The sequence below is a fragment of the Massilia sp. PWRC2 genome (assembly GCF_049896725.1).
GTDB lineage: Bacteria > Pseudomonadota > Gammaproteobacteria > Burkholderiales > Burkholderiaceae_D > JAFCUW01.
Genome location: NZ_JAFCUW010000007.1, coordinates 57,672 through 115,003 on the forward strand (window position 1 = coordinate 57,672; position 57,332 = coordinate 115,003).

The 57,332-nt window shown below is 64.1% G+C and carries 46 protein-coding genes, 1 tRNA gene and 2 riboswitches (2 of these 49 cut by a window edge); of the genes, 15 read left to right on the forward strand and 32 right to left on the reverse strand.

Annotated features, from left to right (window positions below):
* The 4 genes from ligA to ACP7BZ_RS14650 form a co-directional block, all read right to left on the reverse strand.
* Positions 1–1,104: the 5' portion of an NAD-dependent DNA ligase LigA gene (gene ligA / locus ACP7BZ_RS14635; protein WP_426114752.1), read on the reverse strand. Its footprint begins 969 nt before the window's first position; 1,104 of the gene's 2,073 nt are visible here — the first part of the coding sequence; its start codon is at positions 1,102–1,104; its stop codon lies off the left edge, out of view.
* Positions 1,105–1,125: 21 nt separating this feature from the next.
* The gene (locus tag ACP7BZ_RS14640) at positions 1,126–2,274 is read right to left on the reverse strand and encodes a cell division protein ZipA C-terminal FtsZ-binding domain-containing protein (protein ID WP_426114364.1); all 1,149 of its coding nucleotides are present in this window, start codon (positions 2,272–2,274) and stop codon (positions 1,126–1,128) included.
* Positions 2,275–2,561: 287 nt separating this feature from the next.
* Positions 2,562–6,089 (reverse strand): chromosome segregation protein SMC, encoded by a 3,528-nt coding sequence (gene smc, locus ACP7BZ_RS14645; protein ID WP_426114366.1) that lies wholly within the window; start codon positions 6,087–6,089, stop codon positions 2,562–2,564.
* A gap of 117 nt (positions 6,090–6,206) precedes the next feature.
* Positions 6,207–8,711, reverse strand: a complete 2,505-nt coding sequence (locus tag ACP7BZ_RS14650; RefSeq protein ID WP_426114368.1) for a DUF1631 family protein — start codon at positions 8,709–8,711, stop codon at positions 6,207–6,209.
* Between the two features lie 189 nt (positions 8,712–8,900).
* On the opposite strand from ACP7BZ_RS14650, the gene ACP7BZ_RS14655 reads away from it, so the two are divergent.
* Together ACP7BZ_RS14655 and ACP7BZ_RS14660 are read left to right on the forward strand one after the other, a co-directional pair.
* The gene (locus tag ACP7BZ_RS14655; protein ID WP_426114370.1) at positions 8,901–10,235 is read left to right on the forward strand and encodes a methyl-accepting chemotaxis protein; all 1,335 of its coding nucleotides are present in this window, start codon (positions 8,901–8,903) and stop codon (positions 10,233–10,235) included.
* 205 nt (positions 10,236–10,440) lie between these two features.
* Positions 10,441–10,731: a hypothetical protein gene (locus ACP7BZ_RS14660; RefSeq protein WP_426114372.1), complete on the forward strand. Its 291-nt coding sequence runs from the start codon at positions 10,441–10,443 to the stop codon at positions 10,729–10,731.
* A gap of 87 nt (positions 10,732–10,818) precedes the next feature.
* Here ACP7BZ_RS14660 and ACP7BZ_RS14665 read toward each other — a convergent pair whose 3' ends face one another.
* Complete coding sequence (locus ACP7BZ_RS14665; protein WP_426114374.1) at positions 10,819–11,379, reverse strand: ATP-dependent Clp protease proteolytic subunit; 561 nt, start codon at positions 11,377–11,379, stop codon at positions 10,819–10,821.
* A gap of 220 nt (positions 11,380–11,599) precedes the next feature.
* Positions 11,600–11,691, forward strand: a riboswitch (glycine riboswitch).
* Positions 11,692–11,708: 17 nt separating this feature from the next.
* Positions 11,709–11,811, forward strand: a riboswitch (glycine riboswitch).
* A gap of 67 nt (positions 11,812–11,878) precedes the next feature.
* Between ACP7BZ_RS14665 and gcvT the strand changes: the two genes are divergently transcribed.
* The 3 genes from gcvT to gcvP all read left to right on the forward strand — a co-directional run bounded on the left by gcvT (position 11,879) and on the right by gcvP (position 16,481).
* Positions 11,879–13,003 (forward strand): glycine cleavage system aminomethyltransferase GcvT, encoded by a 1,125-nt coding sequence (gcvT, locus tag ACP7BZ_RS14670; RefSeq protein WP_426114376.1) that lies wholly within the window; start codon positions 11,879–11,881, stop codon positions 13,001–13,003.
* Positions 13,004–13,052: 49 nt separating this feature from the next.
* Complete coding sequence (gcvH, locus tag ACP7BZ_RS14675) at positions 13,053–13,433, forward strand: glycine cleavage system protein GcvH (RefSeq protein ID WP_426114378.1); 381 nt, start codon at positions 13,053–13,055, stop codon at positions 13,431–13,433.
* Positions 13,434–13,607: 174 nt separating this feature from the next.
* A complete protein-coding gene (gcvP, locus tag ACP7BZ_RS14680) occupies positions 13,608–16,481 on the forward strand; it encodes an aminomethyl-transferring glycine dehydrogenase (protein WP_426114380.1) in 2,874 nt (957 codons plus the stop codon).
* A 213-nt stretch (positions 16,482–16,694) separates the two neighbouring features.
* Here the strand turns inward: gcvP and ACP7BZ_RS14685 are convergent, their stop codons facing one another.
* Positions 16,695–18,338, reverse strand: coding sequence for a methyl-accepting chemotaxis protein (locus ACP7BZ_RS14685; protein ID WP_426114382.1), 1,644 nt, complete (start codon positions 18,336–18,338; stop codon positions 16,695–16,697).
* Between the two features lie 212 nt (positions 18,339–18,550).
* Between ACP7BZ_RS14685 and ACP7BZ_RS14690 the strand changes: the two genes are divergently transcribed.
* Complete coding sequence (locus ACP7BZ_RS14690) at positions 18,551–18,880, forward strand: DUF6677 family protein (RefSeq protein ID WP_426114384.1); 330 nt, start codon at positions 18,551–18,553, stop codon at positions 18,878–18,880.
* A gap of 118 nt (positions 18,881–18,998) precedes the next feature.
* Here the strand turns inward: ACP7BZ_RS14690 and ACP7BZ_RS14695 are convergent, their stop codons facing one another.
* Positions 18,999–20,684 carry a peptide chain release factor 3 gene (locus tag ACP7BZ_RS14695; RefSeq protein WP_426114386.1) on the reverse strand — a complete coding sequence of 562 codons (1,686 nt, stop codon included), beginning with the start codon at positions 20,682–20,684 and terminating at the stop codon, positions 18,999–19,001.
* A 180-nt stretch (positions 20,685–20,864) separates the two neighbouring features.
* Between ACP7BZ_RS14695 and ACP7BZ_RS14700 the strand changes: the two genes are divergently transcribed.
* Positions 20,865–21,938, forward strand: a complete 1,074-nt coding sequence (locus ACP7BZ_RS14700) for a DUF3108 domain-containing protein (RefSeq protein ID WP_426114388.1) — start codon at positions 20,865–20,867, stop codon at positions 21,936–21,938.
* Between the two features lie 68 nt (positions 21,939–22,006).
* Here the strand turns inward: ACP7BZ_RS14700 and ACP7BZ_RS14705 are convergent, their stop codons facing one another.
* From ACP7BZ_RS14705 to ACP7BZ_RS14740, 8 genes are all read right to left on the reverse strand, one after another.
* Positions 22,007–26,308 (reverse strand): pilus assembly protein, encoded by a 4,302-nt coding sequence (locus ACP7BZ_RS14705; protein ID WP_426114390.1) that lies wholly within the window; start codon positions 26,306–26,308, stop codon positions 22,007–22,009.
* 41 nt (positions 26,309–26,349) lie between these two features.
* On the reverse strand, positions 26,350–26,958 hold the full coding sequence (locus tag ACP7BZ_RS14710; RefSeq protein ID WP_426114392.1) for a hypothetical protein: 609 nt from the start codon (positions 26,956–26,958) through the stop codon (positions 26,350–26,352).
* Positions 26,955–28,151 (reverse strand): PilW family protein, encoded by a 1,197-nt coding sequence (locus ACP7BZ_RS14715; RefSeq protein WP_426114394.1) that lies wholly within the window; start codon positions 28,149–28,151, stop codon positions 26,955–26,957. Before ACP7BZ_RS14715 ends, ACP7BZ_RS14710 begins: the two co-directional genes overlap by 4 nt.
* Positions 28,148–28,621, reverse strand: a complete 474-nt coding sequence (locus ACP7BZ_RS14720) for a type IV pilus modification PilV family protein (protein WP_426114396.1) — start codon at positions 28,619–28,621, stop codon at positions 28,148–28,150. The genes ACP7BZ_RS14715 and ACP7BZ_RS14720 overlap by 4 nt, the downstream gene beginning before the upstream one ends.
* Complete coding sequence (locus tag ACP7BZ_RS14725) at positions 28,618–29,259, reverse strand: pilus assembly FimT family protein (RefSeq protein WP_426114398.1); 642 nt, start codon at positions 29,257–29,259, stop codon at positions 28,618–28,620. The genes ACP7BZ_RS14720 and ACP7BZ_RS14725 overlap by 4 nt, the downstream gene beginning before the upstream one ends.
* Positions 29,247–29,675: a type IV pilin protein gene (locus ACP7BZ_RS14730; protein ID WP_426114400.1), complete on the reverse strand. Its 429-nt coding sequence runs from the start codon at positions 29,673–29,675 to the stop codon at positions 29,247–29,249. Before ACP7BZ_RS14730 ends, ACP7BZ_RS14725 begins: the two co-directional genes overlap by 13 nt.
* Before the next feature lie 96 nt (positions 29,676–29,771).
* Complete coding sequence (locus ACP7BZ_RS14735; RefSeq protein ID WP_426114402.1) at positions 29,772–31,139, reverse strand: sensor histidine kinase; 1,368 nt, start codon at positions 31,137–31,139, stop codon at positions 29,772–29,774.
* On the reverse strand, positions 31,136–31,831 hold the full coding sequence (locus ACP7BZ_RS14740; protein ID WP_426114404.1) for a response regulator transcription factor: 696 nt from the start codon (positions 31,829–31,831) through the stop codon (positions 31,136–31,138). Before ACP7BZ_RS14740 ends, ACP7BZ_RS14735 begins: the two co-directional genes overlap by 4 nt.
* Before the next feature lie 450 nt (positions 31,832–32,281).
* On the opposite strand from ACP7BZ_RS14740, the gene ACP7BZ_RS14745 reads away from it, so the two are divergent.
* Entirely contained in the window at positions 32,282–33,091 is an 810-nt protein-coding gene (locus ACP7BZ_RS14745; RefSeq protein ID WP_426114406.1) for a Crp/Fnr family transcriptional regulator, read from the forward strand.
* A gap of 217 nt (positions 33,092–33,308) precedes the next feature.
* Here ACP7BZ_RS14745 and ACP7BZ_RS14750 read toward each other — a convergent pair whose 3' ends face one another.
* The 10 genes from ACP7BZ_RS14750 to ACP7BZ_RS14795 form a co-directional block, all read right to left on the reverse strand.
* On the reverse strand, positions 33,309–33,944 hold the full coding sequence (locus tag ACP7BZ_RS14750) for a response regulator (protein WP_426114408.1): 636 nt from the start codon (positions 33,942–33,944) through the stop codon (positions 33,309–33,311).
* Between the two features lie 274 nt (positions 33,945–34,218).
* Positions 34,219–34,635: a MerR family transcriptional regulator gene (locus ACP7BZ_RS14755; protein ID WP_426114410.1), complete on the reverse strand. Its 417-nt coding sequence runs from the start codon at positions 34,633–34,635 to the stop codon at positions 34,219–34,221.
* Positions 34,636–34,643: 8 nt separating this feature from the next.
* The gene (locus ACP7BZ_RS14760) at positions 34,644–34,991 is read right to left on the reverse strand and encodes an integration host factor subunit alpha (protein WP_426114754.1); all 348 of its coding nucleotides are present in this window, start codon (positions 34,989–34,991) and stop codon (positions 34,644–34,646) included.
* A 110-nt stretch (positions 34,992–35,101) separates the two neighbouring features.
* Positions 35,102–37,531 carry a phenylalanine--tRNA ligase subunit beta gene (pheT, locus tag ACP7BZ_RS14765; RefSeq protein WP_426114412.1) on the reverse strand — a complete coding sequence of 810 codons (2,430 nt, stop codon included), beginning with the start codon at positions 37,529–37,531 and terminating at the stop codon, positions 35,102–35,104.
* 50 nt (positions 37,532–37,581) lie between these two features.
* Entirely contained in the window at positions 37,582–38,598 is a 1,017-nt protein-coding gene (gene pheS / locus ACP7BZ_RS14770) for a phenylalanine--tRNA ligase subunit alpha (protein WP_426114414.1), read from the reverse strand.
* 137 nt (positions 38,599–38,735) lie between these two features.
* Entirely contained in the window at positions 38,736–39,095 is a 360-nt protein-coding gene (gene rplT, locus ACP7BZ_RS14775; RefSeq protein WP_038493023.1) for a 50S ribosomal protein L20, read from the reverse strand.
* Between the two features lie 26 nt (positions 39,096–39,121).
* On the reverse strand, positions 39,122–39,319 hold the full coding sequence (rpmI, locus tag ACP7BZ_RS14780; protein WP_426114417.1) for a 50S ribosomal protein L35: 198 nt from the start codon (positions 39,317–39,319) through the stop codon (positions 39,122–39,124).
* A 228-nt stretch (positions 39,320–39,547) separates the two neighbouring features.
* Entirely contained in the window at positions 39,548–40,069 is a 522-nt protein-coding gene (infC, locus tag ACP7BZ_RS14785; RefSeq protein WP_426114756.1) for a translation initiation factor IF-3, read from the reverse strand.
* Positions 40,070–40,108: 39 nt separating this feature from the next.
* Positions 40,109–42,016 carry a threonine--tRNA ligase gene (gene thrS / locus ACP7BZ_RS14790; RefSeq protein WP_426114419.1) on the reverse strand — a complete coding sequence of 636 codons (1,908 nt, stop codon included), beginning with the start codon at positions 42,014–42,016 and terminating at the stop codon, positions 40,109–40,111.
* A gap of 187 nt (positions 42,017–42,203) precedes the next feature.
* A tRNA-Val gene (locus ACP7BZ_RS14795) sits at positions 42,204–42,280 on the reverse strand.
* A 122-nt stretch (positions 42,281–42,402) separates the two neighbouring features.
* Here ACP7BZ_RS14795 and ACP7BZ_RS14800 point away from each other — a divergent pair.
* From ACP7BZ_RS14800 to ACP7BZ_RS14815, 4 genes are all read left to right on the forward strand, one after another.
* A complete protein-coding gene (locus ACP7BZ_RS14800) occupies positions 42,403–43,329 on the forward strand; it encodes a cation diffusion facilitator family transporter (RefSeq protein ID WP_426114421.1) in 927 nt (308 codons plus the stop codon).
* 31 nt (positions 43,330–43,360) lie between these two features.
* Complete coding sequence (locus ACP7BZ_RS14805; protein ID WP_426114423.1) at positions 43,361–44,329, forward strand: NAD(P)/FAD-dependent oxidoreductase; 969 nt, start codon at positions 43,361–43,363, stop codon at positions 44,327–44,329.
* Positions 44,330–44,331: 2 nt separating this feature from the next.
* Entirely contained in the window at positions 44,332–44,955 is a 624-nt protein-coding gene (locus tag ACP7BZ_RS14810; protein WP_426114425.1) for a glutathione S-transferase family protein, read from the forward strand.
* 154 nt (positions 44,956–45,109) lie between these two features.
* The gene (locus tag ACP7BZ_RS14815) at positions 45,110–46,066 is read left to right on the forward strand and encodes an IS1595 family transposase (protein WP_426114427.1); all 957 of its coding nucleotides are present in this window, start codon (positions 45,110–45,112) and stop codon (positions 46,064–46,066) included.
* Between the two features lie 39 nt (positions 46,067–46,105).
* Here the strand turns inward: ACP7BZ_RS14815 and ACP7BZ_RS14820 are convergent, their stop codons facing one another.
* From ACP7BZ_RS14820 to ACP7BZ_RS14845, 6 genes are all read right to left on the reverse strand, one after another.
* Positions 46,106–46,759, reverse strand: coding sequence for a hypothetical protein (locus tag ACP7BZ_RS14820; RefSeq protein ID WP_426114429.1), 654 nt, complete (start codon positions 46,757–46,759; stop codon positions 46,106–46,108).
* A complete protein-coding gene (locus tag ACP7BZ_RS14825; protein WP_426114758.1) occupies positions 46,756–47,676 on the reverse strand; it encodes an MlaD family protein in 921 nt (306 codons plus the stop codon). The genes ACP7BZ_RS14820 and ACP7BZ_RS14825 overlap by 4 nt, the downstream gene beginning before the upstream one ends.
* Before the next feature lie 68 nt (positions 47,677–47,744).
* Complete coding sequence (locus tag ACP7BZ_RS14830; protein ID WP_426114431.1) at positions 47,745–48,551, reverse strand: MlaE family ABC transporter permease; 807 nt, start codon at positions 48,549–48,551, stop codon at positions 47,745–47,747.
* Between the two features lie 28 nt (positions 48,552–48,579).
* Positions 48,580–50,841 carry a RelA/SpoT family protein gene (locus ACP7BZ_RS14835; protein ID WP_426114433.1) on the reverse strand — a complete coding sequence of 754 codons (2,262 nt, stop codon included), beginning with the start codon at positions 50,839–50,841 and terminating at the stop codon, positions 48,580–48,582.
* Positions 50,842–50,846: 5 nt separating this feature from the next.
* Positions 50,847–51,197, reverse strand: coding sequence for a RidA family protein (locus ACP7BZ_RS14840; protein WP_426114435.1), 351 nt, complete (start codon positions 51,195–51,197; stop codon positions 50,847–50,849).
* A 40-nt stretch (positions 51,198–51,237) separates the two neighbouring features.
* The gene (locus ACP7BZ_RS14845) at positions 51,238–52,119 is read right to left on the reverse strand and encodes an alpha/beta fold hydrolase (RefSeq protein ID WP_426114437.1); all 882 of its coding nucleotides are present in this window, start codon (positions 52,117–52,119) and stop codon (positions 51,238–51,240) included.
* A gap of 146 nt (positions 52,120–52,265) precedes the next feature.
* On the opposite strand from ACP7BZ_RS14845, the gene ACP7BZ_RS14850 reads away from it, so the two are divergent.
* Both ACP7BZ_RS14850 and ACP7BZ_RS14855 read left to right on the forward strand, forming a co-directional pair.
* Positions 52,266–53,060, forward strand: coding sequence for a 3-hydroxybutyrate dehydrogenase (locus ACP7BZ_RS14850; RefSeq protein WP_426114439.1), 795 nt, complete (start codon positions 52,266–52,268; stop codon positions 53,058–53,060).
* Positions 53,061–53,126: 66 nt separating this feature from the next.
* The gene (locus tag ACP7BZ_RS14855) at positions 53,127–54,413 is read left to right on the forward strand and encodes an amidohydrolase family protein (protein WP_426114441.1); all 1,287 of its coding nucleotides are present in this window, start codon (positions 53,127–53,129) and stop codon (positions 54,411–54,413) included.
* A gap of 17 nt (positions 54,414–54,430) precedes the next feature.
* Here the strand turns inward: ACP7BZ_RS14855 and ACP7BZ_RS14860 are convergent, their stop codons facing one another.
* The gene (locus tag ACP7BZ_RS14860) at positions 54,431–56,773 is read right to left on the reverse strand and encodes a serine/threonine protein kinase (protein ID WP_426114443.1); all 2,343 of its coding nucleotides are present in this window, start codon (positions 56,771–56,773) and stop codon (positions 54,431–54,433) included.
* Between the two features lie 238 nt (positions 56,774–57,011).
* Between ACP7BZ_RS14860 and ACP7BZ_RS14865 the strand changes: the two genes are divergently transcribed.
* A protein-coding gene (locus ACP7BZ_RS14865) for a dicarboxylate/amino acid:cation symporter (RefSeq protein ID WP_426114445.1) crosses the window boundary here: on the forward strand, positions 57,012–57,332 show its 5' end (the start). 981 nt of this gene lie beyond the right edge of the window; the window shows 321 of its 1,302 coding nt (coding positions 1–321); the start codon lies at positions 57,012–57,014; its stop codon lies off the right edge, out of view.

Below are 57,332 nucleotides of genomic sequence, written 5' to 3' on the forward strand. Positions count from 1 at the left end.
GTTTTCCACGGTGACGCCGCCGACGAACACGGGCGCCAGGCGCGCCACCGGGGTAATGGCGCCGGTGCGGCCCACCTGCACGCCGATATCGCGCACCTCGGTCAGCGCTTCTTCGGCGGGAAATTTGTGGGCCATGGCAAAGCGCGGCGCGCGCGCGACAAAGCCCAGCTGCCGCTGGTCTTGCAGGCGGTCGACCTTGTAGACCACGCCATCGATGTCGTACGGCAGCTGCGCACGGCGCTGAGCGACCCGCTCGAAATACGCCAGCAGACCGGCGGCGCCCTGGACCAGCGCGCGTTCATTCGACACTGGCAGGCCGAGGCTGGCGAACCAGTCGAGCAGGCCCGCATGCGACTCGGGCATGGTCGCCCCTTCGAGGGCGCCGATGCCGTAGCTGTAAAAGCGCAGCTTGCGGCTGGCAGTGATGCGCGAATCGAGCTGGCGCAGGCTGCCGGCGGCGGCGTTGCGCGGATTGACGAACTCGCGCAAGCCGGCCTGACGCTGGCGCGCATTGAGGGCGGCAAATTCGGCCTTGACCATCAACACTTCACCGCGCACTTCCAGCACCGCCGGCGGCGACGCCCCATGCAGGCGCAGCGGGATGTTGCGCACCGTGCGGATGTTGGTGGTGACGTCTTCGCCGGTGGCGCCATCGCCACGGGTAGCGGCCTGCACGAACACGCCGTGTTCGTAGCGCAGGCTGATCGCCAGGCCATCGTATTTGAGTTCAGCCGTGTACGTGACCGGCACCGCATCGGCGCCCAGCCCTTCGCGCACGCGGCGGTCGAAATGGTCGACGTCTTCGGGCGAAAAGCCGTTATTTAACGACAACATCGGCACCGTGTGGGTGACCTGCTTAAATTCCGGGATCGGCGCGCCACCCACGCGGTGGGTGGGCGAATCGTTCGACACCGCCTGCGGCCAGGCCGCTTCGAGCGCCTGCAGCTCGGCGAACAGGCGGTCATACTCGTCGTCGGGAATGGTGGGCGCATCCAGCACGTGGTAAGCGTGACTATGGCGATTGAGTTCATCCGTCAGCGCAGCGATGCGCGCCAGCACAGCTGCCTCAGGCGCACGCGGTGCGCCATCAACGGCGACAGGCAACGATACAGACACTGCGCCCCCTTAACTGAACAGGCGCAGGGCGCGGATCGAACCGGCCGGAATATCGGCAGCGGCCATCTCGTCGTAGAACTCGAGCACCTGGCCGTTGATCTCGGCCAGCGCGGCGTCGAGCAGGGGCTGGCCGCTGTCGTCGACGATGGTGGCGTCGAGCCGGCCGACCATGGCGCGGGCGCAGGCGACCATGGCGCCAAAGCCGTCGCGCGCCGGCGCCACCACCGGCACGTCGAGCAACAGCGTCAGGTGGGCGGTGGTGTCGGCACCCAGGGTGACATTGGTGGTGAGGGTGAACAGCACACCGCCATCGCCGTCGGGCATGGCAAAGCGGCCGTCGGGACGCACGTCGAAGCCCTGCTTTTCCAGCGCGCCAATAAGGGTGGCGATCGCCCAGGGGGCGCCATTTGACATCAGGTTCACCCCCAGCTGGGCGTCGTGGCCGGCGACAAAGCGGTGCAGGGTGCGGGCGTCGCCCATCACTTCGATCATGTCGGGGATTTCCGGCTCGGCGCCGATCTCGTCGGCCAGCGCGCGCAGGCGGGTGACCAGTTCCGAGTATTCGAGTTCATTGAGGGCGGTGGTGCGGCTGGCCATCTGCACGCCGGCCTGCAGGGTGGTGTAGACGCCGCCACGGACGATCGGTTCCCACTCGCCGCTGACGGCCAGGCCAATGTAGTGAATCGGCTTGTTGCCGACATGGCGCAGGGTGTGCAGCGCTGGCAGCAGCTTGTCGCCGCGCATGGCCACTTCCAGCGCCAGGGGAATCAGGCAATCGATGAGGGGATCGACCAGGCTGGTGGCCTGCTCGGCTTCGAGCGCCACCGCTTCCGCGCGCACGGTGGGCGGGCCGGACAGCGGATCATGGCCGTCACCGTAAGGCGCTGCAGCGGCAGCGGCCGGCACGCCATCGAAGGTGGGCTCGGCGCGGGTGCCGGCGTGGGTCATGTTGGGGATGTGCGCGGTATGCGCGCTGTGGCCGGCAGCGGGCGCAGCGGCGCGCTCTTCGCCGCCCGCCATCAGCACATCATCGTGTTCGGCGGCGAAGGCGCGCTCGACGCTCTTGCGCGCCTTGTGCTCCTGCCACTTGTTGTAGACAAATACCGCGCCGACAAACACCACGGCGCCGCCAATGAGGCTCATTTGAAGATCGGTCATGCTGCGTGCGCCTCGGTCGCGGTCGCCGTGCGCGCGCTGGCGGCAGGCTTGAAGTATCCCGGCATGGGCGAATTCCTTATTAATTATTCTGTGATTGCTTGGTCGGCTCGAACATGCTTACTCAACATACGTACTGGACATGCGGCCTGCTACGCAGGACTCGGGTGATGCTCGCCTGAGCGAGGGTACCACGCCATCGCCCCCTGAGGCACGCACGCGGGCCGCAGGCGTGACCATGATACCAATATCAGCCTGCGCACGCCATGCGGGCGCGGCAAATAGCGGCGTCAGACTCCCAGCGCGGCCAGCGCGGCGCCGTGGGCGGCGCTATCCATATCGACCGCCACGATGCGCGACACACCCTGCTCCTGCATGGTCACGCCGATGAGCTGGTTGGCCATCTCCATGGCGATCTTGTTATGCGAGATGAACAGGAACTGGGTGTGCTCGGACATCCGCTTGACCATGCGGCAAAAGCGCTCGGTGTTGGCGTCGTCGAGCGGGGCATCGACTTCATCTAACAGGCAGAACGGCGCCGGGTTCAGGCGGAACATGGAAAACACCAGCGCGGTGGCGGTCAGCGCCTTTTCGCCGCCCGACAGCAGGTGAATGGTGGCGTTTTTCTTGCCCGGCGGCTGCGCCATCACCTGCACGCCGGCGTCGAGAATTTCATCGCCCGTCATCACCAGGCGCGCATTGCCGCCACCGAACAGGATCGGGAACAGTTCCGAGAAATGCAGGTTGACCTGGTCGAAAGTGCTTTGCAGCAGATCGCGCGTTTCGCGGTCGATGCGGGCGATGGCGTCTTCGAGCGTGTTGATCGCTTCGACCAGGTCGGCGTTCTGGGCGTCGAGAAAATGCTTGCGCTCGGAGGCCTGCGCCAGCTCGTCGAGGGCGGCCAGATTGACCGCACCGAGCGCGGCGATGGCCGTACTGAGGCGGGTCACCTCGCCCTGCAGCAGCGCCGGGCGCATCTCCGGCTCGAGTTTGGCCGCCAGCGCCGCTTCGTCGGCAGCGACCGCGCGCAGCGCTTCGGCGAACTGTTCCTGGTTCAGGCGCGCCGCCTGTTCCCTTAACTGGGTTTCCGAAATTTTGTCGCGCTGCGGCTGCAGGCTGCGCTCGGCCGTCATGCGCGCTTCTTCGGCCTGGCGCAGCTGCTGGGCAATCTGGTCGAGTTCATGGCGGGCATTCGATAGCGCCATTTCCTGGCCGGTGCGACGCTCCAGCAATTCCTGCAAGCCGTCGGCGGCGGCGCCATCTTCCAGGGCCGCCGCTTCCTGCTGGCCGCGCGCCAGTGCCTCGCCCACCTGGGCCGCCTGGATGCTGGCGGTGGCCAGGGTGCGGCGCAGTTCGTCGATCTTGCTGCGCTGGGATTTTTCAGCGAACTGCGCTTCCTGCGCCGCCCGCTCCAGTTCGCGCAGCCGTTCGCGCGCCCGTGCCAGGCCCTGTTCCTGGTCGAGGAACCGCGTTTGCTGCTCTTCAAAGGCGCCCTGCAGGTCAGCCAGCTCAAGGTCGAGTTCTTCGAAGGCCGCCTCCGCTTCCAGGCGCAGCATCTGCTGCTCCTGCTGCTGGGCGTCGATGTCGGCCAGGTCGGCATCGATCTGCGTGCTGCGCTGGTTAAAACGCGCTTCGACCTCCGACTGCTTGAGTACCTCGAGCTGCAGCGCGTGCACTGCCTGGGTCAGGCTGGTGCTGCGCTGGCGGGCGTCCTGCAGGCGACGGCCGAGGTCGGCCCCGGCGGCGTCGGCTCGCACCTGGCGCGCGCGCGCTTCGTCAGCCAGCATGGTTTGCGCGCGCAGCTGGCGGTCGGTATTGTCGATCTCTTGCTGGCGCGCCAGCATGCCATCCTGCTCGGCGTCGGCGGCGTAAAAGCGCACGCTCGAGGCCGTGATGGCATGGCCCTGGCGGGTGATGAACATGGCCCCGGCCGGCAGGCTGGCGCGCGTCGCGAGCGCCTGCGCGGCGTCGTCGGCCAGGTAGACGCCCGCCAGCCAGTCCTGCAGCACACCGCGCAGCGGCGCTTCATTGATGCGCACGATGCGCATAAACGGCGTCAAGCCTGGCTGCTCGGCTGCGCCATTGGCCGACAGCATCGGCGTGTACAGCGCCAGCTTGGCCGGCGGCGCATCGGCAAAAAAACCCCCGGCCCAGTCGAGGTTGGAGATCTCGAGGGCGCCCGTGCGTTCGCGCAGCACCGCTTCGAGCGCGGTTTCCCAGCCGGCCTCGACCTGCAGCTTTTGCCACAGGCGCGGCAAGCCGTCGAGTTCATGCTTTTTCAGCCACGGCTGCACCTTGCCCTGGCTTTGCACCCGTTCCTGCATCTGGCGCGCCGCATTCAGGCGCGCTTCGAGCTGGGCGTTGGCAGCGCTTTCCTGGTTGACCTGCGCCTGCGCTGCGCTGCGTTCGAGCTCGACCCTGCCCTGCTGCTCGAGCGTTTCTTCGAGCAGCAGGGCCTGTTCTTCCAGGGCCTGCTGTTGTTCTTCCAGCTGCAGGCGCAGCTTGCTCAGGTGACTCGAATCGGGCAGGTGCAAACTGTGCTTTTCCTGCTGCAGGCGCTCGCGGCGCACCGTCAACCCCTGCATGACCTGGGCGGCGTTGCGCTGGCGGTCCGATGACAGGGCGATTTTTTGCTGCAGCTGCATGATGCCGGTGCGCGCATCCAGGCTGGCCTGTTGCGCCGCCCGCCAGGCGGCGTCGAGGGCCGGCACGGCGTCGCCATGCTGTTCGGCAGCTTGTGCAGCCTGCTCGACACGTGCACCGAGCTCCTCGAGCAGATAGTCGGCTTCTTCGAGCTGTTCGCCAACCTCACTGGCCTGCTGCTGCCAGCTGGCGCGCTGCCCTTGCAGGGTCGCCAGCTGCTGCTGCAGGCGCGCGCGCGACTCCAGCACGAATTTGATTTGCGCTTCGAGGGCGCCGATTTCGGTGTTGGTCTGGTACAGCTGGCCTTGCGCCGTGTGCAGGCGGTCGCCGACGGCGAAGTGGGCCTGGCGCATCTGTTCGAGTTCCAGCTCGACGTGGCGCAGGCCCGCCGTGTGCGCTTCCAGTGCCGTTTGCGCCGCTTCCATCTCGCGGAAATGGCGCTGCTGCTCGGCCTGCGCCTCATTCTTGCGCAGCAGCCACAGCAGCTTTTGCTTTTCTTCCTGTTCACCCTGCAGCTGGTGAAAGCGGGTCGCCACGCGCGCCTGCGCTTCGAGTTTTTCCAGGTTGGCGTTCAGTTCGCGCAGGATGTCTTCCACCCGCAGCAGGTTTTCGCGGGTGTCGCCGAGCCGGTTTTCCGTCTCGCGGCGGCGTTCCTTGTACTTGGAGACGCCGGCGGCTTCTTCGAGAAACACGCGCAGCTCTTCCGGGCGCGATTCGATGATGCGCGAAATCATGCCCTGGCCGATGATGGCGTAGGCGCGCGGCCCCAGTCCCGTGCCCAGAAAGATATCCTGGATGTCGCGCCGCCGCACCGGCTGGCCATTGATGTAATAGGTCGAGGTGCCGTCGCGCGTGAGGGTGCGCTTGACGGCGATTTCGGCATACATGCCCCACTGGCCGGCAGCCTTGCCCAGCTGGTTGTCGAACACCAGCTCGACCGAGGCGCGCCCGGCCGGTTTGCGGTGGGTCGAGCCATTAAAAATCACGTCCTGCATCGATTCGCCGCGCAATTCCGAGGCCTTCGATTCGCCCAGGACCCAGCGCACGGCATCGATGATGTTCGACTTGCCGCAGCCATTCGGTCCGACCACGCCGACCAGCTGACCGGGCACCTGGAAATTGGTGGGGTCGACGAAGGATTTGAAGCCGGATAACTTGATGGACGAAAGACGCAAGGTGCTAGCTCCTGGGGGAAACATTTTTTTCGAAGGCGATCATACCATTGGCGCGGCAGGAAAAGCGTGCCGCAGGGCAGAGCCCTGCTTGCCGCTGGGCGCTTCAGTGCGCGGCGCTCAGCAACGGAGAGTGGGCAGCAGAAAGGGCCGGCGAGCGCGCGGCGCTACACAGGCAGCGACGGCGCCGCCATCATTGCCGGCCAGGGCATCGGCCAGCACTTGCGCCACCATGCCATCCTGGCGCACGACGCGCACGCGACCAGATTGCCAGGCCTCGGCCAGCTTGTCGGCGGCCATCGAGAAGGCTTCCTTGCGCGCCATGGTGGAAAAGATGAACAGCGAACGCAGGGGGCTGATCCAGGCCAGCTTGACGGTGCGGCTTGCGCTGCCATCGGGCGCGGCAAATTCCAGCCAGGCGCCGCGCTCGAGGCCATCGATCGCCGTCAATACGGGGTCGAGTTCGGCGCGCGCCACTTCGCGCTGCTCGGCCGCGGCCATCGCCTGCTCGTTTTCGACCCGCTGCAAGGCGTCCTGCTGGGCCGCCTCGAGGGCCACTTCGAGCTGGCGCTCGGGCGACAGTTCGATCGGGGCACGGACGATCGAGGCATGGCACTCGGCCAGCTCGGCAAAAAACTGCAGGCGCTCGCCATCTTGCCACTTGATGATATCGAGCCATTTGTTGAGCGTGGTGAGCAGGCCGGGCAGGCGGGCGATCATTTGCTTGCGCTGCTCGACGGTAATCTTCGGCTTGACGCTCCAGATCAGGTCATCCATGGTGCGGGTGGCGTTGCCGACCGCGCCTGGCTTTTCCGTCTCCACCGAATAGGCAAGCGCCAGCACCGAGGTCCATTTTTGCTGCAGGAAGGCTTCCACCACATTGGCCAGCTGGCCGCCGCCGACGCGCAGGGCGACGGCAGTCTTGGCCGAACGGGTGGCCGCCACCACTTTTTCCTGCTTGAGGGCAGCGGCAATCGGCGCTGCCATGACCACGGCAGTGGCCTGCTCTTCGCTGGACAGGCTCGCTTCGAGTTCGGCCACTGCCTCGGCAAACACCGCGACGTTGGCCTCGCTATCGCGGCCAACCCGTTCGACGCCGCGCTGCATGGCCTGGAACAAGGGATCGTCGGGGGCCCGCTGCTCCCAGCCCATGCGCGACATCAAGTCGATCATGCGGCGTGCCGGATGGTCTTCCTGATAAAAGAACGCTTTGTCGAGCAAGGCGGCCTTGAGTACGGGCGCCTGCAGATACTGGATCAGCTCGCGGGTCGGCTGGGGGATCGAATCATCCAGATAGACCGTGTCGAAAATACGCGAGAGCAAATCTAGGGTGGTGGCATCGCCCCGGTTGAGGGCGCCAGCGGGCATTGCCTGTTTCAGGCGCGGCAAATAAAACACGTTTTGGCCAGCGGCCGGTGCCCCGCCATCAGCGGTGGGTGATGCCGACGCCGACGCGGCGCCCGCCAGCGCCGACAGGGCCGGCAGACGCGCCAGCAGCTCGAGCAGACCGCTCGGCTGCATGTGCTGGCCCTGGGTGCCGGCGCCTGGCACCATGCCGGCGTCGATGGCGGGCAACAGGCAATGCGCTGGACCGTGCGCACCGTGCCCGCCGCTGGCAAACTGGCCGCCCTGCGCTGGCGCCGGGGCACCGGCAAAACCGGCGGCGTGTGCGCTGGCCCCATGCGACTGGCGCGCATCGTGGGTGGCCGCCACCAGGGGCGCGACGTCGAAACCGTCGGCGCCGCTGGGTCGCCAGCCGCCCTTGCCTTGTGGCATCTGCGGCAAATCGGCGATCAGCGGCAGCTCGTAGCCAGTGTAACCGTCGTGGCCATGGTGACCATCGTGCGCCATCAGCTGGCGCAGTTGGCTGGCCAGCGCCGCCTTGCTGCTGGCGCGTTCGGCCTTGGCGCGTGCCGCATTTTCGCTTTTGCGAATCCGCATGGCCTGACCGCTGCTCGCTTCGAGAGCGCCGTTGAGCAATTCATACAGGGGCGCAAAATCGGGGCCGACGCCCGGCTTGAGCAAGGGGGCGAACTGGGCGTGGCTGTCGGCCTCGGGCGAAAATTCGCACCACGCCTGGTGCAGGGCGAGCAACACCAGGTCGGGCCGGAACGGGTTCTGGCTGACCCGCAAGGTGTCGCGCTCGAGCAAAAAGCCGAGGCGCACGTTGAGCGTGGCCAGCGCCTCGGCGCAGCCAGCCTCGAACGGCCGGCTGAGGGTGGCGAAGGTGACACTCAAGTCCATTTCTTCGAGCGGCACCAAGCGCAAGGCATCGGCGCTGGGCGCCACCGCCAGTTTCGGCTGCGGCCGCAGGGTCAGCGCTTGTTTGCGGATCAGGCTATCGATGGCAGCACTGCTCAGATGAATGAAGGCGTAACTTTGCGACTTGAGCAAATTGCCGGCGCGTACCCGGTGATACACGGCGGCCGCGTCCAGCAAGGGATCGTCGACGTCGAGAAACGCGGCGGCCAGACGGCCGCACAGGGCCGTCAACCCTTCGTTGAGGTGACCCACAGCCTGTTCCACCAGGCGGTCCAATTGCGTCTGCGCCGGCGGCAGCGAGGACCCCGATACAGTTTGCTTTATTGAATGAATTGCCATGATTGAAAGCCTCGACCGCGACATGATCTGCGCTTCTTCTATTTTGGCACATAATTTCCACATGGCAATAATAATTTTAATGTCCAGTCACCGGTGTTCTGTGCTGCGTCAGTTACGCAACACGGCATTGCCTGCCCGGCATTTGATAAACCGCAATAGTGCCAATAGGAATTTAATTACGATGGGCAATCCCCGGCTTTCAAGGATACCGCCATGCCCCCTCTCCGCCCGCACGCCTTTGCCGCCGCCCTGGCCGCCGCTGCCGTCCTGACCCTGAGCGTGCCCGCTGCCAGCGCCGCCTGGCTGCTCCAGCAATTCGCCGTGGCCCTGCAGTTGGCACAACACGCCAACGGCAAGGCCAGCGCCCAGGCCCTGCTCGCGCAGGCCCGCACGGTCAGCGTCCTGGCATTGCTGACGGCGCTGGTGATCGCTGCCGTGATGGTGCGCGCGCTGATGCTGCGCGCTGCCCGCGCGCGCCATGACGATGCCAGCCACGCACGCCGCTTGCAGGACGGCGAACTGGGCATCGTGGCCGGCGCCGCCCGCGCCAGCCCGCTGCACAGCGCCCTCGACGCCCTGCGCCTGCAGCTGGCGCAGACGGTTGGCGGTGCCCGCCGCGGCAGTGCCGCCATCGGCCGCGGCGCCGCCACCATCGCCGCCACTGGCCAGGCGCTGTCGGCACGCACCGAACAGCAGGCGGCAGCGCTGGAACAGACGGCCGCCTCGATGGATCAGATCACGGCGGCCGTCAAGCAAAATGCCGAGCACGCAAGCCAGGCCAGCAAGCTGGCGGTGTCGGCCTCGGAAGTGGCAGTCAAAGGGGGCACGGTGGTGGCCGAGGTGGTCGGCACGATGGCGTCCATCAATGCCTCGTCGAAACGAATTGCCGAGATCATCGGGGTCATCGATGGCATCGCCTTTCAAACCAATATCCTCGCCCTCAACGCTGCGGTGGAAGCGGCGCGTGCCGGTGAACAGGGCCGCGGCTTTGCCGTGGTCGCTTCCGAAGTGCGCAGCCTGGCCCAGCGTTCGGCCGCCGCCGCCTGCGAAATCAAGCTGCTGATCGACGATTCGGTCAGCCAGGTCGAGGCCGGCACCGTGCTGGCCGACAAGGCGGGCAGCACCATGGTCGACGTCGTCAAAAGCGTGGCGCGGGTCACCAGCATCATCGGCGAAATCGCGGCCGCCAGCGCCGAACAGACTGCCGGCATCGAACAGGTCAACCGGGCGATCGCCGAGATGGACCAGGCCACCCAGCAAAACGTCGCGCTGGTCGAACAGGCGGCGATTGCCGCTGGCGAGTTGGGCCAGCATGCCGCCGGGCTCGATCGCTCGCTGGCAGGTTTTAAACTGGGCAGCGAGACGGCGATCGCGCTGGCGCCGCCGGCAGCGGCGCTGGCGCCCGCAGCCGCGCAAGCGAACGGCGCGGCCACGCCAGCCGCGGCCGTGGCGCGGCCCGCCGGCGCCGGCCACGGCCGACGGCCGACGACAGCGACACGCGCACGAGCGCGCGCCGGCGCGCCTGAAGATGACTGGGAAGAATTTTAAGGCTTTGCAAAATTACACGGGGCGCGATTTATTGCAATGTGCGAGGGAGAAATCCTACACGCGCTCAAGCACTGTTCCGATACCGATCGCGCAGGCGGAATCGGATGATTGCTTCACCGGAAACGCGACCAATCATCAGTAGTTGGCAAGCCTGGAGTGCATCCGCCCAACGCAGCATCCGACGCATACACACGAGGAAATGACCATGACCAAGCAATCGACTACGCCATCGAAATCGCCATCGAACCTGCAAGACAAGGACAGCACCGCATCGACCAGCAAGAGCAGCAGCGGCAACAAGCAGTCGACCTCGGGCAGTGGCTCGGGCACTGGTGCGGGCAGCAGGCAATCGACGCCGGCCAGCGGCAGCAAACAATCGACGGCGGCCAGTGGCAGCGGCAGCAAATCCGATAGCAGCAGCCAGGGCACCCAGGGCGGCAGCCACGCCCAGCACGTCGCCGCTGGCCGCCAGAGCCATAAAAACGACGACAAGTAAGACGGCGGCCCCGGCGCGACTGCCAAGCCCCGCAAAAAAGCCTGTCGCGGCTCGCACCGCGACAGGCTTTTTTCTATTTGACTGAAATTAAATATTGCGCAGCCGTGCGCCTTTGGGCGGTGCAAAATCGCCAACCGCAGCGATCATCCCCGCCACACGGGCATCGCCTGCATTCAGGTGCAAATCGGAGTATTGGTGAATCGCCCACTGCTCCGGCGCCAGTTCGATATGCTTGCGCAAGATCGACTCGGTGCGCGCATCGTCGGCGCGCAGACCCTCGACGATGATGTTGAGCGCATCGGGCCGCGCCCCCGGCGACGCGGTGGCATGCGACTTGTGCACCATGAAGCGCGCGGTTTCGCTGGCATAGCGGCGCTGCCCGGCCAGGTAGACGATGACGGCAATCGAGGCGACCGCGCCGCCGTTATACATCACAAACTCGACGGGCGAATTGGCCAGGAAATTATATAAACACAAACCGTCGCTGACGTAACCGCCATTCGACTGCAGCAGTACGTGCGCGGTGTCGAGGCCATCGGCAGCCATCTCCGCCACCGCTTCAAACACCCGGTGCACCATGTCGCTGTTGACATCGCCGGTCAGGGTAAACCAGGCCTCGTTGTGTTGCACAGTGGTTTCTTCGCTCATGGTGGTCGCCCGCAAAGTAGATGCAACATTCTAACAAATAGAGTCCAAGAAATCTTCCCCCACACCTGTCGTGCGCGCATGGTCAAAACAACAGTCAATCACTTGCAAAAAAGCAGCGATGACGGCTTGCCCGCGCGCATTTATCAAAAAAATCGGGCGGTTTGATCACTTCGCTGGCGTCCGAACCGTTTTACTTTCGTTTGAACATTTGCTATTGTGCGGGTCTTGATCGGGAGAGCGCAGCGTTTTACTTCACTGCCGCCGAAGGGGCATCACCCAAAAACTCTCAGGCAAAAGGACCGCTCAAGGGCCGCGCTATCGCACCATGCCGGCCACACTCTGGAGAGCGGCCGCGGCATCTGCCGGCGGTCCACCGAAGGGGCAGGCGGAGCAGTCCGCTATCTCTCAGGTATCAAGGACAGAGGGGCGCGCACACCGCCGGCATCACATTGCCGCGGTGGACGACGACCCCTTATGCTTTTACTGTCCGAGGATTTTCATGACGCTCTCCGCGACCCCGCTCAATGCCGCACACCGCGCCGCCGGCGCCAAAATGGTCGATTTCGGCGGCTGGGACATGCCCGTCAATTACGGTTCGCAAATCGAAGAACACCATGCCGTGCGCCGTGATGTCGGCATGTTCGACGTTTCGCACATGTGCGTCGTCGATATCGAAGGCGCCCATGCGCGGCCGTTCCTGCGCGGCCTGCTGGCCAATAACGTCGACAAGCTGCAGGTAGCGGGCAAGGCACTGTATTCATGCATGCTGAACGAATCGGGCTTCGTCATCGATGACCTGATCGTCTACTTCTTCCGCGAAGACTGGTTCCGCCTGGTGGTCAACGCCGGCACTGCCGTCAAGGACCTGGCCTGGATCGCCGAGCAAAACGTCGCCACTGGCAGCGGCGTGACGATCACCCAGCGCAGGGATGGTGCGCTCGATTCGACCATGGCGCTGATCGCCGTGCAGGGCCCGAATGCGCGCGCCAAAGTGGTTCAGGTGCTGCCAGGCGCGCAGGCCGCAGCCGACGCCATGAAGCCGTTCAATGCCGTCATCGTCGACGGCACGCCGTTTGGCCAGGTGATGGTGGCGCGCACCGGTTACACGGGCGAAGACGGTGTTGAACTGGCTTTCCCCGCCGCCCAGGCGCAAGCGGCCTGGGACGCCCTGCGAGCTGCCGGCGTCAAGCCGGCTGGCCTGGGTGCGCGCGACACCCTGCGCCTGGAAGCGGGCATGAACCTGTATGGCCAGGACATGGACGAGACGATCAACCCGCTCGACGCCGGCCTGGCCTGGACCATCGACCTGGTCGCCGGGCGCGACTTCGTCGGCAAGGCCGCCTTGCTCGCCATGGGCCAGCGGTTTCAGTTTGTCGGCCTGATCCTGCGCGAAAAAGGCGGCGTGCTGCGCGCCCACCAGCAGGTGTTGTCCAATTCCGGCAGCGTCGGCGAAATCACCAGTGGCACCTTCAGTCCGACCATGCAGCAAGCCATTGCACTGGCGCGCGTGCCGATGGACGTCGCCGTCGGCGACACCGTCAAGGTGGCCATCCGCGACAAGCAGCTGGCCGCCTCGGTGGTCAAACTGCCGTTCGTGCGAAACGGTAAAATTCTCGCTGCCTGATTCCATCGACCAGCGCCCCCATCCACCATTACTTACCCTGGAGCCCCCCATGAACATCCCAGCCGAGCTGAAATACACCGAGTCCCACGAATGGGTGCGCGCCGAAACTGACGGCACCGTTACCGTCGGCATCACCGAATACGCCCAGGACGCGCTTGGCGACATCGTCTTCGTCGAACTGCCCGCGGTCGGCAAAACCTTCACCGCGGGCGACGACGCTGCCGTCGTCGAATCGGTCAAGGCCGCCAGCGACATCTACGCGCCGCTGTCGGGCGAAGTGGTGGCGGTGAACCAGGCGGTGGCCGATGCTCCCGAAGCGATCAACGCCGATGCTTACGCCAGCTGGCTGTTCAAGATGAAGCCCAGCGACGCCAGTGCTATCGATGGCCTGCTCGACGCTGCCGGCTACGGCCAGAAGACGGCTGACTGAGCGGCTGACTGAACGGCTGACTGAGCGGCTGATTAAGCCGCTCACTAAGCGGCTCACTGAGCTGTCGTAACCAGTGCTTCGTTTGCTGTACAACGGGCGCCCGCGCCCGTGTTGTTCCTTCCTTGATGACCGTGGCCGGCGCTGCCGCCGGCCAGTATTTATGTGGCCCTTACCATGACCCGTTCCAGCCTGTCCCAACTTGAATCGCGCGATGGTTTCATCGCGCGCCACATCGGCCCCAGCGCCGCCGAAGAAGCCGCCATGCTCGCCGTGCTTGGCTACCAGTCGCGGGCGTCGCTGATCGACGCCATCGTGCCGGAAAATATCCGCAACAAGAGCCAGCTGGCGCTCGGCGAATTTTATGCGCCGTTGACGGAACAGGCGGCGCTGGCCAAACTGAAGGGCATCGCCAGCAAGAACAAGGTGATCAAGTCGCTGATCGGCCAGGGCTATGCCAACACCTTCACGCCACCGGTCGTGCTGCGCAATATCTTTGAAAATCCCGCCTGGTACACCGCCTACACGCCCTATCAGCCGGAGATTTCGCAGGGCCGCCTGGAAGCGATCCTCAATTTTCAGCAAACCATCACCGACCTGACCGGCATGGCCATTGCCAATTCGTCGATGCTCGATGAAGGCACCGCCGCCGCCGAGGCGATGACCCTGATCCTGCGCGTCGGTAAATCGAAGTCGAACGTGTTCTATGTGGCCGACGACGTCCTGCCGCAAACGCGTGAAGTGGTTGAAACACGCGCGCGTCCGCTTGGCATCGACGTGCGCACGGTGGCCGCCGCCGACGTTGCCACCCTCGATCAAGCCTGCTTCGGCGTGCTGCTGCAATACCCGGGCGTCGATGGTAATGTGCGCGACTACCGCGCCGCCGTTGAACGCCTGCATGGCGCCGGCGCGATGGTGATCGTCGCTGCCGACCTGCTGGCACTGACCCTGCTCACGCCGCCGGGCGAATGGGGCGCCGACGTCGTCGTCGGTAACAGCCAGCGCTTCGGCGTGCCGCTCGGCTTCGGCGGCCCGCACGCCGGTTTCCTCGCCACCCGCGACGAATTCAAGCGCTCGATGCCAGGCCGGCTGGTCGGCGTAACCATCGATGCGCAGGGCAATATGGCGTACCGCCTGGCCCTGCAAACGCGCGAGCAGCACATCCGCCGTGAAAAGGCCACCTCGAATATCTGCACCGCCCAGGTCCTGCTGGCCGTGATGGCATCGATGTACGCCGTCTACCACGGCCCGCAAGGCTTGCTGCAAATCGCCGAGCGCACCCACCGCTTCACCGGCATCCTCGCTGCTAGCCTGCGCGGCGCCGGTTTCAGCCTGCTCAACGACAGCTTCTTCGATACCTTGACCATCGAGGTCGATGACGCCGAAGCGATTCACGCCGCCGCCCTCGCCCACGCCATCAACCTGCGCCGCATCGACGCGCGCCACGTCGGCGTGACCCTCGACGAGACCATCACGCGCGACGATATCACCGTGCTGTGCGCGATTTTCAAAGTTGCGGCGCCGCCTGACTTCGACGCCGTCGGCACGAACGCCTACCCGGCCGCGCTGGCGCGCACCAGCAGCTTCCTGACCCACCCGACCTTCGCGCGCTACCACGCCGAGCACGAAATGCTGCGCTACCTGCGGGCGCTGGCTGACAAGGATCTGGCGCTTGATCGCACCATGATCCCGCTCGGTTCCTGCACCATGAAGCTCAACGCCACCTCCGAGATGATTCCCGTGACCTGGCCCGAGTTTTCGAATATCCACCCGTTCGCCCCCGCTGACCAGACCATCGGTTATCGTGAAATGATAGCCCAGTTAGAAGCCATGCTGTGCGCGCTGACCGGCTACGCCGCCATTTCGCTGCAACCGAACGCCGGCTCGCAGGGCGAATACGCGGGCCTGTTGGTGATCAAGGCGTACCACGAGTCGCGCGGCGAAGGCCATCGCAACATCTGCCTGATCCCCTCGTCGGCGCACGGCACCAATCCGGCGTCGGCCAATATGGTGGGCATGCAGGTGGTCGTCACCGCCTGCGACGACGCCGGCAACGTCGACCTGGCCGACCTGCGCGCCAAGGCGGAGAAGCACTCGGCCAACCTGGCTTGCGTGATGGTGACGTATCCGTCCACCCACGGCGTATTTGAAGTAGGCATCGCCGAACTGTGCGAGATCGTCCATTCCCACGGCGGCCAGGTCTACATCGACGGCGCCAACATGAATGCGCTGGTCGGCGTGGCAGCACCGGGCAGTTTCGGCGGTGACGTCTCGCACCTGAACCTGCACAAAACCTTTTGCATCCCGCACGGTGGCGGCGGTCCTGGTGTCGGCCCGATTGGGGTTGGCGCCCACCTGGCGCCGTTCCTGCCGAACCAGCGCTCGTCCGGCTACGTCCGTGGCGAAGGCGGCATCGGCGCCGTCAGCGCAGCGCCTTACGGTTCTGCCTCGATCCTGCCGATTTCGTGGATGTACATCGCCATGATGGGTGGCCAGGGTCTCACCAGCGCCACCGAAGTGGCCATCCTCAACGCCAACTACATCGCGCGCCGGCTGGCGCCGTACTACCCGGTGCTGTACGCCGGTCACGACGGCCTGGTGGCGCACGAGTGCATCCTCGACCTGCGTCCGCTGCAGGACGCCACTGGCATCAGCAATGAAGACGTCGCCAAGCGCTTGATGGACTTCGGCTTCCATGCGCCGACCATGAGTTTCCCGGTCCCGGGCACCCTGATGATCGAGCCGACCGAGAGCGAAGCGAAGATCGAGATCGACCGCTTCATCGAGGCGATGATTGCCATCCACGCCGAAATCGTCAAGGTCGAGCGGGGCGAATTCGACCGCCTCGACAACCCCCTGAAAGGCGCGCCGCACACCGCCGAAGTGGTGATGGCCGACGACTGGCAGCACCAGTACACGCGCGAACAGGCAGCCTTCCCGGTCGCCTCGCTGCGCCGTAAAAAATACTGGCCGCCAGTGGGCCGAGCGGACAACGTCTACGGCGACCGTAATCTCTTCTGCGGCTGCGCGCCGATGAGTGACTACGAGTAAATCAAACAAAAGTAAACACCTACTTTTGTTTGGGCTTGAAGTGAGAGGCTAAGGGACACCGGCTGACCGGCGCGCGACGGGTCAGTGAACAGTCACTGGCGCAGCCAGATGATTGTTAGAGGGGACGCAAACCCGCGGCGACTCAACGTGCGCCTCGGGGAATTTCGCCGAAGGGGGGACTGGCACCGCAGGGTGCCTGTCCCTTTTTTTTGACTACGTGCGACTGGCCGCCAGCCGCAAATGACCGCGGCGGCCGTTGCTGCTGGCGCTGCGTGGCGGCAGCGACAGCAGCGCCGCTTCATCAAGATTGAAGCCGGCCACCGCCCGCGCCAGATCGACTGCCTGGCGCTGCAGGTCAGCGGCGGCATGCGAGGCCTGGGTCACCAGCGCCGAATTTTGCTGGGTCATCTGGTCCATCTGCACGATCGCTTCGCTCACTTCAAGGATGCCGCTGGCCTGTTCGACGCTGGCGTGGCTGATCGCGGCGATGATGTCACCCACCTGATCGACCTGCCTGGCCATGTGCGCCAGACTGTCGCCCGCTTCGCTGGCCGAAGCGCGGCCACCGTCAATGTCAGCGAGCGCGTATCCCATCAACACACCGATCTCGCGCGCCGCCAGCGCCGATTGCTGCGCCAGCGCGCGCACTTCGAGTGCCAGTGCACTAAAGTGCGCGCCGTCGGCGCCCTCGCTGCCAGCACGGCCGGCGGCGCACGCTGCGTTCAGCGCCAGCATGCCCGCTTCGCTGGCAATACCGTCAATGCGCTCGGCCAGCACGCTGGCCTGACAGGCGCCGCCACGAATGGCGCCCATGGTCGATAGCAGGCGCCCCAGCATGTCGCTGCCACGACTGGCGACGCTGGTGGCGTCGACCGTCAGCTGGCGCGCCGCCTGCGCGCTGCTGGCAGTTTGACTGAGCACCGCGGTCAGTTCTTCGACCGAGCTGGCAGTGTGCTGCAGCGATGTGGCCTGCGCCACCGCACGGTGCGACAGGTCGGCGCTGCCCAGCGCCACCTGGCGCGACGACTGGTCGATCGAGCGCGCCGCATCAAGGATGCCTTTTAAGGTGGTATTGAGATTGCGGATGCCGGTGTCGAGCATGCGCGAGGTGGCGGCAATTTCATCGACGCCGTAGTCGCGCTGCGGCACCAGCAGCTTACCGCTGGCCAGGTCGATGGCGGCCTCGCCAATATCGTTCACTTCACGCAGCAGCGCGCGCCGCACCAGCATGCTAATCGCCAGCGACAGCGCCACCGACAGCAGCACCGCCAGCAGCAAGGCGGTCGAGATGATGGCAAACTCGCCGGACGCGCGCCGCGCCGCCTGCTCGCTCAGGCGCTGCTCATGGGCCGCCAGCTCGGCCAGCCGCGCCGCCACCGTGTCGAACGCCCGTTCCGCCTTCGACATGGCGCTGGCACTGGTCGAGGCGTCGCTGCGCGCCAGCTCGATGACATCGGCCACTGCCTTCAGGTACAGCGCGTAGGCGGCGCCGGCCTGTTCGACCAGCCGCTGCTCGACGGCGCAGCCGGCGCTAGCGCGCGCCAGCTGCTGCAGCCGCCGTCCGGTCTCCTGCTGGTCGCGCTCGATCACCGTCAACAGTTGTGCCAGCCGCGGTTCGGCAAAGCTGGCGCCCAGCCAGGCCAGCAACTGGTAGACATCGCTATGGGCCCGCTGCGCCGACTGCACCAGCGCAGCGGTCTCGCGCAGGCGCCCGGCGCGCTGCTCGACGATGACGCCGAGCGAATCGTTCTGGCGCACCATGGCGTAGTAGGCACCGCCGGCGACGATGATCAGCAGCAACAGCACGGCGCCGGGCGCCAGCAACAGCTTGGGACCGATGCGCAGTTTCGACAGCATGGAAGTCTCCCCGATGGTGAGGTGGCGATGCGGTGGCGATGCGGTGGCGGCGCGGTGACGCAAGGTGCGGCGGCGCCGGGTATCATGGCGCTGGCTCGCGCAACTATAGTGTTGCCAAAACGCACCGCCCAATGTACCCGCTCGCCGCGCCCAAGGTTTGCGCTAACGCAAATCCGCCAGCACGGCGCACTGCAAACAACATCAGGAATGGCATGAAAAAATCCACCGTCGCAGTCTTGTTGTCGCTGTTCGTCTTTCCCGGCGCCGGCCATCTGTATTTGAAGCGGCGCCTGCGCGCGCTGGCGTTTCTGGCACCGGCCGCGGTGGCCGCGCTGTACGTCATCAATCAGGCGATGGTAGAGGCGAACCGGATCGTCGAGCAGATCCTCGCCGGTAGCGCCAGCATGGACCCGGCCGCCATGGCGGCGCAGATCGAACAGTCCGGTGGCAATACGCTGGCAGCCAACCTGGCGTCGGCGCTGATGCTCATTTGCTGGCTGGGCTCCGCCTTTGACGCCTGGCGGCTGGCGCGCGAGCTGTAGTGGCGTGCTGTAGTGGCGTGCTGTCGTGGCGTGCTGTCGTGGCGTGCTGCAGTGGCGTGCTGTAATGCGGTGGGAAAGATGATGCAGAGGGCCGGGCAAAGCGCCCGGCCCCGGTCGTTCAGGACAGCTTGGCAGCGTGCTCGCGGGTGGCGTGGAACTTCAGTTTCGGCCAGCGCTCTTCGGTCAGGCGCAGGTTGACGTTGGAGGTGGCCAGGTAAGCCAGATTGCCGGCGGCATCGTAGGCGACATTGTGGCCGAGGGCGTTCTCGAAATCGGCCAGCATGCGCTTGTCGTCGCCGCTGACCCAGCGCGCGCTGCTGATGCTGGCGCCGTCGAACACGGCGTCGACGCCATACTCGTTGAGCAGGCGGCTGGCCACCACTTCGAACTGCAGCACGCCGACGGCGCCCAGAATCAGGTCGGCGCCCTGCACCGGCTTGAACACCTGCACGGCGCCCTCCTCGCCCAGCTGCTGCAAACCCTTGTGCAGCTGCTTGATCTTGAGCGGATTGCGGATCCGCACCGAGCGGAAGAAGTCCGGTGCAAAATAGGGAATACCGGTAAACGCCAGCATCTCGCCTTCCGAAAAGCTGTCGCCGATCTGCATGTTGCCGTGGTTCGGCAAGCCGATGATGTCGCCGGCGTAGGCTTCCTCGACCTGCTCGCGCGAGGAGGCCATGAAGGTGACCACCGATGACACCTTGATTTCGCGCCCCAGGCGCAGGTGCTTGACCTTCATGCCCCGTTCGAAGCGCCCCGAGCACACGCGCAGGAAGGCGATGCGGTCGCGGTGGGCCGGGTCCATATTGGCCTGGATCTTGAAGACGAAACCGGTAAAGCGTGCTTCGTTCGGTTCGACCACGCGCACCGAAGCGTCGCGCGCCAGCGGCGGTGGCGCCCAGTCGACCAGCGCCGACAAGATCTCGCGCACGCCGAAGTTATTGATGGCCGAGCCAAAAAACACCGGGGTCTGGATGCCAGCCAGGAAGCGTTCGAGGTCGAATGGGTGGGAGGCGCCGTGCACCAGTTCCACTTCCATTTTCAGCTGCTCGATTTCGAGCGGGAACATCTCCGACAGGCGCGGATTGTCGATCCCCTTGACGATCTCGAAGGCGCCGTCGGCCTTTTCTTCGCCTGCCTTGAACAGCATAATTTCATCGCGCAGCAGGTGGTAGACGCCGCGAAAATTCTTGCCCATGCCGATCGGCCAGGTCACTGGCGCGCACTCGATCTTGAGCACCGATTCGAGTTCGTCGAGCAGTTCAAGGGGATCGCGCGTTTCGCGGTCCATCTTGTTCATGAAGGTGACGATCGGTGTGTTGCGCATCCGGCACACCGCCAGCAGCTTGATGGTCTGCGCTTCGACGCCCTTGGCGGCATCGATGACCATCAGGGCCGAGTCGACCGCCGTCAGCACCCGATAGGTGTCTTCCGAAAAATCCTGGTGGCCGGGGGTGTCGAGCAGGTTGATGACGTGATCGCGAAACTCGAACTGCATCACCGAGCTGGCCACCGAAATGCCGCGCTGCTTCTCGATTTCCATCCAGTCCGAGGTGGCATGACGCCCGCTTTTGCGCGCCTTGACGGTACCGGCCATCTGGATGGCGCCCGAGAACAGCAGCAGTTTTTCGGTCAGCGTGGTCTTGCCGGCGTCGGGGTGGGAAATGATGCCGAAGGTGCGGCGGCGCTCGACTTCGCGGGCGATCACGGCCGCCGGCTTGGTGGTGGGCGCGCTGCCGGTATCGAGCGCGGCGTCGGCGCCGGCGGAGCTGTCGGGAGTTGGTGTGGCGTGGTCTTGGGACATGGTGGCTGCGCTAATGAGTCGGAATGCGGGTCGAAATGCGGGTCGCGATGCGGGCCGGGAATCCGGTTCGCCCACGAACAACCCTCGATTTTACCCTGTTGCGGCGGTCAGGGGAACTAAGCGCGCAGCGCGCCCATCCCGCCCCTTCGCCGGCGCTGGCGAAACGGCTACACTAGCGCCATGAATCTGCCCCTGCGCCCCCTGCCCTTCCTGCTGCGCCAGCAACGCCTGGCGCCGCTGTGCGCGGCGTCGGCCCTGCTGCACCTGGCGGTACTGGCCTGGCTCGCTGGCGCCGCGCCAGCGCTCAAACGAGCGGCGCCGCCATTGCCGGCGCCATTGCAGGTTCGGCTGGCGGCGCCGGTGAGCGCTGCCCGCACGGTGCCCGCGCGCGCGCCGTCAGCGGCCAGCAGCGCGGTGCCGGCGGCGGCGGCGCTGGCACGGCAGCGCGCGCGGCTGGGCGCCGCTGGCAGCGCTGTCAGGGCTGCCAGCGCGGCAGTGCCGCCACCGCTGCCAGCCCTGACAGCGCTGTATGCCGCCGCCACTGGCTGGGATGTCAGCGCCGACGGCGACGATCACCAAGCGCAGCACTTGCCGGGATTTCAGGCGGTGCAGGCGCCACCGGCGGCGCGCCTGTCGTACGCGGTGACCACGGCCAGCGCCGGCGGCGCCGAACTGGCCAGTGGCGCCGCCACGCTCGAATGGCGCCTCGACGAGCACGGCTACAGCATGTCGATGAGCGGCGTCAGCGGGGTGTTCGAGTCGCGCGGGCAGATGAGCGACAGTGGCTTTGCACCGCTGTCATCGCGCCAGCAGGGAGCAGATGGCAGCATCGACACCGTGCAGTTCGACTGGAGTGCCGGCCAGGCCAGCTTCGGCCGCGCCGGCACCATGTTGACGGTGGCCAGCGATGGCCAGGACCGCGCCTCGATGCTGATGCGGCTGGCCGGCATGGGTCTGGCCGGCGCCGCCCAGTTGCAAGGGGTGATCGAATTGCAAGTGGCCGGCAGCAATGGCCTGGCGACGGTGCGCTTCGAGCGCATCGGCGACGAAGAAGTGCTCGCCACCGGTCTGGGGCCACTGAGCACCGTGCACCTGGCGCAGCTGGTGGCGCTGGGCCAGCCGCGCCTGGAAGTCTGGCTGGCGCCCGAGCGCGCCTGGTACCCGGTGCGTTTAAAAGTCACCGCCGCCGACGGCAGCAGTGCCACCCAGACGGTGACGGCGTATGCCGGCACCGCGCCCCTGCAGCCACAATAATCGGCCGCCAGAAAGTACAAGGGCCGGCGCTGACAGCGCCGGCCCTTGTTTATCGCGGCAAAGTGCGCTTACTCGCCGTTGACACTACGCCAGCCCACCTTGCGCGCATCCTTCGAATTGGGCGGCGTCACATTGGTGGTAATGGTGGTGCCGTTGGCCAGGGTGGTGATCATCTTGACGGTACCGGTAGGCAGCCGCACGATGATGAAACCAACCGCCGCCGCCGTGTTCGACAGCGTGCTGCCGGCAACCCCGTCAGCACCCACATAACTGCCGGTGCAGACGTTGAACTGGTAGACATTACTGGTGCCACCCACCGTGCACGACGACGACGCCGTCGGAATGGTGGAGACAACATTGACGCCACCGTCGACGATTTGCGGATCGAGGTTGATGCGCTCGCCCTTGTTGAGCGACAGGTCAACATACCAGCCATCGTTGGCAGCCAGGTCGACCGTCTTCTTGGTGATCGTGTAGGTGTTCAGATTGACCGTCGACGAGCTGGGGTCCTTGATGGTCGACTTGAGCGACAGGCTCTGCTGCACCATGGCGGACGAACGGATATTGGCGATCGGGCTGCCGCTGTCCTTGAGCATGTACAGGCTCTGGGTATTGCCAGTGTCGCTGATATCGGGCAGGTCGAGCAGCCGACCGGTGCCGAAGATGACGACACGCTGGGCATGCGAGACCGCGGCGCCGGCAACGGTGTCGGTTTCCAGGCACTGGGTGACCTCGGGGCGGGTGGTGATCGGTTGGTTGGCGCCGGCATCGCCCATCTTGATGACGGAGACGACGCCGGAGACGGCCGAGGTCAGGTCGAAACGGAACATCTGTCCGGTGTTGTCGCCGCCATATACATAGGTGGTGACAGGGTCGGTGAACGGATTCGTGCTGATCGAGGTGATCTTGGCCAGGCCCGAGGGCGTACCGACGCTGCCGTTGCCGGTATCGATTTTCTTGAGCACGCTGCCGGTTGCGACATCGACGATGTACAAGAAGCCGTGGCCGGTGCTGCCCAGATTGACGCCGTCAACGCCAGAGACATTGTTATAACCGGATGTCAGGAACACCACCCACTTGCCTTGCCACAAGCCGAACTGCGGATTGCCGAACGACAGGCCGATATCCGGATCGTTCTTGCTGCAGACGGTCGAATCGGCGCACAGTTCCCACAGGGCCAGCGGATTGGCCGGATCGGTGACGTCAAGCGCATAAAAGCCGCGGCCGCCCCCATTCAGGCCAGCGACCAGCACGGTCTTCCAGACGCCGCCAATTTGCACATCGCCCAGTTCGGGCGAGCCGTCGGTGGTGAACTGGTGGTTGGCATTGTAGTTCGTGCTGGCCTGCTTGTAGAGTTTTTTCATGGTGATGCGCGGCACGTAGGCCCAGTTTTCAGTGCCCGTGGTGGCATCGAAAGCGTGCAGCATGCCGTCGTTGGCGGCGGTGAACACGGTGGCGGCACGGCTGGCATTGGCGCTCTTGAAGTCGCTGTAACCGGCTGTCACGTACGACTTGTTGGGCCCGCGCATGAAGGCAGGCTTGGACGAGGCAATGTCACCGAGCACAATCACCTTGACGGGGCCGTTGGCCGGATCGGTACCGTAGTAAGTGCGCAGCAGGTGGTCGTCGGCGTATTGCTGCTGGCCGCGCAGCCAGTCGACGATGTTGCTGCCGGCATTGACGATGACCTTGTCGCCCGTCGAGAGCAGCGCGCACTGGGCCAGCAGCGAACACTTGTTGTCGAACCAGGCTTTTTCTACCGCCGTCATGGCCGAATACTTGAAATCCTTGAGCAGGCCTGTGGTGCCATCGATCATCTTGATGGTGCGCGTGTCGGTCGCCGCAGCGACGCGGTCGCCCAGCGTGGTGGAGGTATTCCACAGCGCCGTGGTGTTGACCACGCCGGTGTTCAAGTCGATCTGCTTGTCGGACAGTTCACCGCTCCACTTACCAGTAATAAAGGTGTCGGAGAAAATATTGTTGTCTTCCTTGGAGACGTTCGGCGTCGAGGTTGCCGCCGCCGAGGCGGCGCCCACCGTCACCGTGATGCCGGCAATCGCTTCGGAAAGGCCGGCCTGCACGGCCACCGGGTCGCTGGCGCTGAAGTATTTACCATGGCCGTTGATGGCTGCGTGCCACAGGTCATCGACGCGCTCCTGGATGGTGCTGCTGGTCGAATCGTTGACTTTCGGATCCGGCCACACATAGGCGCCGCCGCCATTCCACGGGCAGCCGCTGGCCACCTTGGTCAGTACGCTGTGATAATCGCCGCCCGCTTTCGGCGCCGTATCGTACTTCCCCTCGTAATTCATGACACCGTCGATACCGAGGCCCAGCGTGAAGGTATTGACGTGCAGGTGCGAGTTTTCGTCGGGGCCGCCGCTGACCAGGCCGGCCTTGGTGACGTCATCGATGCCAGGCCGCAGCGATACGGTGTCGTTGTTGCTGCCGCCGTTGTACCAGTACAGGGCGATATCGGCGAGCGACGGCGCCGACTGGCTGCGGCCGTCGGTGCAGGCGCGCCCCGCGGTGCAGAAACGCGAAGGGTCATTGACTTCATCGTTGCTGACGACGCTGCCCGAATAGCCCTGGTTCCAGTAACCGTCGGTGGTCAACAGGATGAAATTCTGCTGGCATGGGTACTGCACCACTTCGTTACCGGCGGTGTAGTTGTAGGGCGCGATGTTGGCAAACATCTTGCCAACGTTGTCGAGTGCCGGCCGGGTCGGCGTCGAGCCGCTGGTGGTGGTGGCGTAAAAAGTGCTGTACCAGGTCTGCCGCGCGGTGCTGGTGAAGTCGGCCGGCTTGACATCGATGGCGCCGCCGGCGCCGGCTGCCGACATTTTCGACAGGCCCACGCGGAAGTTCCCCGTGACCGAAGAGAACGCCAGTCCGACGGCGGTCTTGGTCATTTGTACGCGCGACTTGTAATACGCGTACCAGTTGGCAAAATTGGTCATTTCTTCGTTGTAGGTGCAGGTGCTGTCGGCACAGTCGTCACGCGTCAGCGCTTTCGGATAGCTGTTGTTGGTCGAGACGATGTTGATGCGCTCGAAGGTGCTGGCCGGCGCCGTGCCGGTCGAAAAGCTGCTGAGGGCAAGCACGATGTTATCGGTGCCGTTCTTCGGGGTGACGGCGCTGACGGTCCAGGCGGTGGCGACGTTGTCGGTCGATGGCGAGCAGTTGGTGGCCAGTTTGTTGGAGGTCGAGGTACAGTCGAGCGGTATCAGCGCCACCACGTCATCGGACGCCAGGTTGATGCCATACGTCGAGCAGGCCGATACGGTGGTGGTGCCGACCGGGGTGCGCACGCAGGCCCAGTACTGCTGGGCCAGGCCGCCCTTGGCCATGATCGACTCGGCCATCTTGCTGGCCAGGGTTTGCCGTTTGAGCGGCGTGTCGGTGCCGCTGGGCGCCGTCACCGTGCCGTTGCTGATGACCCGGGTGGTGGTGGTATCGTTGACCGAAATACTGGTGATGGTCAGCGACTTGGTGCTGCCCGCCGACGATGGACTGACGGTCAGGGACGAAAAGCCGATCACCGCACCGATCGGGGTGGAGAACGACGGATACTTGAAATTGCCGATCTGCTTGGCCTGGCAGTTGTTCAGGTTCAGCGTATCGCACCAGCGGACCTTGACCGGATACGGGTAGCCCGCGGGGGCGGCGGCGCCCACCGAGGTCGAGGTGCAGGTCGTCAGGTTGACGTCGGCGCAGTACTGGGCCACCCCGATATTGTAGTAATACGGCCCGGTGGAAATCGCGTGGGCGTAGGTAAAGGTGTTGTCAGGATACGTATAAGTGGCGGTATTTTTGCGGCAGTTGGTGTAGGCATTGCTGTCGCACCACTCGATGTCGGGAAAACCGGTCAGCAGGTTGGTGGTGGCGCTGGCCGAGCCCTGCTGCACGCCGCCCAGCGTGATCGCGCGCGAGCCAAAGCCGTCCATCGGCACCGCGCTCCAGGAGCTGCTGCCCATGTCCGGGTAAAAGCTGCCGTCAAACTTGACCGGCACCTTGTAGCGGATCGCCGGGTTGTAATAGATCCTGTTGAAATCGGCTGCCATGAAGGGCGGGTGACCGGGCGAACACAGGGTGTTGGCGGTGGTCTCGCGCAAGGCACCCTTGGCGCGGCACTGGTAAGTACTGCCATAGCCGACCGAATCGGGCAAATAATGGAAATCCATCGAGCCCGAGTTGTCGAACAACAGCATCAGGTTGGGCTTGACTGAGCCGGTGCCCGTCATATTCAGCAGCGGCACCTGGGCAATGTTGGTCAGCCCGGCCTGCGCCGGGGTGACCAGCATGGCCAGCGCCAGGGCAGCCAGCGCTGCCAGGGCGCGTAAGGGAGATAGCAAGAACGTATTCTTCATGGTCATTCCAATCGAGAAAACAGTAGGCGCGGGTGGCGCCCTCATGGGCCCATCAGCACAGCCATCTGACTGATGACGTTGCCGCCGCGCGGTCCGTAGATGCGCGCGGTAATGATGTAATGCAGTTGCGGCGAGCCGGCCAGTTGCACCGCCGTCGACGACAGGCTGCTGCCGAGCGCCACGCTGGTGCCCAGCGAATAACTGTTGGCGGTGGTTTGCATGCATGTGTTGGGCAATACATTCCACGAGCCGGCGGTCTTGCACACGCGATGAATCACGTATTCGATGGTGTTGCCGTCAGCGGCCACCATGGTCGCCTTGCCAGCCCAGAAATTGGCGGAGTTGACAGTCTGGGTGGTGTCGAGATTGGCCACGTAGCCGGACGCCGGCACGTTGGCGTCAAGCAGCAGGCGGTTGCCCGTCCAGGTGCTCGACAGCCATTCGGAAGCCGACATCAAGGCCAGGTCGTTGGCCTTGTTGAGCACCGACTGGTAGGCCAGGTTGGAGGTGTTCATGGTCACCGCATTGCTCGACTTGAGCAGATAAACACCGCTCAACAGCATGATGGTCAGCACGATCAGCATGACAGGCAGCGCGATGCCGCGTTGCAGGCGGCGCCGGCGCGACAGCAGAAGAGGGGAAGCGGTCATGGGGTGGGCCTCCAGGCCGAGTTGCGCAATGGCACAACGGTTTCAAAGGTACGGTAGCGGTAGCATTTCCAGTCGATGCTGTCGCCGGCCACGGCCAGGCCGACGCTGACGGTGCCGCCAAATACCGTGTACGGGGTATTCGGGGTGGCGCTGCAGACGCCGGCGGCATTCGGTCGTTCCGGATTGCGGCTGCGCGCCACCACTGCCACCCGCACGGCTGCCACGCGGGCGTAATCACCGGCGCTGCCGGCGACGCCGTCGCCGTCGGCGTCCAGCATGGTGCCCGACCAGTTGCTCACCTGCATGCCCAGTTCGGGCGTGAAGGTGGCCGTGCTGCGCTGATCGAGGCCATACTGGGCCTTGATGGCGACGATATTGTCGGTCACCGTGCTGGCGGTGGTGCTGCTGCCAGCCAGATTGGTGGTGCGCAACTGCAGGAAGCCCTGATTGAGCGACCAGGTGTGGAAGGCCAGGTTGCTGGCCGGGCCTAAATTAAAGATGCGCCCGCCGGTGGCAACGGTATACGCCACCCCGAGGTTGCCGCTGTTAAACCGGTTGGCGCCCCCGCTGGCAATTTGCAGCTTGTTGAGGGCGCCGGCAGCGACCGCATCGACGGGCGCCGATACCTGGGCGACGGCGCACTTGGCCGTGCCGAGTGCTTCCGGCGCCACCGCGATGACGTCACCGCCAGCGACGACGGTGTCGGTACCATTGAAACCGTACGGTGAGCGGTCGATATCGATGGAAGCGCCGCTGGCGTAGCCACCGCTGATGCGGGCCATGCCGGTGTTGCTGAAGTCGCTGCCGGAATTGATCGATAACACGTCCGAGCTACCCGCATTCGACTGGATCACCACCGCCGTCAGCGGCGTGACGGTGCCGGCACCGCGGGCGGCGCTGAGCAGGGCATAGCCGTTGGCGTCATAGAACACGGTGTCGCAGCCATTGAGCAGCGGGTCGTTCATGCCCCAGCCCGACTGCAACAGTTCGCGTTCGATGGAAAACACTGCCACCACGCCGTTTTGCATGGCGTCCGAACCGCCCAGCGCGGACTGCTTGTTGGTCTCGCTGCTGACCACCAGGCGGGTGGCCAGGCCCAGCGCGAGCAGGCCGATCACCACGCTGACCATCAGCTCGACGAGGGAGAGGCCGGTGGCATGGCGCCGGCGAGGAAGTGGATGGCTCGGCTTCATTTGGAGGGGGCGATATAAGAAGTGACGTTGTGCACGCTGGCCTGGTCGCCCTGCTTGCGCTGCCAGCCAATGGCGATGTCGATGCGGTAGCGGCTGGTGCCGGCCACCTGCGCCACCGTCACCGTCGGCTTGGCGCTGGGGATCGCCGCGAGCGTTTGCACCAGCCACGGGCTGATCTGGGCGCTACCGCCGCCGCTGCCGGCGTAAGCGTACGACGTCAGGTTGCTCTGGTCGAGCGCCATCAGGGCCAGCAGCTTATCGCTGGCCATGGTGGCCTCGGCGCGCATGCCGGCGTCGGACAGGGCCGAATAGGCACGCGCCTGCATGCCGATCGCGCCCAGCAGGCCGATGGCCAGGATCAGGGAGGCGATCAGCGCTTCGATCAGCGCCACACCGCGCTGCTGCCGGCGCGCTTGCTGTTGCTGCAGCTGCGGCTGCGGCTGTTTCTTTTTCATGGGAAGTGCGCTCATGGTGGGCACCCGCGCGAATCGGTGACGGCGGAGCCGACGTTACAGCGGATCGGCATGCCGGCCAGGGTGATCGCAATGGCGGTGGTGGGCAACTGCGCGGCGTAAGCAGGCAGCGGGTCGAGCTGCAGCCGGGTCAGGCGGTTGGCATAGCTGGTGTCGACCCAGCCCAGCGCCGTGTAGTAGACCGCGTAGGCATTGGTCGGCAACAGGGTCGGCGCAATCACGCTGGTCGACGGCAGGATATCGGCCGAGCGCTTGATCGAGGTGTACTTGGTGCCGCTGTCGGGATCGTTCGCCGCAGCCGTCGTCGGTGTCGACCAGTTGCCACTCACGCCCGTGCAGGGTGAACCGGCGACGGGAAAGCAGATATCGACCTGCCAGTCCATCTGGCCGGTGGTGTCGTTGCTGGTGAGGACGATGCGGCTGGGCGCGTTGTGGCCAATTGCCTGCAGGCGGGCAGCGCGAAAGCCTTCCATGTAAAACTCGTTGGCATACGCCGCCTTGTTCGACATGACCCACGCGCTCATCGATGGAATCCCCAGCGCCATCAGGCCGCCGAAAATGGCCACCACCACCACCATCTCGATCAGCGTGAAGCCGTACTGGGCACGCATGACGGGGGCGCTTACTGGGAACATGTGCCCGCCTTGCGGTCGACCCAGCAGCTGTCGTTGCTGGTCCAGCCGGACGGTACGCCGGTGGTGGCGCGGTTGCCCTGCTGGTCGATGGTAAACTTGAAACCGAGCAGGGTACCGCGGCCGGTGGCGGTCACCAGGTAAGCGGTATTGGTGGCACCGGAGAGCGCATAGGTAAAATTGGCGGAGCTGGTGGGGAACACATTCGATGCGGTGTCGAAATTGGCGAACGAGCGCGTGTTCGACCAGAACTGCTCGGCATTTGGCTGCACCGTCGCCAGCGCCGAAAATGCTTCGCCCAGGCGGCCGCGGATGACGTAATCGCGGTAACTGGGCAGGGCGATGGCGGTCAGTATGCCAATGATGGCGACGGTGACCATCACCTCGATCAGGGAAAAACCAGATTGCTGCCGTTGCATGATATCCTCTGAGAGCGTGGATTTGATTCACAGAGAATACTGCGGCAAACTGACATTACCCTGAAGCAATGCTGACAAAGGGCTGACAGGGAAAATTTATTTCCCTTTACCAACGCGCGGGGCGGGAAAGCGCACCTGGAACAGGGCCCCCTGCCCGCTCCTGGCGGTGAGCACGGCGACGCGGGCACCGTGCGCGAGGGCGATGTCGCGCACGATCGCCAGCCCCAGGCCGCTGCCGCTGGTGTGCTCGGCCAGCCGCACGAAACGGCTGAACACCCGCTCGCGCTCGGCGGCGGCGATGCCGGGACCGGAGTCTTCCACTTCCAGCAGCACCACGGCGGCGCCCTTGCCATCGCGCCCGGCTTGCGGGTCGAGCCGGCAGCGCACCGTCACCGTGCCGTCGGCCGGGGTGTAGCGCAAGGCGTTGTCGACCAGGTTGTCGAGCAGGTCGCGTAGCAGGAAGGCATTGCCCAGCACCGTCAGCGGCTGCAGTTCAAAGCCGAGGTCGATGCGGCGCGCCAGTGCCTGATCGACAAAATGCTGGATCGAGCTGCCCACCAGGGCCGACAGGTCGATCCGCTCGAGGCGCTCTTTTTCAAAGCGGCTCGGTTCAGCGCGCGCCAGTGACAGCAGCTGATTGGTCTGGCGGATCATGCGGCCGTTCGACAGCAGCATCAGGCGCACCGACTTGACACTGTCAGGGTCGCCCCGGTGGCGCGCGCCCAGCCATTCGAGCTGCAGTTTGACGCCGGCCAGGGGGGTGCGCAACTGGTGCGCCACGTTGGCGAGAAATTCGTGCTGGGCGCGCGTGCCCGCCTGCAGGCGCGCCAGCAAATTGTCGAAGGCGCCCACCACGGGCGCAAGCTCGATGGGCACCGCGCGCGCCGCCAGCGGCGCCATGTCGGCCCAGTCGCGGGCGTCGAGGTCGGCGCGCAGGCGGTCCAGCGGTTGCAAACCGCGGGTGACGGCAAACCAGATCAGGCCAGCCAGCACCAGCGCAAACAATCCTTCGAGCAGCAGCAACACCCGCACGGTGGTGCCGGGCTGGTTGCGCGTGCCGACGCTGCGCGCCAGCGCCACGGTGCCGCCCGCTTCGGTCATCTCGCTGGCCACCCGCATCGGCACGCCGCGCAGGCGGGCGTCGACCAGGGTGGCGCCATCGTCGAGCCGGGCTGGCACATCGGCGTCGCCGGCCAGCAGGAGGCCGTTGCGGTCGCGCACGGCAAAATAGGTGGCGCCGGCCAGGCTGTCGCGCAGCGCGCGCTCGGCGCGCGGTGGCAGGTCAAGCACACCGTCGGCGCCCACCCGCGCGGCGAGGGCGGCGGCGCCGTCGAGCAGCGCGCGGTCGTAGGCCGACTGCACCGGACTCCACGCCAGCAGATAGATCAGGCTGGCGCCGGCCAGGTTAAGCAGCAGAATCGGGCCAATCAGCCAGGTCAGCAGACGGACCCGGATACTTTTCATGGGTGGGCGCCGGCGTCGGCGGGCGCCTCGAGCATATAGCCGAAGCCGCGGATGGTGCGGATGACCACGCCGGCATCGACCAGTTTGAGGCGCAGGCGCGAGACGTACACTTCGACGGCGTTGAGGGTCAGCTCTTCCGCCCATGGCGCGATGGCATCGATGATCTGCTGCTTCGATACCACCCGGCCGCCATGCTGCAACAGGTATTCGAGCACCGCCCATTCGCGCACCGACAGCTCGATGGCGCGCTCGCCGACACTGGCGCGGCGGGTGTCAAGGTCGAGGTGCAGCCGGCCCAGTCCCAGCACCGCCGCCTTGACGGCCGAGCGGCGCGCCAGCGCACGGATGCGCGCCACCAGTTCGGCGCTGGCAAATGGCTTGACCAGGTAATCATCGGCGCCCATTTCCAGCCCCCGCACGCGGTCTTCGACGGCGTCGCGGGCGGTCAGCAGCAGCACCGGCATGGCGCTGCCGCGCTCGCGCAGGCGCCGCACCACTTCGAAGCCATCGATGCCGGGCAAGCCGATATCGATGACCGCCACCGCCGCCTGGCTGCGCTGCAGCACGGCGTCAGCCAGCAAGCCGTCGGCCACCTGCTCGAGGACGAAGCCATGCGCTTCGAGCATGCGGCTGATGCCATCGGCCAGCACGGCGTCGTCTTCGACCAACAGGATGGACAGGGCGGCAAGCATGGGCGCGGATGGCAGAAAGAAAAAGCCATTATGGGGCAATTCGATGGCGTTCCCAATAGCAAGATCAGGGCAGTCGCCTTCGATGTCAGACCTTTCCTCCTACAAATTTCGAACAAAAACCTGACAATTCGACCATGTTTGATTGCCAATACCGGCCAACCTCGCTTCAGCCTTATCAAAACGAAACAATTTTTGTAACCAGCGGGCGCGAAGGCTGCCCGTTATTTGCACAAACAACCTGACTTTTGGTCGTTATTTGGCCACAAAGCACCATTCCTCCCAGTAGGACTAGGCTGACATGCCTATCTGCTCATAGCCTACACAGGGGCGACTGCTAATCTTATGTTCGCCAACAGACCGACGCTTTAAAGTTCATCCATCGCAAACGGCAACAGACTTTATAAAGCAAGCCCGAGCGCAACGATGTCTTGAAGAGTAAAAGAGGAAAAAATGAACAGCATTCAACTTGGTGGTATTTCGCAGAAATCGCAGACCGGCAGCCAGTTCCCGGGCGCCCTGACGGCATCGAAAGTGGGCACCAAGCCAGTCGTCAGCTACAGCGGCACCCAGCAAAATGAACTGCTGGCCGCCCTGCCCCGCCACGACCTCGAATCGCTGTCCGACCACCTCGAACTGGTGGCGCTGCCCTTCGGTAAAGAATTGTTTGAATGCGGCAGCAAGCTGGAAAACGTCTACTTTCCCACCACTGCCATCGTCTCGCTGCTGTACGTGATGGAAGACGGCGCCACCACCGAAATCGCCGTCATCGGCCACGAAGGTGTGTGCGGCATGTCGCTGTTCATGGGCGAGCGCGCCACTTGCAGCGCAGTGGTGCAAAGCGCCGGCTATGGTTACCGCCTGAAAACCCAGTACCTGCGCGATGCCTTCAATCAGGGCGGCGCCCTGCCCCAGCTGTTGATGCGTTACACCAACGCGCTATTTGCCCAGATGGCCCAAAACGCCGTCGGTGGCCGCCACAGTTCGATCGAACAAAAGCTGTGCCGCTGGTTGCTCGACCGCCTGGACCGCTCGCCATCAAACGAGTTGAAAGTGACCCAGGAACTCATTTCCATCATGCTGGGCGTGCGCCGCGAATCGATCACCGCCGCCGCCGGCAAGCTGCAGGACGATGGCTTGATTACCTACCGTCGCGGTAACATCACGGTGGTCGACCGCGCCGGCCTGGAAGAGTATGCGGGCGAGTGCTACAAGGTCGCCAAGACCGAATACGACCGCCTGCTGGCCGACGTCGCCCGCTAATTTTAGAGAGCGGGGGAACTGGCACCTTGGGGTACCTGTTCCATCCTTGACTGCCAGAGAGCATTGCAACTGAACCGGCACTTTGTGCCGGGAGATATCGTAAAAACGCCGGCATTGCCGGCGTTGTCGTTTCTACGGTAGTTGCAGCGGCTGCGGCGATACCGGGACCGAAGACCCGCAACCGCATCCTTCAACACCGGCGACACCCGCCAGCGCCTCAATCAAGCAAATTATTCTTCATCGCGTAATACGTCAGGTCGCTATTGGACTGCAATCCCATTTTTTCCATGATCCGCGTGCGATAGGTCGACACGGTCTTGATCGACAGCGACAGCGCGACTCCGATATCGGATACGGTCGCGCCCCTGGCCAGCCGCAAGAACACCTGGAACTCGCGATCCGACAATTCGGTGTGCAGGGCGGTATTCGGATCGCGGTCAAAACTTTGCGCCAGCAATTCGCCGACGGTCGAGCTGACATAGCGGCGCCCCTGGAACACCGTTTTGACGGCGGTTTTCAGTTCGTCCGCTTCGCACTCCTTGTTCAGATAGCCGTTAGCGCCCATCTTGAACAGGTTCAGTGCGTATTGCTGGGCTGGATAGCCGGACAGGATCAGCACCGGCAAGTTCGGCTGCCCCTGGCGGATGGTGCGCAAGATATCGATGCCGCTTTGATCGGGCATGGCAATGTCGAGCAACAGCACGTCGCAAATTTCGCGGCGGGCGATGTCGAGCGCCTCGCGACCGGTGGCGCCTTCGGCGACGACGGTAAAGTCGTCACCTGCCGACGAAAAAATCTGCTTGAAACCTGCTCGTACTATCTGGTGGTCGTCACAAATGGCAACGCGTATCATTGTCTTCCCTTAGAACACCGAGCGTCCATGGGGGGACATTCTGCTCGGCGCTATTGTTTTTCCATGGCACAGGAAAGAGGCCTGGCGACCCGACACTGCAATATCGTCATTCTAGCACCACGGCGACGCCCGTTACAGGCCGCTGTGCTACGGTGCCTGGCCTGCCCGCGCCAGCACTCGCTTGCTCCTGGTTGCTGTTTGCGCTGCCGGAACTGCCCTGCCACCACCGTGCTACCACCATGCCGCTCGTGCCTGCGCAGCGGCGGGGCGGCCGTCACTGAGAGCTGTCGAGCAGGGCGAGAATGGCCAGCAGTTCGGCCCGCAGCGCCGTCAAATCCGGTGCGGGTGCCACCGCCACCAGCGTGCCAATGAGCAGCGCTTCGCCCGCCTCGGCGTGGCCGCCGGCAACCGTTTCCAGCGCCCGGCTATCGAGCTTGTTGCGGGCACCGCTGATGGTGAAACCCTGTTCGTACAGCAGTTCGCGAATGCGACGAATTAACAGCACCTCGTGGTGCTGGTAGTAACGGCGATTCCCACGTCGTTTGACCGGCTTAAGCTGGGTAAATTCCTGCTCCCAGTAGCGTAATACGTGCGGTTTGACCCCGCACAATTCACTGACTTCACCGATGGTGAAATAGCGCTTGGCTGGGATCGGCGGCAAGACGGACAGTTCGGGTTTGCGGTCGTTCATGGTTCAATTCAGGCTGCGCGCGCCATCGGGCTGCTCGCTTCGACCATGCCCTTGAGTTTCTGGCTGGCGTGAAAAGTCACCACGCGGCGCGCGGTGATGGGAATTTCCTCGCCGGTTTTCGGATTGCGCCCGGGCCGCTGGGGCTTGTCGCGCAACTGAAAATTGCCGAAACCCGACAATTTGACCGCCTCACCGCGCTCGAGCGCATTGCGAATTTCATCGAAAAAAGTCTCGACCATGTCTTTCGCTTCACGCTTGTTCAAGCCGACCTGCTCGAACAGCAGTTCGGCCAGCTCCGCCTTGGTGAGGGTCGGCAAGTCTTTTTCGGCTTCCTGACGCACCTTGGCCACTTGCATGGCACGATGCAAGTCGGCCGCCAATGCCGATTGGAGTACGGCCGAATCCACGTCGTTATTATTAATTTTGCAGCCCTGCCTTATCAGTCCTGGAGTCGATGCCGAGATCGTTACGCACGCTTGATCGCATGGTATTGGGCCCTTGCCGCTTCGGCCATTGCATGCATCAAAGCATCCACGGCGTCATCTTGCAGGGTGGTTTGAGTATCTTGCAACGCAAAGCGGAAAGCAAGGCTTTTTTCATCGTCCTGCAAGCCCTTTCCACGATATTCATCAAATAAAACAATGGCTTGCACGATGTTTCCAGCAGGATTTGTTGATTTTTCCTTAAAGAATACATCGAGCATTTGTTGCGCGGAGACGCTGTGCTTGACCACCATCGCCAGGTCGCGGGTGGCGCCCGGGAATTTGGAAATCTCGAGGTGGCGTGGCACTGGTCGTTGCTGTAATGCAAGCGCATCGACTTCGAACAGCACTGGCGCCTGCGGCAGTTCATATTTTTGCTGCCACTTCGGATGCAGCTCGCCAATGAAGCCGATCAGCTTGCCATCGAGTTCGACGCCGGCCGAGCGGCCCGGGTGCAGGGCCGGATGGGCCACCGGCAAGAAGCGCAGCGCCACCGGGGCGAACATCGCCTCGAGGTCGGCCTTGACGTCAAAGTAATCGACCGGCCGGGCAGCCACGCTCCACTGCTCATCGATGGCCGGACCATAGGCCATGCCAGCGAGCCGCTTCGGTTGCTCGAAACCAGCAATGGCCAGCGGACCGTCGGGCGCCGCCGGGTTACGGTGGAACACGGCGCCAATCTCGAACACCCGCACGCGACCAGCCTTGCGGTTGAGGTTGTAGCGCACGTTCGCCACCAGGCTGCCGATCAGGGAAGAACGCATCACGTTCATCTGGCTGGCGATCGGATTTTGCAGTTTGATCGGCGTGGTATTGGCGGAAAAATCGGCTTCCCACGCACTGTCGACAAAACTCATGTTGACCACTTCCTGGTAACCGAGGTCAGCCATGCGGTGACGCAGGGCAAACAGCGAACGCATGTTTTCGGGCGCCGCCAGCATGGCGCTGGGCTCCACCGGCGGCTTGGCCGGAATGTTTTCGAAACCGTAGACGCGCGCCACTTCTTCGATCAAGTCTTCCTCGATTTCGATATCGAAGCGGTAGGTTGGCGAAGTGACGGCAAACACGCCCGCTTCGGGCTGGGTAAACGGCAAGGCCAGGCGGTTGAAAATATCGGCAATCACCGCGTCATTCACGGGCACGCCAATGACTTTCTGGGCGCGCGCCGTGCGCAGCAGCACTGGCTGGCGCTGCGGCAGGCTGGCGATCTGGTCATCGACGGGGCCGACGGTGGTGCTGGCGGTGCCGCAAATTTCGACGATCAGGCCGGTGATGCGCTCGATGTGCTCGACATTGCTGGCAAAATCGACGCCCCGTTCAAAGCGGTGCGCCGCATCGGTGGAAAAATTGAAGCGGCGCGCGCGGCCCTGGATGGCGTTCGGCCACCAGAAGGCCGCTTCCAGGTAAATATTGGCGGTGTCGAGGCTGACGGCGGTGGCGTCGCCACCCATCACGCCGGCCAGCGACTCGAGCTGCTGCTCATCGGCAATCACGCCGATCCAGCCATCGACGGCAACCGTGGTGCCGTTCAACAGTTTCAAGGTTTCGCCTGCCTTGCCCCAGCGGATATCGAGGCTGCCGTGGATCTTGTCCAGATCGAACACGTGCGACGGGCGACCAAGTTCGAGCATGACGTAATTGGAAATGTCGACCAGTGCCGACACCGAACGCTGGCCGCTGCGCTCGAGGCGCTGGACCATCCACGCGGGCGTGATGGCGCGCGCGTTCAAGCCGCGGATCACGCGTCCCGTAAAACGCCCGCACAGGTCGGGCGCGCTGATGGTGGCTGGCAAGATCTCGTCGCTGGTCACGGCGACCAGGCGCGCGGTGGGCACCGACAGCGGCGTGCCGGTCAGCGCCGACACTTCGCGCGCCACCCCCAGCACCGACAGGCAATCGGCCTTGTTGGGCGTGAGCTTGATGGTGAATTTCAGATCGTTGAGCGCCAGATAATCGCGGATATCCTGGCCAACCGGGGCGTCAGCGGGCAATTCCAGCAAGCCGGCGCTGTCATCCGACAGTTTCAATTCCTTCGCTGAGCACATCATGCCCTGCGACTCGACCCCGCGCAGCTGGCCCACCTTGATTTCAAACGGCTTGCCATCGGCGCCCGGCGGCAGCAGCGCGCCCGCCATCGCGCAAATGGCCTTCATGCCGGCGCGCACATTGGGGGCACCGCAGACGATATTGAGCAACGTACCCGTGCCGACATCGACCTGGCACACATTGAGGCGATCCGCATTCGGGTGCTTGGCAACCTCGACGACATGCGCAACGACGACGTGCGAAAACGGCGGCGCCACGGCCTCGACCTCTTCCACTTCGAGACCGGACATGGTGAGCAGGTGGGACAGTTCAGCCGAGCTCAGAGCTGGGTTGACCATGGTGCGGAGCCAGTTTTCGGAAAATTGCATGTTGTTAGCCTTGCTGCGAATGGGTTATGCGGGTTGATTCGAACGGCGGATCAGTTGAACTGCTTAAGGAATCGCAAGTCGCCTTCATAAAACAGGCGCAAGTCGTTGATTCCATAACGCAGCATGGTCAAGCGCTCGAGGCCAGAGCCGAACGCGAAGCCGATGAACTTTTCCGGATCGAGGCCGAAATTTTTGACCACCGTCGGGTGCACCTGGCCGGCGCCCGACACTTCGAGCCACTTGCCCTTGAGGGGACCGGCGCCAAAAGCGATGTCGATCTCGGCCGATGGCTCGGTGAACGGGAAATACGACGGCCGGAACCGCACCTGCAAATCGTCGGTTTCGAAAAACGCCTTGACGAAATTGAGGTACACGCCCTTCAGGTCGGCAAAGCTGATGTCTTCACCGATCCACAAGCCTTCGACCTGGTGGAACATCGGCGAGTGGGTGGCGTCGCTGTCGACGCGGTAGGTACGGCCGGGGGCGATGACCTTGATCGGTGGCGTATGGCTGCGGGCGTAACGCACCTGCATGGGGCTGGTGTGGGTGCGCAGCAGCAGCGCTTTGCCGGTGCTGTCGTCGCCTTCGATATAAAAGGTGTCCTGCATCGAACGGGCCGGGTGATTTTCCGGGCTGTTGAGCGCGGTGAAATTGGTCCAGTCGTTTTCAATTTCGGGGCCGTCGGCCACATCGAACCCGATCGAGCGGAAGATTTCTTCGACCCGTTCCCAGGTGCGCATGACCGGGTGGATGCCACCCATGGCGCGCCCGCGTCCGGGCAGGGTGACGTCAATGGCTTCGGCATTCAGGCGCGCTTCGAGCTGGGCGTTGGCGAGCGCATCGCGGCGCGCCGTCAGGGCCGTTTCGATCTGCACCTTGGCGCCGTTGATCAGGGCGCCCTGGGCTTTTTTCTGGTCCGGGTCGAGTTTGCCCAGGCCCTTCATTTGTTCGGTGATCTGGCCGGTCTTGCCGAGGTACTTGGCCTTGGCGTTTTCCAGGGCGGCGGCGTCGAGGGCGGCGATGAAATCAGCCTGCGCGGCGACGACGAGTTGTTCCAAGGGGTTCATGTTATTGCTTCCTGTCTGGCGGCCCACAGCACAGGCTGCGCGCCACAATCAAAAACGGGGCACAGGTTTGAACCTCTGCCCCGCTCTTTAGACACCACCCGCAGGTGGCGCTCGACACGCTTGGCGAACATCCCCGCTTACGCGGCGATCTTTGCCTTGACCGCGTTGACAATCGCGGCAAAAGCCGGCTTGTCCATCACGGCCATATCGGCCAGGACTTTACGGTCCAGTTCGATAGATGCCTTCTTCAGACCGTTCATGAATACGCTGTACGTCACGCCATGCTCACGGGAAGCGGCGTTGATACGGGCGATCCACAGGCGGCGGAAGACACGTTTCTTGTTGCGGCGGTCGCGGTAGGCATACTGGCCGGCGCGCATGACTGCTTGCTTGGCGACGCGGTAGACCTTACTGCGGCGACCACGGTAGCCTTTGGCTTGTACAAGAATTTTTTTATGGCGGGCACGAGCTGTAACCCCACGTTTTACTCTAGGCATAGTAACTCCTTAGTTTGTAAGTGAGATTAAGCGGTTGGCATCATACGCATGACGGATTTTACATCCGCAGCGTCGACGTTCGTGATTCCGCGCAACTGGCGCTTGCTCTTGGTCGTTTTCTTGGTCAGGATGTGACGTTTGAAAGCGTGGCCCGCTTTAACGGTTCCACCTGGACGCACGCGAAAACGTTTTTTCGCAGAGCTTTTGGTCTTCATTTTAGGCATTGTAGTTCTGTCCCAAGGACAGCTCCAGTAGAGGATTGCAGGTGGCAACGTAATGCTGCGCTTAGATGCCTGCTTTCACAGTGTTCTCCGTCTTACGACAGGGAAGCCGGCGATTGTAGCACAAAACAGTGCAGAGCAAGCAGGTCCTTGCCACAAAATACAGCACCCCAAAAACAAATCGCGGCCGAGTTACCTCGCCGCGACCGTCTGCCGTGTGAAACGGAAGTCTTACTTCTTTTTCTTCGGGGAAAGAATCATGATCATCTGGCGCCCTTCCATCTTGGGAAACTGCTCAACCTGGCCATACGGCTCCAGATCGGCTTTCAGACGTTCGAGCATGCGGAAACCGATGTCCTGGTGGGCCATCTCGCGACCGCGGAAGCGCAGGGTGATCTTGGTCTTGTCGCCTTCGTCGAGGAACTTGATGAGATTACGCAATTTGATGCCGTAATCGCCATCGTCGGTACCCGGACGGAATTTGACTTCCTTGACCTGGATGATCTTTTGCTTGAGCTTCGCCTCGTGCGCCTTCTTTTGCTCCGAGTACTTGAACTTGCCGTAGTCCATCAAGCGGCATACCGGCGGTTGCGCCGTGGGCGCAATTTCCACCAGGTCCACGTTGGCTTCTTCGGCCAGACGGAAAGCATCCGCCAGGCTCACAATGCCAAGCGGCTCGTTGTCCACCCCGGATAAGCGCATTTCGGGGGCAGTGATTTCGCCATTGATGCGATGCGACTTGTCAGTAGCTATGTTGTTTCCTTTTAAAGTCTGAAATTTCGGCCGCGCGGATCAAGCCTTGGTAGCGATCTCTAGTTTGATACGCTCCAGCAGGGCAGCGACCGGCATGACGCCCAAATCGATGTTGCCCCGTGCTCGCACGGCCACAGTGTTGGCATCCCGCTCTTTGTCGCCAATGACAATAATATATGGCAGTTTTTGGACGGAATGTTCACGTATTTTATAGGTTATTTTCTCGTTTCGCAAATCAGCGTGTACGCGCACACCCGCCTGGCGCAGTTCAGCGGTGACTTGCTGGGCGAATTCCGCCTGCGCATCGGAGATGTTCAAGACGACAACTTGCAGCGGTGCCAGCCACAGCGGCATGGCGCCCGCATGGTGTTCGATCAGCATGCCAATAAAACGTTCCATCGATCCCACGATGGCGCGGTGCAGCATGACCGGCACCTTGCGCGTATTGTCAACTGCAACATATTCGGCGCCCAGCCGGCCCGGCATGGAGAAATCGACTTGCATGGTGCCCACCTGCCATGGGCGGCCAATGCTGTCCTTCAGATGGTATTCGATTTTCGGCCCATAAAAAGCGCCCTCGCCCGGCAGCTCGGTCCATTCCACGCCACAGTTGCGCAGCGCGGCGCGCAGCGCTTCCTCGGCTTCGTCCCACACTTCGTCGGCACCGATGCGATTGTCGGGACGCAGGGCGATCTTGACGTCGATATTGGTAAAGCCAAAGTCCTTGTAGACTTCCATGGCCTGGGCGTGGAAGGCCACCACTTCCGGCGCGATCTGCTCTTCGGTACAAAAAATGTGACCGTCATCCTGGGTAAAGCCGCGCACCCGCATGATGCCGTGCAGCGCGCCGGACGGCTCGTTGCGGTGGCACTGGCCGAACTCACCAAAGCGCAGTGGCAAATCGCGGTAGCTTTTCATGCCGGCGTTGTAAATCTGCACGTGACCGGGGCAATTCATCGGCTTTAACGCGTAGGAACGATTTTCCGATTCGGTGGAAAACATATTTTCGCGATAATTTTCCCAGTGACCCGTCTTTTCCCACAGGCTGCGGTCAAGAATTTGCGGCGCCTTCACTTCCTGGTAGCCATTGACCTGGTATTTGTGGCGCATGTATTGCTCCACCTGCTGCCAGATGGTCCAGCCTTTCGGGTGCCAGAACACCAGGCCCGGGGCCTCGTCCTGGAAGTGGAACAGGTCGAGCTGCTTGCCCAGTTTACGGTGGTCGCGCTTTTCCGCTTCTTCCAGGTTGTGCAGGTACAACTCCTGGTCTTCCTTTTTGGCCCAGGCGGTGCCGTAGACACGCTGCAGCATCTCGTTTTTGGAGTCGCCGCGCCAGTAAGCGCCGGCCAGCTTCATCAGCTTGAAGACCTTGATCTTGCCGGTTGATGGTACGTGCGGACCGCGGCACAGGTCGGTAAACGCGCCTTCGGCATACAGCGACACATCTTCATTGGCGGGAATCGAGCCGATGATTTCCGCCTTGTAGTGCTCACCGATGGAGGTGAAGTAATCGACCGCTTCGTCGCGCGGCATCACTTTGCGGGTGACCGGCTCATCCTTCTTCGCCAGCTCCAGCATTTTCTTTTCGATGGCAGCGAGATCATCGGGCGTGAAGGGGCGCTTGTACGAAAAGTCGTAATAAAAACCGTTTTCGATGACCGGACCGATGGTCACCTGGGCATCCGGGTACAGCGACTTGACGGCGTAGGCCAGCAGGTGGGCAGCCGAATGGCGGATGACGTCGAGACCTTCGGGGTCCTTGTCGGTGATGATAGCAAGATCCGCATCGCGCTCGATCAGGTAGGAAGTGTCGACGACTTTACCGTCGACCTTGCCGGCCAGGGCGGCCTTGGCAAGACCGGTACCAATGCTGGCGGCGACCTGGGCGACGGTGACGGGGCCCTCAAACTGGCGGGCGGAACCATCGGGAAGGCGGACTGAAAGCATGCTGATCTCCATTTGCGCGCGTAGCGCCAAGGTAAGCAATAAAAATGTGGACGAAAAAAAACGCGGACTGGCCGCGTTTTTTCTTTTCAAAGAGCGAAAGAATTCACCTCGACCAACGTCGCTGGAACAACTCCGTCGTAGTTCGCGGTGTCATAACCATGGTGCCTTTCTCGCTCTTACAGTGTACTGGTGGGCGGTGCAGAATTCGAATCTGCGACCCCTTGGATGTCGACCAAGTATTCTAACCAGCTGAACTAACCGCCCGAAGACCAACATTATAGTGACGCAAGGCGGGCCTGACAAGCGCTTTCTGGCAGCGCGCCCGCATCGCTGCCAATCGGGCCGGATTTGCACCGCTGGGCCCACTATCCGATAAACTTGCGAACATGCAAACTGACTCCACCCACCTCCACGCCCACCTCGACGGCGACGCCACCAATACCCACGTCGTGGTCGGCCGCAGCCAGACCGCGCTGGTATTTGCCCTCCTGCTGACGCTGTTATTTGCCGTCATCGAAGCCGTCACCGGCGTCATGGCCAATTCGCTGGCGCTCATTTCTGACGCCGGCCACATGGTCACCGATGGCGCCGCCCTCGGCCTGGCCCTGTTCGCCCAGTATATTGCTCGGCGGCCGCCGTCAAGCCGCCATTCGTTCGGCTTCGGCCGTGCCGAAGCGCTGGCCGCCTTCGTCAACTGTATCGCCATGCTGGCACTGGTAAGCTGGATCGTGATCGAGGCGGTCGGCCGCTTCAACCGGCCTGAACAAGTGCATGGCAACGTGGTGCTGTTCGTGGCCGCCGTTGGCATCGTCATCAATTTGCTGGTGGCGTGGATCCTGTCGCGCGACAGCCAGAACATGAACACGCGGGCGGCGCTGGTCAATGTGATGGGCGACCTGCTCGGCTCGATCGCCGCCGTGATTGCCGGCGCCGTCATTTATTGGACAGGCTGGGTGCGCATCGATCCGCTGCTATCGATCCTGGTGTCGCTGCTGATCTTAAAATCGACCATCGGCGTGCTGCGCGAGTCCTACCACTTCCTCATGAAAGGCGTGCCCGTGCAAATCGATTACGTCCAGGTCGGCGCAGACCTTGCCGCCATCGAGGGCGTGCACGGCGTCCACGACCTGCACATCTGGGACATGTCGCCGGGCGAGCCGGCCCTGATCGGCCACCTGCAGATCGATGACCTGGTGGCTTGGCCAGGCGTGCTGCTGGCGGTACAGGACATGTTGCTGGCCAAATATGGCATCGACCACGTGACCCTGCAGCCAGAACCGAGATGCGCGCCGGGGCGGCGTCAAATGGCTTAAGATATGATTTTCGTCATATTGTAAAAAAACCATGGGCCAGTCGCCGTCCCCGTGTGCCGCAGCTGTTGGCGCACCCCCGTCCCTTGTCTACGACACCCTGGTCATCGGCGCCGGGCCGGGTGGATTAACGGCCGCCATTTATTTGCGCCGCTTCATGCGCCACGTCGCCGTGTTCGACAAGGGCAACAGCCGCGCCAGCTGGATTCCCGTGTCGCACAACTACCCCGGCTTTCCCGAAGGCGTAGGCGGCCAGGCGCTGCTGGACAATTTGCGCGCCCAGCTGCAGCGCTACGGCGGCACCATCACCGCCGGCGCCATCACGGCGCTACGCATCGACGACGGCACCTTTGTCGCCAGCTGGGCGGGCGGCGAAGTGCGCGCACTGACCGTCATCATGGCCACCGGCATTACCGACAACAGCCTGCCGGTCGAGCGCTGGCGCGAAGCGGTGGCCAGCGGGGCGATCCGCCTGTGCCCCGTGTGCGATGGTTACGATGTGGTCGACCGGCGCATCGCCGTGGTGTCGTCCAGCACCAATCCGATCGGCCACGCCATGTTCATGCGCAGCTTTTCGGCCAGCGTCACCCTGTTCGATCGCAGCGAAGACGCCATCGTCAGCGCCCCCGAGCAGCAGCAGCTCGCTGCCGCTGGGGTACCCTATATTGCTTCGCCAGTGCGCGCGGTCACCCTTACGCCCAAGTTGCTGCCGGTGCTGCACACGGGCGACGGTCAGAGCCACCCGTTTGATGTGCTCTACCCCATGCTCGGTGAAGTGGCCCATTCGCGGCTGGCAATCGCGCTGGGCGCTGCCAGCGCCGACTGCGGCGAGCTGCTCGTTGATGACGGCCAGGCCACCGGCATGCCCGGGCTGTACGCAGTGGGCGACGTGGTGCGCGGACTGAACCAGATCAGCGTGGCCACCGGCCAGGCCGCCATTGCCGCTACCCGCATTCACAACGCGCTGCCGTGGACCCTGCGCGCAGCCGTTCAGGAGCGATGAGGATGCTAAAGATTCTCGGCAAACCGAGCTCGATCAATGTGCGCAAGGTGCTGTGGACGTGCGCCGAGCTGGACCTGCCCTACACGCTCGAGGCCTGGGGCACCGGTGCACTGTCACTGCAATCGCCGCAGTTCTTGGCGATCAATCCGAACGGGCTGGTGCCGGTCATCGATGACGACGGTTTTGTTGTGTGGGAGTCCAATAGCATTTGCCGTTACCTGGCGAACCAGTATGGCGACGGCGTGCTGCTGCCCCGCTCGGCGCGCGAACGGTCGCTGGTCGAACGCTGGATGGACTGGCAGGCAACGGAACTGAACAATGCCTGGCGCTATGCCTTCATGGCGCTGGTCAGGCACAGCCCGCAGCACCAGGATGGCACGCTGATTGCCGGCAGCGTGAGCAGCTGGAATGGCGCCATGACGCTCCTCGAGCAGCAGCTGGCGGCCACCGGGGCGTTCGTGTGTGGAGCGCAGCTGACGCTGGCCGACATCGTCATTGGCCTGTCGGTGAATCGGTGGAAGGCGACGCCGCTGGCGCATGCTGCGCTGCCGGCGGTCGAACAATATTTTGCGCGGCTGTCGACGCGTGCCGGTTTTTTAGAACACGGCAATAACGGGATGGCTTGAAGCGCTCATACCTTGCAGTTACCCATCATTGCAGCAGGGGAGACTGGCACCCACGGTGCCTGTCCCCATTGCCCTTGGCGCTGTCCACGTAAAGTAGTGAACCGTTTTTGATTGCTGAGGTCTGACCGGTATCGTCGAGTCGCCGGAGACCGCCATGGATGCGAGTGCGTTCAGCAGATTTGTCACCCAGATTGCTCAATTGTCCAGGAGCCAGTGCGCGCAGGTACTGGCACTGCTGCAGCCTGTCGTCAATCAGGGCCAGGTAGTAGACCTGATTGAAAAGGCGGTCGCAAACAAGCTGTGCTGCCCGCGCTGCCAGGGCAACAGCCTGTACCGGCATGGCGCCAAACATGGCCTGCAGCGCTTTCGCTGCCGCGCCTGCGGCAGGACGTTTAACAGCCTGACCGGCACGCCGCTGGCGCGCCTGCGCCACAAGCACAAGTGGCTCGCCTACGCCGATTGCATGCTCGATTCGGGTACCGTGCGCAAGGCCGCTTCAATCGTCGAGGTCGCCAAAAACACCAGCATGCGCTGGCGCCACCGCTTTCTGGCGCGCACCAAAGACGACCGGCCCGTGTGCCTGAGTGGCATTGCCGAGGCCGATGAAACGTTTTTGCTCGAATCGCAAAAAGGCGCGCGCGAGCTGCCCCGCCCCCCTCGCAAACAGGGCGGGCGGGCATCGAAACGTGGCATTTCGCACGAGCACGTATGCATCCTGGCCGGCCGGGACCGCAGTGGGGCGACGCTCGATTTTGTCACCGGGCGCGGCGCAGTCACCGCAAGCCAGCTCAGGCAATACCTGCAACCGGTACTGGCCCGCGACGCCCTGCTGGTGACCGATGGACACCATGCCTATCGGAGCTTCGCCCGCCGGGCCGGCATCTCGCATGAGTATGTCAGCCAGCGCGCTGGCGAGCGGGTGCGTGGCGCCATTCACGTGCAAAACGTGAGTGCCTATCACCGCCGCTTTCACACCTGGCTAAACGGCTTCCACGGCGTTGCCACGCGCTACCTGCCCAACTACCTTGGTTGGCGTTGGGCCATTGACCAGCAGCGCATCGATTCCCCGGCAGCCCTGCTGAGGGCCGCAATCGGGGTCTTCCATACTTAACAGCGACAGCGCCTTGTCCTTTAGCGCCAAGCCAGCATGTTACGGTGCCTGCACCAGCGCGATACGTCGATGAATGCGCGCCACCTCAGCCACATCGCCCGCTGCCTGCGCCCGCTGCGCCGCCACCCCCAGCCAGGTCAGCAGCGGCCGCCGCCAGCCCTGCGCCGAGGCCGTGTCGATGGCCAGCGCGATGTCGGCCGGCGCCAGTCTGCCCGCCTGCAGCAGCGCACCGGCCGCCACCAGCTGCGCCAGCGGATCGCTCATGCCGGCCAGGCCGGCGCTGCCGCGGGCAATCGCCTGATGCTGCGGTGGCAACAAGTCGGCCGGCAGCGCTTGCCAGTGCCCCGCCAGATACGCCGCATAGGCGCGCTCGGCGGGCGTGGCATCGGCTGCCAGCGGCGCAAAACCGTCGCACTCGCCCACCTCGGCACTGGCCGTTTTGACGGCGCAGCGCAGCAACTCAGCGTGCGCGACCAGCGCGGCGCGGCCGGTGCTGCTCATGGCGCTGCGCGCGCGCGCAAAGTCGGCTGCGGCGGCCGCACTATTGCCCGCCAGGTATTCCTTGGTAAAACTGTCGAGCGCGCCGGATGCGTCGCTGCGCCACGCGGGTTCAACCTGCCTGCTGACGCAAGCGGCCAGCAACAACGCTGCAGCCAGCAGCAATCCATGGCGCGGTCCCAAGCAAACGATCATGGCAGCTTTAACTCCGATGGTTTGGCAAACGGCCACTTGCGGTTGATTTCATCGACCAGCCGGGTCACCTTGTGCAGGCTGACATCGACCTCGGTGCGCAGCGCACCCAGATCATCGGTGGCCACGCGCGCATTCTTGCCCACCGCCTGCGCCTCGACCAGCACGGCATCGACTTTTTTGAGGGTGGCGCTGGCGTCGTTGAGCACCACGCGCAGTTGCACCACCGCCGCCTGGGTGTCGTCCACCACCCCGTTCTTGCCAAACACGCGCTGGTCGGCATGGGCCAGCAAGCCATTGACGCGGTCGAGCGCCAGCATCAGCTTTTTGGCTTCGTCGTCGCCGCCGAGGGCGCCGCCGAGCAGGCCGTATTTGCCCGACAGGCGCGCACTGGCACTTTGCACATTGGCCAGGGTGCCCGCCAGCGCCGAATCGGCGCGGGTGATCGCCTCGAGGTTGTCCAGCAGGGTGCGGGCGGTGGCCACCAGGCGGGGAATTTCCGCCGCAGTGTCGCCGCGCAGCACCGTGCGGGTGGCGCCGGCCGGCATCGGCGCATCGCTCAGCTGGCCGCTATAGGCCTTGATGTGGGTGTCGCCCACCAGCCCCCGTTCGAGCGTGAACACGCTCGACACGCGCAGCCAGCGCGCATCTTTTTGCGGCACATCGATGGCAATGCGCGCTTTGCCATCGGGCGCCAGGTCGACCTGACGCACGCGGCCGATGGCAAAGCCGGCGAAGGTCATGTCCATGCCGGGAATCACCCCTTCGGAGTCGTCGGCAATGAGCACCAGATCCTGGGTCGGCTCGAACACCCCGCGCGCGTACATGACGTAGCCGAGAAAGCCCAGCACCAGCGCGACCATCAGCGCCAGCAACAGCAGCGCCTTGATTTCCACGTGGGGCGGCTCCTCGAGCATCATCCCGGCCTGCCGGCCTGGCTCGGCTTTGTTTTCTTCCAATGGGACTCCTACACAGAATACACGACGGGTTACACGAATTTGACGGCCAGCGACACGGCCTCGATGACGAACAGGACGAACAGCAAACGCACCGCACCGGGCTGCATGGTCGATGTGGGGGCAGTGGCGCCGGCCCCATCACTGCGGCCGAAACGGGCGATCTCCACCAGCGCCGCCGCCGGGATCACCGCCACCGCCAGGCCGAACAACACGGTCTTGAGCACGAAGCCGAGCGTCACCAATGGATCGAACACGCGCCCCACCGTGCGGGTGTAATCGCTCAAGCCCCACGGCGAGACGCCATACACATTCAGGTAGGCCAGCAACAGCACGATGATGCTGCTGACCATCGCCAGCGTCAATACGGAAACGGCATTGCCGCTCACTTCGGCCACCAGCACGCGGCGCAGCCCCAGCGCATAGGCGGCGTCGGCATCGGCGGCCAGCGGCTCGATCGCGGCCAGGTTAAATTTCAGGCCGGCGCGCAAGGCGACGAACAGGGCGGCGGCGAGGGGAATGAGCTCGAGCACCAGCACCCGCACCACCATCTCGAGGGCAAACCTGGACAGGCCATAACTGCTGGCGGTAACGAGCACGATGCGAATGACCACCAGGCTCACCAGCGCGGCCAGCGCCGTAAACCACGGCAACACCTGCCAGGCGCCCAGGTAAATTTGCAGCGAGGTAGCGCGCCGGTGTGCCCGCGTATAGGTCGACGGCGACAGTGCCAGCACCAGCGCCGTCGCGCCCAGTAGCAGCAGGCGCCACCAGCTGCCCAGCCAGTGGCCGAAGTAGGTCAGCCAGCGCTCCGGCTTGGTGTAAATAAAGCCGGTCACGGGCGCCGGCCGGCGCGCAGGGGCGCGCTCAATGGCGGCGCGCCTCTTGCACGCCGGACACTTCCAGGATCGCCATCAAAGCTTTCTGCAGCTGCGCCGTCGAGCCGATTTCGGCCGTGAACGTCATGCGCGCCTGCCCCTTGGCACTCTGGGTATTGACGCCGATGACGTTGATTTTTTCACGCGAAAACACTTCGGAGATATCGCGCAGCAAGCCCTGGCGGTCGCCCGCCAGGATGAACAGATCGACCGGATAGACCGTGTCCTGGCCGGCGCGGCCCCAGTCGGTATGGATGACGCGCTCGGGCGCCTTGCTGCGCATCTCGGCAAAATTTTTGCAGTTGGCGCGGTGGATCGACACCCCCTTGCCGCGCGTGACGAAGCCGACGATGCCATCAGGCGGTGCCGGCTTGCAGCACTTGGCCAGCACCGTCAACAACCCCTCGGTGCCTACCACCAGCACGCCCGACTTGGCGCCCTGTTCGACACTGGAAGCGCGGCTGTTGCGCACCACCACGGCGTCTTCCACTTCGGCCACTTCGCCGCTGTCGTGCAAGGCTTGCTCGACGTGGCGCAGCGAAAATTCTTCCTTGCCGACGGCGCCGAACAGGTCGTCGACCTTGGAAAAGCCCAGCTTGTGGGCCAGCGCTTCCAGGTTGACCGCTGTCTTGCCTTCGCGCTGCAAGGTTTTTTCCACCATGGCGCGGCCATGGGCCAGCGTTTCGGCCAGATCGATCGCGTGAAACCAGGCGCGCACCTTAGTACGCGTGCGGTTGCTGGCGGTGTACCCGGGGGTGAGCCAGTCGCGCGACGGCCCGGCGCTGCCGGGCGCGCCCTTGGCGGTAATGATTTCGCAGCTCTGGCCGTTGCGCAGCGGGGTATTGAGCGGCACCATCACGCCATCGACGCGGGCGCCGCGGCAGCGGTGGCCCACTTCGCTGTGCAGATGGTAAGCAAAATCGATGGGAGTGGCCCCCACCGGCAATTCGAGCACGCGCGCCTGCGGGGTCAGCACAAAGATGCGGTCATCCAGGGTGGTCGACTTGAGCTTTTCCACCCACTCTTTCTGGATTTCTTCCTGCCCTTCCTGGCCCACCACGGCGTCGGCGACGTCGGTTTTCCAGGCCAGCAGCTGACGCAGCCAGGCGATTTTCTCGTCGTATTTTTCACCCTTGAAGTTCGAACCGCCCTCTTCCTTGTAGCGCCAGTGGGCGGCAATGCCGTATTCGGCAAAATTGTGCATGGCCTGGGTGCGGATCTGCACTTCGAGCGGACGGCCATCGTCGGCCGTCACCACCGTGTGCAGCGACTGGTAGCCGTTCGCTTTCGGCCGCGAGATGTAGTCGTCGAATTCTTTCGGGATGGGGGTCCAGATATTGTGCACCAGCCCCAGCACGGCGTAACAGCTGCGGTCGTCCTCGACGATCACGCGAAAGGCGCGCACATCGTAGAGTTCGTCGAAATTGAGTTCCTTGCCACGCATCTTGTTCCAGATGCTGTAAATATGTTTGGGCCGGCCGAACACCTCGGCCTTGATGCCAGCGGCCGCCAGTTCGTCATCGAGCCGCGTGATGGCTGACTGCACGAAGCTCTCGCGCAGCATGCGCTTTTCTTCGAGCATCCTGGCAATGCGTTTATAGGTGTCCGGCTCCATGAAGCGGAACGACAGGTCTTCCAGCTCCCACTTGAGTTGCCAGATGCCGAGCCGGTTGGCCAGCGGCGCGTACAGATCCATGGTTTCGCGGCCGTAGGCGCGCGTCATGTCGTTAAACAGTTTTTGTTCGGCGAACCAGCGCAGCGTGGTGACACACGAGGCCAGCCGCACCAGCACCACGCGCATGTCGCTGGCCATTGCCAGCAACATCTTGCGCAGCGTTTCGATCTGGGCGACGGCGGCCTGGGCAGCGCCGCGCGCGCGCGCGGCCGGCTGGCCGGTGGCCTGCTGGCCCACCGTCATGTCGCGCAGGCGGATCAGCTGGCGCACGCCGGTGACCAGGTCGGTCACTTCCTTGCCAAAGCGCGTTTCCAGGCCGGCGGCGGCGGCCGGTTCGATCACCGTCAGCTCGAACATCAAGCCGGCGATACGGGTCTCGGCGTCGCTGCGCAGGAACGCCAGGGTGCTGGCCGCGCCGATCGAAAACGCCAGCGCCTCCTGCCCCGAGCCGCACTGCTTGTCGGCATACGCTACGGTGGCGAAGGCCAGCGCCGCCGTCACGCGGGCGCTGTCCTCCACGCCCAGACCCTGGACCAGTTCAGCGGTCACGCTGCCCAGTGCTGCAATGGCGACCATACGGCTTAACGCAGGGCGGCGGTGACGCAGATCTCGACCAGGCAGGCGGGATTGGCCAGCTTGGCCTCGACGGTGGCGCGCGGCGGCGTATGGCCGGCGGCGATCCACTCATCCCACACCACGTTCATGTCGGCAAACAGCGTCATGTCGGTAATAAAAATCTGGCACATCAGGATGCAGGTCTTGTCGCTGCCCGCTTCGGTCAGCAGGCGGTCGACCGACGCCAGCACTTCGCGGGTCTGGCCGATGATGTCGGCACTGGTGTCGTCGGCAATCTGGCCGGCCAGATAAACGGTGCCATTGTGGATGGCGACTTCGGAGAGGCGTTTGCCGACGTGCAGGCGGGTAATTTCCATGGAATTTCCTGTTGTGATATAGCGTGTTTGACTGATGAAATTACTGACCCAGCAAAAATTGCCGGGCAATGGCGATCTGGGCGGGGTCGACGAAGGTGGGGGCGTGACCGCTGCCGGCAATCTCGACGAGCTGCGGACGCGGCCCGCGCGCCACCATCTGCGCGGCAGTCGCCGCCGTCAGCAGGTCGGACTGGGCGCCGCGCACCAGCAGCGTGGGGCAGGCAATGGCGTCGTATGCCGCCCACAGGGCCGCCTCGCCGGCGCGCGCCGATTCGGCCGTGGCAGTCTGCAGGGGAATCGCCAGGCCCATGTCGTAATGGCGCTGCCACTGGCCGTCTTCGCCCTGGCGCAGGACGTCGGCGGCCAGCTTGTGCCACTGCGCTTCGGTGTGCGCGCCGAACGAGGCCGACACGCTGCGCACAAACGCCGCGCCATCGTCGAAACTGGCAAAGCGCAGCTCCTGACCAATATACGCGGCGATGCGCTGCAAGGCCACCGGGTCGAGCGTCGGGCCGATGTCATTCAGAATGAGTTTGCCGATCGGCGCAGCGCTCTGGCCAGCGAGCACCATGCCGATCAAACCACCCATCGACGTGCCGAACCAGTCGACCGTGCCATCGCTGCCGTCGACGGCGGTGACCCTGGCGATCAGCGTCACCATGTCGCTGACGTACTGGGGGATGGCGTAGAAGGCGGGATTGCGCAGATGGTCGGAACGGCCGCGGCCGACCACGTCGGGGCAGATCACCCGGTAGTGGTCCGACAGGCTGTCGGCCAGCGCATCGAAATCGTCGCCCACGCGGGTGACGCCATGCACGCAGACGAGCACGCGCGGATTGGCGCCATCGCCCCATTGCTTGTAAGCCATGCGGTGCAAACCGGCTGGCGAGATGCACTGCACTGATTTGATTGTTGCTGCCATCGTTTGCCTTTTAAAACACCATGTCAATATTTCAGCGCGAACGACATTTTAACGGGCGTTGCGATTAAAATCCCAAGCACGTGTATTTGCGAACGGGCATTATTAACATTGCCGCATCGCGCCAACCCATTTTAATAGAGGACTTCATGAATAGCACTATGTTAAGCGGCAAGACGGCCCTGGTCACCGGTTCCACCTCCGGCATCGGCCTTGGCATCGCCCGCGCGCTGGCCGCCCAGGGCGCCAATGTGCTGTTCAACGGCTTTGGCGACGCCGCCCAGATCGCCACGCTGATCGCCCAGGTAGCCAGCGAATTCGGCGTCGACACCGATTACAGCAATGCCGACATGTCGAAGTCGGGCCAGATCGAGGCGATGCTGGCGGCGGCGCAGACGCGCTTTGGCGGCATCGATATCCTGGTCAACAATGCCGGCATCCAGCATGTGGCGAATATCGAAGATTTTCCCGTTGATAAATGGGATGCCATCATTGCCATCAACCTGACCTCCGCCTTCCACACCTCGCGCCTGGCACTGCCTGGCATGAAACAAAAAAACTGGGGCCGCATCATCAACCTGGCCTCGGTGCACGGGCTGGTGGGCTCGGCGCAAAAATCGGCCTATGTCGCCGCCAAGCACGGCCTGGTTGGCTTGACCAAGGTGACCGCGCTGGAGACGGCGCAGACCGGTATCACCTGCAACGCCATCTGTCCGGGCTGGGTCTTGACGCCGCTGGTGCAAAAACAGGTCGACGACCGCGCCGCCCGCGACGGCGTCGCCGGCGACGTCGCCAAAAGCGCGCTGCTGGCCGAAAAGCAGCCGTCGGGCGAATTCGTCACGCCCGAGGAACTGGGCGCGCTGGCGGTGTTCTTTTGCAGCCCGGCCGCCAACCAGGTGCGCGGGGTGGCGTGGAATATGGATGGCGGCTGGGTCGCGCAGTAATTGCGCACGCGCACGCCCGGGCCCCTGCTCTTTTTATCCACGCCACCAATTGAAAGGTGCACGCACATGCATCGAGCACGCCTGATCGCCCTGTTATCGCTGCTCGTCAGTAGCGCCCTGCAGGCAGCCCCCGTGCTGCTCAGCGCCGAGCGCACCTGGACCGGCAACGGCGCCGCCCACACCGGCTGGAGCGTGCTGGTCGATGGCACCCGCATCGTCGCCGCCGGCCCGACGGCGTCGATCACGGTGCCGGCCGGCGCCGAGCGCATCGCCCTGCCCGGCAAGACCCTGATTCCCGGCTTGATGGACCTGCACTCGCACGTGCTGCTCCATCCGTATAACGAGACCAGCTGGGATGACCAGGTGATCAAGGAGCCGGTCGAATACCGCACCCTGCTGGCCTCACGCCACGCGGCGGCCACCCTGCAGGCGGGCTTTACCACCCTGCGCGACCTTGGCACCGAGGGCGCCGGTTACGCCGATGTGGCGATCCGGCGCGCCATCGATGAAGGCGTCATTGCCGGTCCGCGCCTGTTCATCGCCACCCTGGCGATCGTCGCCAGCAGCAGCTATGGTCCGGCGGTGCGCGGCTACCGCCCCGACATGGAACTGCCACATGGTGCCCAGGAAGCCACCGGCGTCGATGGCGTCACCCGTGCCGTGCGCGAACAGAGCGCCCACGGCGCCGACTGGATCAAGTTTTATGCCGATTACCGCACCGGCGTCGACGGCAGCGCCCGCCCCACCTTCACCCAGGACGAAATGAACGCGCTGGTGGCGGCCGCCCATGTCAGCGGGCGCAAGGTGGCCGTCCACGCCAGCCTCGATGGCGCCACCCGCATGGCGGTGCTCGCTGGCGCCGACACCATCGAGCATGGTTATGGTATCAGCGAAGCAACCTTCAAGCTCATGAAGGACAAGGGCGTCGCCTACATCCCCACGCTCACGGCGCCGGAAGCGATCGGCGAATATTTTCAACAGCACGTCAGGGGCGGCGCCCCAACTGCAGCGATGCGGCAGGCCGCTGCGGCTTTCGCGCTGGCGCGCAAAGTCGGCGTCATCATCGGCAATGGCAGCGATGTCGGCGTATTCGCCCACGGCAGCAATGCGCGCGAACTGGTGTGGATGGTGCGGCTGGGGATGACGCCGATCGAAGCCTTGCAGGCAGCCACCAGCGTCAGCGCCGCCATCCTCGGCAAGAGCGCCGAACTGGGCCAACTGAAGGCGGGCATGCTGGCCGATATGGTCGCCGTCGACGGCGATCCGACGGCCGACATCGACGCCGTCAGCCAGGTTGGGCTGGTGATGAAGGGCGGCGTCGTGGTGCGCCGCCCGCCGCTGCCGATACCCTGAACGGGCGGCGGGCCGCTCTAGGAACAGGCTTTGCGCAGCTGCGCCAGCCGCTGTATGGCCAGGCGGTCGTAGGCATTCTGGCGGGTACTGCCCAATTCATCGTAGATTTTGCCGGCCTCATCAAAATTAGCGCAGGCCGGCCCCGGCTGCCGTGCGCGCACGCCGATCTCACCGGTCATCGTCGCCGCCCGCGCCATCGCCCTGGCCGGCTCGAGGTCGGCGCTGTGGTCGGCGGCGGCGCCCTCGTCGTACGACTGGCGCAGCCGGCTCAATGCCTGCTGCGCCGCTGCATTGGCCTTTTCCGCGGTGCCGCGCGGCTGCACGAAGGCTTCGAGGACATCGATATTGGCATCGTCCCTGGCGCCGCTCAGGCGGCGCAGGCCAGCGAGGGTGACGACGGTGTCGCGGCCGTGCTTCTGGGCGTTTTGCGCCAGCGCCAGCGCCATCTCGATCGACAGCAGGCGCTGGTGCAGGCCGGCGTCGCTGGGCGCCGCCTTCACTTGCGCCTCGTACACCGTGCGCGCCGCCGCCAGCGCTGCTTCGGCGCCAGCGCCATCGCCGCCAGCGCCGAGCACCTGGGCGATCGCCTGCTGCACGTCGGCGGCGGCGCGTGCTGCCTGGGCGCGCTCACCGTCACCACGATTGGCGTCGCCCTTGTCCATCAGCGCGTGCGCTTCGTGCAGCGCAAGCGCGCGGCGCAAGGCAGCCAGCCCCTCCTCCGACTGGCCCAGTTCAGCCAGGATCGCGCCCAGGCGCGCGTTGGCGGCAGCGGCGGCCTGGTCGCGTTGCGCCTGCGGCACCAATGCTGACAGCGCCAGCGCCTGGGTGGCCGCCTCACGCGCGCCATCGAGCTCAGCGCTCGCCTGCAGGCGAGCGGCCAGTGCCAGCGTGGTGGCGAAGTCGGCAGGCTTTACCGCTGCCACCACCGCCACCGGCGTGGCGGCGGCTTGCAGTTCGCTCACGTTGTGCGCGGCCGCCGCGGCGCGGCGCGGCGCCGTTGCCGTCATTAACAGTCGGCCACTCTTCATCATTTCCTGCATGAGCGCCTGCCGCTCCAGCCATGGCCCGGCCGTCCAACCACCGACGAAACCGGCCAGCAGCAACGCCAGTACCAGGGCAATGGGCGTTCGGCGCGGCGCCGCGGACCGGTGCGCTGCTTCTGCTGTATTTGCTGTATTTGCTGTGTCTGCTGTATTTGCTGTATTTGCTGTATTTGCTGTGTCTGCTGTATTTGCTGTGTCTGCTGTATTTGCTGTGTCTGCTGTCTTTGCGGTCTTTGCGGTCGCTGCCGCTGCCGGTGCGCTGGTGGCGGCGACGTCCTGCGCCGCCAGCAGGCCGGCACTGGCCAGTTCCAGGTCGCGCGCCAGCGCGTGCGCGGAGGGATAACGCAGCGAAGGATCGTCTGCCAGCGCGTGCGCGACGATGGGGTCGATCCAGCGCCGCAACTGTGCGCTCAGCAGCGGGGCGGCGGCGGCATCGACCCGCGTCGAAGGCGCTGGCACCGGCGCGGCGCCGGCGCGCTGCTGCACGCCAGCGTCTGTGCCGTGGGCGTTGTACCCCGTCACCAGCCGGAACAACAGCGCGCCCAGCGCATAGATATCGGCGCTGACCGACAGCGGCTGGCCAGAGAACTGCTCCGGGCTGGCGTAGGCTGGATCGACCGCCCAGCCGTCGCCCACCATACCAACGTCGAGCACGCTGACGACGCCATTCGTATCGACCAGCAGGCCATCCGGTTTCAGGTCACGGTGTACGATCAGGTGCTGGTGCAGATAGTGGACGGTGTCGCAGACGCTGGCCAGCAGCGCCGCGCGCTGGGCAACACTGAGTCCCTGCTGGATGCAGAATTGATCGATGGGCACGCCGGTGGCCCGGGCGACAACAAAGTAAGGCCGGCCATCGGCACTGACTGCGACCGGGCCGGGCACGGCAATGCCCGCATGCTTGAGCGCTCCGAGGCGGGCGCGCAGTTGCTCAAAGCGCGCCGCACTCTGGCCATCGCGCGCGGCGCTGTGGGCCAGGCGCATGGTGGCGAAGCTGTCGGCGCGCTGTGCCCGGGCCACCAGCAAGATCAGATCAGTGCCATTGCGGCCAAGCTCGTGCTCGACCTTCCACTCGCCGATCAGGTCGCCGTGGCGGGGCGGCGCCGGCGGCGGCGCTTTCTGTTCGACCGGCAACTCAAGGGGGTCTTCGAGAAACTGGTCGAGCTGCTCGATCCGCGAGAGCAGGGTGCGGACATCGTCGAACAGCGCATGGTCGCCGGCGGTGGCCTGGGCGATAAATTGCTGGCGATCGCCGGCAGGCAGGTCGAGGGCGCGATAGAGGACGGCGTTGGCGGATTCGTGCAGGGGGCGGTTCATGGCATCATTCATAACAAAAATCAACAATTCTGGTGTCGCCGAGTATATTTTGTCACAACGTCAAGCACAACCGATATTCGCACTGTGACACCAGCGTGTGACGCCGCCGCCCCTGTCCAGCGCAGATCGCAGGCAACGCCGACACGCAAATGTGGAAATCCACAATTGCCCACCACTATCTCGCAGGTGATGATGCACGACCATCACAATAATTATCACTGTAGCCAGCGAGACTTACATGAAAAAACCGTTTTATAAAATATTGTACGTACAGGTGTTGTTCGCCATTGTTTGCGGCGTGCTGCTGGGCGTGTTTTACCCGAAAATTGCGGTCGACATGAAACCGCTGGGCGATGGCTTCATCAAACTGATCAAGATGATCATCGCCCCGGTGATTTTCTGTACCGTGGTGGCCGGCATTGCCGGCATGCAAGATATGAAAAAAGTCGGCCGCGTCGGAGGCAAGGCCCTGTTGTATTTCGAGGTGGTGTCGACCTTCGCGCTGGCCATTGGCTTGATGGTGGCCAACCTGATCAAGCCTGGCGCCGGCTTCAATGCC

What these genes read in the sequence shown, in the direction of transcription:
- ACP7BZ_RS14825 (WP_426114758.1), bottom strand. Translation starts at nt 47,676, where the DNA reads ATGATGCTCGAGGAGCCGCCCCACGTGGAAATCAAGGCGCTGCTGTTG.
- ACP7BZ_RS14805 (WP_426114423.1), top strand. Translation starts at nt 43,361, where the DNA reads ATGGGCCAGTCGCCGTCCCCGTGTGCCGCAGCTGTTGGCGCACCCCCG.
- ACP7BZ_RS14855 (WP_426114441.1), top strand. Translation starts at nt 53,127, where the DNA reads ATGCATCGAGCACGCCTGATCGCCCTGTTATCGCTGCTCGTCAGTAGC.
- ACP7BZ_RS14655 (WP_426114370.1), top strand. Translation starts at nt 8,901, where the DNA reads ATGCCCCCTCTCCGCCCGCACGCCTTTGCCGCCGCCCTGGCCGCCGCT.
- ACP7BZ_RS14705 (WP_426114390.1), bottom strand. Translation starts at nt 26,308, where the DNA reads ATGAAGAATACGTTCTTGCTATCTCCCTTACGCGCCCTGGCAGCGCTG.
- thrS (WP_426114419.1), bottom strand. Translation starts at nt 42,016, where the DNA reads ATGCTTTCAGTCCGCCTTCCCGATGGTTCCGCCCGCCAGTTTGAGGGC.
- ACP7BZ_RS14835 (WP_426114433.1), bottom strand. Translation starts at nt 50,841, where the DNA reads ATGGTCGCCATTGCAGCACTGGGCAGCGTGACCGCTGAACTGGTCCAG.
- pheS (WP_426114414.1), bottom strand. Translation starts at nt 38,598, where the DNA reads ATGAACCCCTTGGAACAACTCGTCGTCGCCGCGCAGGCTGATTTCATC.
- ACP7BZ_RS14755 (WP_426114410.1), bottom strand. Translation starts at nt 34,635, where the DNA reads ATGAACGACCGCAAACCCGAACTGTCCGTCTTGCCGCCGATCCCAGCC.
- ACP7BZ_RS14750 (WP_426114408.1), bottom strand. Translation starts at nt 33,944, where the DNA reads ATGATACGCGTTGCCATTTGTGACGACCACCAGATAGTACGAGCAGGT.
- ACP7BZ_RS14810 (WP_426114425.1), top strand. Translation starts at nt 44,332, where the DNA reads ATGCTAAAGATTCTCGGCAAACCGAGCTCGATCAATGTGCGCAAGGTG.
- ACP7BZ_RS14710 (WP_426114392.1), bottom strand. Translation starts at nt 26,958, where the DNA reads ATGACCGCTTCCCCTCTTCTGCTGTCGCGCCGGCGCCGCCTGCAACGC.
- ACP7BZ_RS14700 (WP_426114388.1), top strand. Translation starts at nt 20,865, where the DNA reads ATGAATCTGCCCCTGCGCCCCCTGCCCTTCCTGCTGCGCCAGCAACGC.
- ACP7BZ_RS14860 (WP_426114443.1), bottom strand. Translation starts at nt 56,773, where the DNA reads ATGAACCGCCCCCTGCACGAATCCGCCAACGCCGTCCTCTATCGCGCC.
- ACP7BZ_RS14850 (WP_426114439.1), top strand. Translation starts at nt 52,266, where the DNA reads ATGAATAGCACTATGTTAAGCGGCAAGACGGCCCTGGTCACCGGTTCC.
- pheT (WP_426114412.1), bottom strand. Translation starts at nt 37,531, where the DNA reads ATGCAATTTTCCGAAAACTGGCTCCGCACCATGGTCAACCCAGCTCTG.
- ACP7BZ_RS14695 (WP_426114386.1), bottom strand. Translation starts at nt 20,684, where the DNA reads ATGTCCCAAGACCACGCCACACCAACTCCCGACAGCTCCGCCGGCGCC.
- ACP7BZ_RS14650 (WP_426114368.1), bottom strand. Translation starts at nt 8,711, where the DNA reads ATGTCGCGGTCGAGGCTTTCAATCATGGCAATTCATTCAATAAAGCAA.
- ACP7BZ_RS14760 (WP_426114754.1), bottom strand. Translation starts at nt 34,991, where the DNA reads ATGCAAGTGGCCAAGGTGCGTCAGGAAGCCGAAAAAGACTTGCCGACC.
- ACP7BZ_RS14715 (WP_426114394.1), bottom strand. Translation starts at nt 28,151, where the DNA reads ATGAAGCCGAGCCATCCACTTCCTCGCCGGCGCCATGCCACCGGCCTC.
- ACP7BZ_RS14730 (WP_426114400.1), bottom strand. Translation starts at nt 29,675, where the DNA reads ATGCAACGGCAGCAATCTGGTTTTTCCCTGATCGAGGTGATGGTCACC.
- gcvT (WP_426114376.1), top strand. Translation starts at nt 11,879, where the DNA reads ATGACGCTCTCCGCGACCCCGCTCAATGCCGCACACCGCGCCGCCGGC.
- ACP7BZ_RS14640 (WP_426114364.1), bottom strand. Translation starts at nt 2,274, where the DNA reads ATGACCGATCTTCAAATGAGCCTCATTGGCGGCGCCGTGGTGTTTGTC.
- gcvP (WP_426114380.1), top strand. Translation starts at nt 13,608, where the DNA reads ATGACCCGTTCCAGCCTGTCCCAACTTGAATCGCGCGATGGTTTCATC.
- gcvH (WP_426114378.1), top strand. Translation starts at nt 13,053, where the DNA reads ATGAACATCCCAGCCGAGCTGAAATACACCGAGTCCCACGAATGGGTG.
- ACP7BZ_RS14660 (WP_426114372.1), top strand. Translation starts at nt 10,441, where the DNA reads ATGACCAAGCAATCGACTACGCCATCGAAATCGCCATCGAACCTGCAA.
- ACP7BZ_RS14820 (WP_426114429.1), bottom strand. Translation starts at nt 46,759, where the DNA reads ATGATCGTTTGCTTGGGACCGCGCCATGGATTGCTGCTGGCTGCAGCG.
- ACP7BZ_RS14685 (WP_426114382.1), bottom strand. Translation starts at nt 18,338, where the DNA reads ATGCTGTCGAAACTGCGCATCGGTCCCAAGCTGTTGCTGGCGCCCGGC.
- rplT (WP_038493023.1), bottom strand. Translation starts at nt 39,095, where the DNA reads ATGCCTAGAGTAAAACGTGGGGTTACAGCTCGTGCCCGCCATAAAAAA.
- ACP7BZ_RS14720 (WP_426114396.1), bottom strand. Translation starts at nt 28,621, where the DNA reads ATGAGCGCACTTCCCATGAAAAAGAAACAGCCGCAGCCGCAGCTGCAG.
- ACP7BZ_RS14800 (WP_426114421.1), top strand. Translation starts at nt 42,403, where the DNA reads ATGCAAACTGACTCCACCCACCTCCACGCCCACCTCGACGGCGACGCC.
- ACP7BZ_RS14735 (WP_426114402.1), bottom strand. Translation starts at nt 31,139, where the DNA reads ATGAAAAGTATCCGGGTCCGTCTGCTGACCTGGCTGATTGGCCCGATT.
- ACP7BZ_RS14840 (WP_426114435.1), bottom strand. Translation starts at nt 51,197, where the DNA reads ATGGAAATTACCCGCCTGCACGTCGGCAAACGCCTCTCCGAAGTCGCC.
- ACP7BZ_RS14740 (WP_426114404.1), bottom strand. Translation starts at nt 31,831, where the DNA reads ATGCTTGCCGCCCTGTCCATCCTGTTGGTCGAAGACGACGCCGTGCTG.
- ACP7BZ_RS14745 (WP_426114406.1), top strand. Translation starts at nt 32,282, where the DNA reads ATGAACAGCATTCAACTTGGTGGTATTTCGCAGAAATCGCAGACCGGC.
- rpmI (WP_426114417.1), bottom strand. Translation starts at nt 39,319, where the DNA reads ATGCCTAAAATGAAGACCAAAAGCTCTGCGAAAAAACGTTTTCGCGTG.
- ACP7BZ_RS14815 (WP_426114427.1), top strand. Translation starts at nt 45,110, where the DNA reads ATGGATGCGAGTGCGTTCAGCAGATTTGTCACCCAGATTGCTCAATTG.
- ACP7BZ_RS14690 (WP_426114384.1), top strand. Translation starts at nt 18,551, where the DNA reads ATGAAAAAATCCACCGTCGCAGTCTTGTTGTCGCTGTTCGTCTTTCCC.
- ACP7BZ_RS14665 (WP_426114374.1), bottom strand. Translation starts at nt 11,379, where the DNA reads ATGAGCGAAGAAACCACTGTGCAACACAACGAGGCCTGGTTTACCCTG.
- ACP7BZ_RS14845 (WP_426114437.1), bottom strand. Translation starts at nt 52,119, where the DNA reads ATGGCAGCAACAATCAAATCAGTGCAGTGCATCTCGCCAGCCGGTTTG.
- ACP7BZ_RS14725 (WP_426114398.1), bottom strand. Translation starts at nt 29,259, where the DNA reads ATGTTCCCAGTAAGCGCCCCCGTCATGCGTGCCCAGTACGGCTTCACG.